The organism is Alteromonas sp. K632G, from assembly GCF_017653625.1.
Lineage (GTDB): Bacteria > Pseudomonadota > Gammaproteobacteria > Enterobacterales > Alteromonadaceae > Alteromonas > Alteromonas naphthalenivorans.
Genome location: NZ_JAGGDM010000007.1, coordinates 1 through 57,671 on the forward strand (window position 1 = coordinate 1; position 57,671 = coordinate 57,671).

General features: G+C 43.4%; 54 protein-coding genes and 6 tRNA genes (1 of these 60 running past the window's edge). 41 read left to right on the top strand and 19 right to left on the bottom strand.

Going from position 1 to position 57,671, the window contains the following annotated elements; all coding sequences use genetic code 11:
- Positions 1-51: 51 nt before the first annotated feature.
- Complete coding sequence (locus tag J5X92_RS08235; protein WP_348272388.1) at positions 52-600, top strand: HAMP domain-containing sensor histidine kinase; 549 nt, start codon at positions 52-54, stop codon at positions 598-600.
- Positions 601-657: 57 nt separating this feature from the next.
- Here J5X92_RS08235 and yfaE read toward each other — a convergent pair whose 3' ends face one another.
- From yfaE to ubiG, 4 genes are all read right to left on the bottom strand, one after another.
- Positions 658-930 carry a class I ribonucleotide reductase maintenance protein YfaE gene (yfaE, locus tag J5X92_RS08240; protein ID WP_013784176.1) on the bottom strand — a complete coding sequence of 91 codons (273 nt, stop codon included), beginning with the start codon at positions 928-930 and terminating at the stop codon, positions 658-660.
- Positions 931-1,003: 73 nt separating this feature from the next.
- Positions 1,004-2,134 carry a class Ia ribonucleoside-diphosphate reductase subunit beta gene (nrdB, locus tag J5X92_RS08245; RefSeq protein WP_208805379.1) on the bottom strand — a complete coding sequence of 377 codons (1,131 nt, stop codon included), beginning with the start codon at positions 2,132-2,134 and terminating at the stop codon, positions 1,004-1,006.
- A gap of 86 nt (positions 2,135-2,220) precedes the next feature.
- Positions 2,221-4,542, bottom strand: coding sequence for a class 1a ribonucleoside-diphosphate reductase subunit alpha (gene nrdA, locus J5X92_RS08250; protein WP_208805381.1), 2,322 nt, complete (start codon positions 4,540-4,542; stop codon positions 2,221-2,223).
- Positions 4,543-5,096: 554 nt separating this feature from the next.
- On the bottom strand, positions 5,097-5,801 hold the full coding sequence (gene ubiG, locus J5X92_RS08255; RefSeq protein WP_126873195.1) for a bifunctional 2-polyprenyl-6-hydroxyphenol methylase/3-demethylubiquinol 3-O-methyltransferase UbiG: 705 nt from the start codon (positions 5,799-5,801) through the stop codon (positions 5,097-5,099).
- A 424-nt stretch (positions 5,802-6,225) separates the two neighbouring features.
- Here ubiG and gyrA point away from each other — a divergent pair, with 424 nt between their 5' ends.
- From gyrA to pyrF, 10 genes are all read left to right on the top strand, one after another.
- The gene (gene gyrA, locus J5X92_RS08260; RefSeq protein WP_208805383.1) at positions 6,226-8,922 is read left to right on the top strand and encodes a DNA topoisomerase (ATP-hydrolyzing) subunit A; all 2,697 of its coding nucleotides are present in this window, start codon (positions 6,226-6,228) and stop codon (positions 8,920-8,922) included.
- A gap of 96 nt (positions 8,923-9,018) precedes the next feature.
- Complete coding sequence (gene serC, locus J5X92_RS08265) at positions 9,019-10,104, top strand: 3-phosphoserine/phosphohydroxythreonine transaminase (RefSeq protein WP_013784171.1); 1,086 nt, start codon at positions 9,019-9,021, stop codon at positions 10,102-10,104.
- Positions 10,105-10,106: 2 nt separating this feature from the next.
- Positions 10,107-11,387, top strand: a complete 1,281-nt coding sequence (gene aroA, locus J5X92_RS08270) for a 3-phosphoshikimate 1-carboxyvinyltransferase (protein ID WP_013784170.1) — start codon at positions 10,107-10,109, stop codon at positions 11,385-11,387.
- A 157-nt stretch (positions 11,388-11,544) separates the two neighbouring features.
- Positions 11,545-12,216, top strand: coding sequence for a (d)CMP kinase (cmk, locus tag J5X92_RS08275; protein WP_013784169.1), 672 nt, complete (start codon positions 11,545-11,547; stop codon positions 12,214-12,216).
- 121 nt (positions 12,217-12,337) lie between these two features.
- Positions 12,338-14,008, top strand: a complete 1,671-nt coding sequence (gene rpsA, locus J5X92_RS08280; protein WP_013784168.1) for a 30S ribosomal protein S1 — start codon at positions 12,338-12,340, stop codon at positions 14,006-14,008.
- A gap of 76 nt (positions 14,009-14,084) precedes the next feature.
- Complete coding sequence (gene ihfB / locus J5X92_RS08285) at positions 14,085-14,372, top strand: integration host factor subunit beta (RefSeq protein ID WP_013784167.1); 288 nt, start codon at positions 14,085-14,087, stop codon at positions 14,370-14,372.
- A gap of 152 nt (positions 14,373-14,524) precedes the next feature.
- Positions 14,525-16,864 carry a PilZ domain-containing protein gene (locus J5X92_RS08290; protein WP_013784166.1) on the top strand — a complete coding sequence of 780 codons (2,340 nt, stop codon included), beginning with the start codon at positions 14,525-14,527 and terminating at the stop codon, positions 16,862-16,864.
- Positions 16,865-16,958: 94 nt separating this feature from the next.
- Entirely contained in the window at positions 16,959-17,216 is a 258-nt protein-coding gene (locus tag J5X92_RS08295) for a lipopolysaccharide assembly protein LapA domain-containing protein (RefSeq protein WP_041452528.1), read from the top strand.
- A 1-nt stretch (position 17,217) separates the two neighbouring features.
- Complete coding sequence (lapB, locus tag J5X92_RS08300) at positions 17,218-18,387, top strand: lipopolysaccharide assembly protein LapB (RefSeq protein WP_208805385.1); 1,170 nt, start codon at positions 17,218-17,220, stop codon at positions 18,385-18,387.
- A gap of 7 nt (positions 18,388-18,394) precedes the next feature.
- The gene (pyrF, locus tag J5X92_RS08305; RefSeq protein WP_013784163.1) at positions 18,395-19,090 is read left to right on the top strand and encodes an orotidine-5'-phosphate decarboxylase; all 696 of its coding nucleotides are present in this window, start codon (positions 18,395-18,397) and stop codon (positions 19,088-19,090) included.
- A gap of 146 nt (positions 19,091-19,236) precedes the next feature.
- Here pyrF and ald read toward each other — a convergent pair whose 3' ends face one another.
- Entirely contained in the window at positions 19,237-20,367 is a 1,131-nt protein-coding gene (ald, locus tag J5X92_RS08310; RefSeq protein ID WP_013784162.1) for an alanine dehydrogenase, read from the bottom strand.
- Between the two features lie 146 nt (positions 20,368-20,513).
- Between ald and lrp the strand changes: the two genes are divergently transcribed.
- The 6 genes from lrp to serS all read left to right on the top strand — a co-directional run bounded on the left by lrp (position 20,514) and on the right by serS (position 27,731).
- The gene (gene lrp / locus J5X92_RS08315; RefSeq protein WP_013784161.1) at positions 20,514-20,999 is read left to right on the top strand and encodes a leucine-responsive transcriptional regulator Lrp; all 486 of its coding nucleotides are present in this window, start codon (positions 20,514-20,516) and stop codon (positions 20,997-20,999) included.
- A gap of 240 nt (positions 21,000-21,239) precedes the next feature.
- On the top strand, positions 21,240-23,933 hold the full coding sequence (locus J5X92_RS21420; RefSeq protein WP_126873200.1) for a DNA translocase FtsK: 2,694 nt from the start codon (positions 21,240-21,242) through the stop codon (positions 23,931-23,933).
- A 5-nt stretch (positions 23,934-23,938) separates the two neighbouring features.
- Positions 23,939-24,694: an outer membrane lipoprotein chaperone LolA gene (lolA, locus tag J5X92_RS08325; RefSeq protein ID WP_126873201.1), complete on the top strand. Its 756-nt coding sequence runs from the start codon at positions 23,939-23,941 to the stop codon at positions 24,692-24,694.
- A 10-nt stretch (positions 24,695-24,704) separates the two neighbouring features.
- A complete protein-coding gene (locus tag J5X92_RS08330; RefSeq protein ID WP_126873202.1) occupies positions 24,705-26,039 on the top strand; it encodes a replication-associated recombination protein A in 1,335 nt (444 codons plus the stop codon).
- Positions 26,040-26,044: 5 nt separating this feature from the next.
- Positions 26,045-26,428: a fluoride efflux transporter CrcB gene (crcB, locus tag J5X92_RS08335; protein ID WP_126873203.1), complete on the top strand. Its 384-nt coding sequence runs from the start codon at positions 26,045-26,047 to the stop codon at positions 26,426-26,428.
- Positions 26,429-26,438: 10 nt separating this feature from the next.
- A complete protein-coding gene (gene serS / locus J5X92_RS08340) occupies positions 26,439-27,731 on the top strand; it encodes a serine--tRNA ligase (protein ID WP_208805387.1) in 1,293 nt (430 codons plus the stop codon).
- A gap of 221 nt (positions 27,732-27,952) precedes the next feature.
- Here the strand turns inward: serS and J5X92_RS08345 are convergent, their stop codons facing one another.
- The 6 genes from J5X92_RS08345 to J5X92_RS08370 all read right to left on the bottom strand — a co-directional run bounded on the left by J5X92_RS08345 (position 27,953) and on the right by J5X92_RS08370 (position 31,158).
- Positions 27,953-28,771, bottom strand: a complete 819-nt coding sequence (locus J5X92_RS08345) for a Cof-type HAD-IIB family hydrolase (RefSeq protein ID WP_208805390.1) — start codon at positions 28,769-28,771, stop codon at positions 27,953-27,955.
- Between the two features lie 72 nt (positions 28,772-28,843).
- The gene (locus J5X92_RS08350) at positions 28,844-29,191 is read right to left on the bottom strand and encodes a TusE/DsrC/DsvC family sulfur relay protein (RefSeq protein WP_208805391.1); all 348 of its coding nucleotides are present in this window, start codon (positions 29,189-29,191) and stop codon (positions 28,844-28,846) included.
- Between the two features lie 55 nt (positions 29,192-29,246).
- Complete coding sequence (locus tag J5X92_RS08355) at positions 29,247-29,615, bottom strand: DsrH/TusB family sulfur metabolism protein (RefSeq protein ID WP_208805392.1); 369 nt, start codon at positions 29,613-29,615, stop codon at positions 29,247-29,249.
- Positions 29,615-29,977 (bottom strand): DsrE family protein, encoded by a 363-nt coding sequence (locus tag J5X92_RS08360; RefSeq protein WP_013784152.1) that lies wholly within the window; start codon positions 29,975-29,977, stop codon positions 29,615-29,617. The genes J5X92_RS08355 and J5X92_RS08360 overlap by 1 nt, the downstream gene beginning before the upstream one ends.
- Positions 29,977-30,366, bottom strand: a complete 390-nt coding sequence (gene tusD / locus J5X92_RS08365; RefSeq protein WP_208805393.1) for a sulfurtransferase complex subunit TusD — start codon at positions 30,364-30,366, stop codon at positions 29,977-29,979. The genes J5X92_RS08360 and tusD overlap by 1 nt, the downstream gene beginning before the upstream one ends.
- 126 nt (positions 30,367-30,492) lie before the next feature.
- Positions 30,493-31,158, bottom strand: coding sequence for a Bax inhibitor-1/YccA family protein (locus tag J5X92_RS08370; RefSeq protein ID WP_013784150.1), 666 nt, complete (start codon positions 31,156-31,158; stop codon positions 30,493-30,495).
- A 237-nt stretch (positions 31,159-31,395) separates the two neighbouring features.
- On the opposite strand from J5X92_RS08370, the gene J5X92_RS08375 reads away from it, so the two are divergent.
- The 4 genes from J5X92_RS08375 (at position 31,396) to J5X92_RS08390 (ending at position 33,942) form a co-directional block, all read left to right on the top strand.
- A tRNA-Ser gene (locus J5X92_RS08375) sits at positions 31,396-31,487 on the top strand.
- A 167-nt stretch (positions 31,488-31,654) separates the two neighbouring features.
- Entirely contained in the window at positions 31,655-32,035 is a 381-nt protein-coding gene (locus tag J5X92_RS08380) for a hypothetical protein (protein ID WP_208805394.1), read from the top strand.
- Between the two features lie 203 nt (positions 32,036-32,238).
- A tRNA-Ser gene (locus J5X92_RS08385) sits at positions 32,239-32,330 on the top strand.
- Positions 32,331-32,475: 145 nt separating this feature from the next.
- Positions 32,476-33,942 carry a DUF3360 family protein gene (locus tag J5X92_RS08390; protein WP_208805395.1) on the top strand — a complete coding sequence of 489 codons (1,467 nt, stop codon included), beginning with the start codon at positions 32,476-32,478 and terminating at the stop codon, positions 33,940-33,942.
- 58 nt (positions 33,943-34,000) lie between these two features.
- Here the strand turns inward: J5X92_RS08390 and J5X92_RS08395 are convergent, their stop codons facing one another.
- Positions 34,001-34,933 carry a LysR family transcriptional regulator gene (locus J5X92_RS08395; protein ID WP_208805396.1) on the bottom strand — a complete coding sequence of 311 codons (933 nt, stop codon included), beginning with the start codon at positions 34,931-34,933 and terminating at the stop codon, positions 34,001-34,003.
- A gap of 193 nt (positions 34,934-35,126) precedes the next feature.
- Between J5X92_RS08395 and J5X92_RS08400 the strand changes: the two genes are divergently transcribed.
- From J5X92_RS08400 to J5X92_RS08495, 20 genes are all read left to right on the top strand, one after another.
- Positions 35,127-35,600: a DoxX family protein gene (locus tag J5X92_RS08400; protein WP_208805398.1), complete on the top strand. Its 474-nt coding sequence runs from the start codon at positions 35,127-35,129 to the stop codon at positions 35,598-35,600.
- 89 nt (positions 35,601-35,689) lie between these two features.
- Entirely contained in the window at positions 35,690-36,526 is an 837-nt protein-coding gene (locus J5X92_RS08405; RefSeq protein WP_126873213.1) for a class III extradiol ring-cleavage dioxygenase, read from the top strand.
- Between the two features lie 141 nt (positions 36,527-36,667).
- Positions 36,668-36,759: transfer RNA gene (locus tag J5X92_RS08410), tRNA-Ser, on the top strand.
- A 647-nt stretch (positions 36,760-37,406) separates the two neighbouring features.
- Positions 37,407-39,506: a 5-histidylcysteine sulfoxide synthase gene (gene ovoA, locus J5X92_RS08415; RefSeq protein ID WP_208805400.1), complete on the top strand. Its 2,100-nt coding sequence runs from the start codon at positions 37,407-37,409 to the stop codon at positions 39,504-39,506.
- A 51-nt stretch (positions 39,507-39,557) separates the two neighbouring features.
- Entirely contained in the window at positions 39,558-41,003 is a 1,446-nt protein-coding gene (locus J5X92_RS08420) for an aminotransferase class I/II-fold pyridoxal phosphate-dependent enzyme (RefSeq protein WP_208805402.1), read from the top strand.
- 253 nt (positions 41,004-41,256) lie between these two features.
- Entirely contained in the window at positions 41,257-41,982 is a 726-nt protein-coding gene (locus tag J5X92_RS08425) for a pirin family protein (RefSeq protein WP_208805403.1), read from the top strand.
- A 205-nt stretch (positions 41,983-42,187) separates the two neighbouring features.
- On the top strand, positions 42,188-42,832 hold the full coding sequence (gene uvrY / locus J5X92_RS08430) for a UvrY/SirA/GacA family response regulator transcription factor (RefSeq protein WP_013784134.1): 645 nt from the start codon (positions 42,188-42,190) through the stop codon (positions 42,830-42,832).
- A 6-nt stretch (positions 42,833-42,838) separates the two neighbouring features.
- Positions 42,839-44,656, top strand: a complete 1,818-nt coding sequence (gene uvrC, locus J5X92_RS08435; RefSeq protein WP_208805405.1) for an excinuclease ABC subunit UvrC — start codon at positions 42,839-42,841, stop codon at positions 44,654-44,656.
- Between the two features lie 114 nt (positions 44,657-44,770).
- Positions 44,771-45,349 carry a CDP-diacylglycerol--glycerol-3-phosphate 3-phosphatidyltransferase gene (pgsA, locus tag J5X92_RS08440; RefSeq protein WP_013784132.1) on the top strand — a complete coding sequence of 193 codons (579 nt, stop codon included), beginning with the start codon at positions 44,771-44,773 and terminating at the stop codon, positions 45,347-45,349.
- 151 nt (positions 45,350-45,500) lie between these two features.
- A tRNA-Gly gene (locus J5X92_RS08445) sits at positions 45,501-45,576 on the top strand.
- 14 nt (positions 45,577-45,590) lie between these two features.
- A tRNA-Cys gene (locus J5X92_RS08450) sits at positions 45,591-45,664 on the top strand.
- Between the two features lie 62 nt (positions 45,665-45,726).
- Positions 45,727-45,813 (top strand) — tRNA-Leu (locus J5X92_RS08455).
- A gap of 157 nt (positions 45,814-45,970) precedes the next feature.
- The gene (locus J5X92_RS08460; protein WP_041452868.1) at positions 45,971-46,654 is read left to right on the top strand and encodes a tRNA-uridine aminocarboxypropyltransferase; all 684 of its coding nucleotides are present in this window, start codon (positions 45,971-45,973) and stop codon (positions 46,652-46,654) included.
- Between the two features lie 65 nt (positions 46,655-46,719).
- A complete protein-coding gene (gene tpx / locus J5X92_RS08465) occupies positions 46,720-47,214 on the top strand; it encodes a thiol peroxidase (protein WP_013784130.1) in 495 nt (164 codons plus the stop codon).
- 77 nt (positions 47,215-47,291) lie between these two features.
- Positions 47,292-48,116 carry a sulfurtransferase gene (locus J5X92_RS08470; protein WP_208805407.1) on the top strand — a complete coding sequence of 275 codons (825 nt, stop codon included), beginning with the start codon at positions 47,292-47,294 and terminating at the stop codon, positions 48,114-48,116.
- A 58-nt stretch (positions 48,117-48,174) separates the two neighbouring features.
- The gene (gene cobB / locus J5X92_RS08475) at positions 48,175-48,891 is read left to right on the top strand and encodes a Sir2 family NAD+-dependent deacetylase (protein ID WP_208805409.1); all 717 of its coding nucleotides are present in this window, start codon (positions 48,175-48,177) and stop codon (positions 48,889-48,891) included.
- Positions 48,892-48,992: 101 nt separating this feature from the next.
- Entirely contained in the window at positions 48,993-49,685 is a 693-nt protein-coding gene (locus J5X92_RS08480; protein WP_208805412.1) for a LysE family translocator, read from the top strand.
- Positions 49,686-49,823: 138 nt separating this feature from the next.
- The gene (locus tag J5X92_RS08485; protein ID WP_339349185.1) at positions 49,824-50,585 is read left to right on the top strand and encodes a stress protein; all 762 of its coding nucleotides are present in this window, start codon (positions 49,824-49,826) and stop codon (positions 50,583-50,585) included.
- On the top strand, positions 50,578-51,369 hold the full coding sequence (locus J5X92_RS08490; protein ID WP_126873375.1) for a glucosaminidase domain-containing protein: 792 nt from the start codon (positions 50,578-50,580) through the stop codon (positions 51,367-51,369). The genes J5X92_RS08485 and J5X92_RS08490 overlap by 8 nt, the downstream gene beginning before the upstream one ends.
- Positions 51,366-52,001, top strand: coding sequence for a DUF2987 domain-containing protein (locus J5X92_RS08495; protein ID WP_126873328.1), 636 nt, complete (start codon positions 51,366-51,368; stop codon positions 51,999-52,001). Before J5X92_RS08490 ends, J5X92_RS08495 begins: the two co-directional genes overlap by 4 nt.
- On the opposite strand, the gene J5X92_RS08500 is transcribed toward J5X92_RS08495, so the two are convergent.
- The 7 genes from J5X92_RS08500 to J5X92_RS08530 form a co-directional block, all read right to left on the bottom strand.
- Positions 51,993-53,000: a patatin-like phospholipase family protein gene (locus tag J5X92_RS08500; protein WP_126873329.1), complete on the bottom strand. Its 1,008-nt coding sequence runs from the start codon at positions 52,998-53,000 to the stop codon at positions 51,993-51,995. The genes J5X92_RS08495 and J5X92_RS08500 overlap by 9 nt on opposite strands.
- Positions 53,001-53,942 carry a tRNA 2-thiocytidine(32) synthetase TtcA gene (ttcA, locus tag J5X92_RS08505; protein WP_013784122.1) on the bottom strand — a complete coding sequence of 314 codons (942 nt, stop codon included), beginning with the start codon at positions 53,940-53,942 and terminating at the stop codon, positions 53,001-53,003.
- A gap of 180 nt (positions 53,943-54,122) precedes the next feature.
- On the bottom strand, positions 54,123-55,046 hold the full coding sequence (uspE, locus tag J5X92_RS08510) for a universal stress protein UspE (protein WP_013784121.1): 924 nt from the start codon (positions 55,044-55,046) through the stop codon (positions 54,123-54,125).
- Between the two features lie 97 nt (positions 55,047-55,143).
- On the bottom strand, positions 55,144-55,884 hold the full coding sequence (gene fnr, locus J5X92_RS08515) for a fumarate/nitrate reduction transcriptional regulator Fnr (protein WP_041452525.1): 741 nt from the start codon (positions 55,882-55,884) through the stop codon (positions 55,144-55,146).
- Between the two features lie 50 nt (positions 55,885-55,934).
- Positions 55,935-56,594, bottom strand: a complete 660-nt coding sequence (locus J5X92_RS08520) for a sulfite exporter TauE/SafE family protein (protein ID WP_013784119.1) — start codon at positions 56,592-56,594, stop codon at positions 55,935-55,937.
- A complete protein-coding gene (gene ccoS, locus J5X92_RS08525; RefSeq protein WP_013784118.1) occupies positions 56,581-56,796 on the bottom strand; it encodes a cbb3-type cytochrome oxidase assembly protein CcoS in 216 nt (71 codons plus the stop codon). The genes J5X92_RS08520 and ccoS overlap by 14 nt, the downstream gene beginning before the upstream one ends.
- Before the next feature lies 1 nt (position 56,797).
- On the bottom strand, positions 56,798-57,671 hold the final stretch of the coding sequence (locus tag J5X92_RS08530) for a heavy metal translocating P-type ATPase (protein WP_126873331.1). 1,529 nt of this gene lie beyond the right edge of the window; 874 of the gene's 2,403 nt are visible here — the last part of the coding sequence; the start codon falls outside the window, past its right edge; its stop codon occupies positions 56,798-56,800.

Sequence of the window (57,671 nt, forward strand, 5' to 3'; positions counted from 1 at the left end):
TTTTTCGGGTTTTCATATACACTCCAGTTGAGATAATTATCTCTTAACTGGGTGTGTGAATCTATTGGAGCACGTCATATCGACCAAATATTCGAGCTGGCGTATTTAGAAGGCGGGCAAGTTACTTTGCATCAAGAGTCTTTCCCGTTAGGCGAATTACTGCATGATGTGGCCGCAAAGTTCGAACTAGACGCGAAACAAAAAAATATCGCCATTAAAGTTATTCCCGATCACTTTGAATACTACGTGTTTGCTGATATTGGTAAGCTTGAGCGCGTGCTTACGAACCTTATTGCCAATGCTATCCGCCATACCCCGGAAAATGGCAGCATAGACCTTGCTGTGGTGTTACATAACGATAAGCTTAGGGTAGATATTCGTGATACTGGCATTGGAATTAGCGATAAAGAAATAGCGTACATTTTTGATGCTAGGTATCAGGCCAGTAATACAGAAAAAGATACGTGTAGCCACGCAGGTTTAGGTTTGGCTATTTGCAAAAAGCTTATGGCGCTTTTAAATTCAGACTTACGGGTAGAGAGCCAGTTAGGGAAGGGCACGTGTTTTAGCTTTGAACTTACGTTAGCGAATAGTCATTAAAGTTAGGTTTATAGCGGTAGGTTGATTATAACGGTGCTTGGTATAAAGCTGCTTTGATTATAAAGGCACTTTGATTTTAAGCGGGCATAAGGCTACGCAGCAGCACGGAAGAATTTCGTCATCATCAATAAAGGCGAGAGGATCGGTAGTATATTCTACTTCGCCTTCAATCAGCTTAGTTCTACACGCACCACAAAAACCTTCACGGCAATGGTAGTGAATATTGATGTTAGCGGCTTCAAGGGCGGTAAGAAGCGTAGTATCAGGGGGGGAAGAAATACACCCCACATCAACAACGTCGATGCGGAGTGTTTTATCAGCTGTGCTCATTATTTTTTGGCGCTACTTCTCAGCGTTTTTATAGTGTGATTTGTTAACGCTAGCGCTTAAAATCAGCTTAGCGCTACAGTTCGAAATCAGCAAAATCGTCTTCACTCACCGCAGAGTCAATTTGACCTACCAAGTAAGAACTAATTTCAGACTCTTGTGGTGCTACCTGAACGTTGTCAGAGTTAAGGTAGTTATTCATCCACGGCAGAGGGTTACTGCTGATATCAAATGGTGCATCTAGGCCAATAGCCGTCATACGTTGATTCGCAATGTATTCAACGTAAGAACAAAGGATTTCTTTGTTAAGGCCAATCATAGAGCCGTTTTGGAATAGGTAATCAGCCCATTCTTTTTCTTGCTCAACGGCATTCATGAAGATAGCGCGTGCTTCTTCTTTGCAGTCTTCGGCAATTTGCGCCATTTCAGGGTCGTCTTTGCTTCGTGCCCACAAATTCAAAATATGTTGGGTAGAAGACAAATGTAGGTTTTCATCACGGGCAATCAGGCGGATAATTTTTGAATTACCTTCCATCAACTTGCGTTCCGCAAAGGCAAACGTACAGGCAAACGACACGTAGAAACGAATGGCTTCTAAAGCATTCACTGAGTTCATGCACAAGAAAAGCTTCTTCTTTAACTCGTACATGTTGATGGTATGTGGCACGCCATCAACTGTGTGCACACCTTCACCTTGTGTTTGCCATAACTGAGTGGCAAAAATAAGGTCGTCGTAGTACTTCGAAATATCGGCGGCACGGCGCTTAATTTCATCGTTAACCACAATGTCTTCAAAAATGTCGCTAGGATCTGAAAACAAGTTACGCAAAATGTGCGTGTAAGAGCGAGAGTGGATGGTTTCAAAGAAAGACCATGTTTCCACCCAGGTCTCAAGCTCAGGCAAGGAGATGATAGGTAGAAAGGCAATATTAGGGCTGCGGCCTTGAACCGAGTCTAATAGGGTTTGGTATTTCAAGTTTGAAATAAAGATGTGCTTTTCAGGGTCGGTTAATTTTTGAAAATCAACACGATCGCGAGATACATCTACTTCCTCAGGGCGCCAGAAAAAGCTAATTTGCTTTTCAATAAGCTTTTCGAAAATGGCATGCTTTTGTTGGTCGTAACGGGCTACATTCACCGGGTTACCGAAGAACATAGGTTCAACCAATGGGTTGGTACTTTGCTGATTAAACGTAGTATATTTCATGAGTGCCTAACTAAAAACTTAATGATAAACGCGTTTTATTATTTATGTTCTTGCTGCGATACCGATTTCGCAAAAGCGGGCGCGTGCTATATTTTGCACGCACCGCCTGCACAATCATCGTCTTCTTCTATAACCACTTCTTCTTGACGAGGTAACGGCTCATTGGCCTTAACATCTAATGCTGAAGCGTCTGTCGCACCATCGCGTGTGTTGTGGTAGTACAGGGTTTTTACGCCCAGTTTGTACGTTGTTAATAGGTCTTTCAGTAACAGCTTCATCGGAACCTTGTTACCGTCATAACGGCTAGGATCGTAGTTGGTGTTAGCAGAGATAGTTTGGTCGATAAACTTCTGCATAATACCTACTAGCTGCAAGTAACCATCGTTAGAAGGAATATCCCACAACAATTCGTACTGATCTCTTAAGCGTTCGTACTCTGGTACGACTTGCTTAAGTACGCCGTCTTTACTTGATTTAATACTAATAAAGCCACGTGGCGGCTCAACACCGTTTGTTGCGTTTGAAATTTGAGACGATGTCTCAGAAGGCATTAACGCAGACAAGGTAGAGTTACGTAATCCGTGAGTCTTGATTTCTTCACGAAGGGCATCCCAATCGTAATGAAGTGGCTCGTTACATACGCCATCAAGATCTTTCTTGTAGCTATCGATAGGCATAATGCCTTGCGAATAAGTCGTCTCGTTAAACTTAGGACACGCGCCTTTTTCTTTCGCTAGGTTGTTCGATGCTTTCAGTAGGTAATACTGCATAGCTTCAAACGTACGGTGAACTAGGCCGTTAGCGCTATGGTCTGAATACTTCACACCATTTTTAGCTAAGTAGTAAGCGAAGTTAATAACGCCCACACCTAAGGTTCTGCGACCCATAGTGGCATTATATGCCGCTGGTACGGGGTAGTCTTGGTAATCGAGTAGGTTATCAAGTGCACGTACTGCTAGGTCTGATAATTCTTCAAATTCGTCTAGTGACTTAATTGCCCCTAAGTTGAAGGCAGATAGCGTACAAAGGGCAATTTCACCTTCTTCGTCGTTAACGTGCTGCAAAGGCTTAGTAGGCAATGCAATTTCAAGACAAAGGTTACTTTGACGTACAGGTGCCACTTCAGGGTTGAACGGGCTGTGCGTGTTACAGTGGTCAACGTTTTGAAGGTAAATACGACCTGTGCTTGCACGCTCTTGCATGAACAAACTAAACAGCTCCATGGCTTTAATGCGCTTTTTACGAATGTTGTCGTCGTTTTCGTATTGCACATACAAACGCTCGAACTTTTCTTGATCAGCAAAGAACGCATCGTATAGGCCAGGTACGTCAGATGGGCTAAATAATGAAATATAGTCATCTTTCATCATGCGTTGATACATGAGTTTATTGAACTGAACGCCGTAGTCTAAGTGACGAACGCGGTTTTCTTCTACACCACGGTTGTTCTTAAGCACTAATAACGATTCAACTTCCATATGCCATAGTGGGTAGAACAAAGTAGCTGCGCCACCACGAACACCGCCTTGCGAACAGCTTTTAACGGCTGTTTGGAAGTACTTATAGAAAGGAATACAACCTGTGTGGAAAGCTTCTCCACCACGAATAGGGCTACCTAGTGCGCGAATACGGCCAGCATTCACACCGATACCTGCTCGCTGGCTTACGTATTTAACGATAGCGCTAGCGGTGGCGTTAATTGAATCAAGGCTATCGCCAGTTTCAATGAGTACACACGAGCTAAATTGACGAGTAGGGGTACGTACGCCAGACATAATTGGCGTAGGTAGTGATAACTTAAACGTAGAAGCGGCATCGTAGAAACGACGGATGTAGCTCATACGGGTATCTTTCGGGTAGTTAGCGAACAGACACGCTGCTACCAAGATATAAAGGAACTGGGCACTTTCGTAAATTTCACCGGTTACACGGTTTTGAACCAGGTACTTACCTTCAAGCTGCTTAACGGCGGCGTAGCTGAAGTTCATGTCGCGCCAATGATCGAGATAGGTATCCATCTCGGCAAATTCTTCAGCAGTATAATCTTCAATTAAATGCTTATCGTATTTGCCCATCTCAACCATGTTAGTGACATGGTCGAACAGTGCAGGGGGCTCGAACTGACCGTAGGCTTTCTTGCGAAGGTGGAAAATAGCAAGGCGAGCTGCCAAGTATTGGTAATCAGGCGCGTCGGTAGAAATTAAGTCTGCAGCTGATTTGATAAGGGTTTCATGGATTTCGCTGGTATTGATACCGTCGAAAAACTGAATTTGAGCTTTAATTTCAACTTGTGAAACTGAGACGTTTTCAAGTCCTTTTGCAGCCCATGTCACCACCTTATGAATTTTTTCTAAGTCGATGGATTCTTGCTCACCATTTCGCTTGGTGACGGATAAACTATTATTCATGTTACTCTGGCCGTTGTCTGTTAGCGCGCGAGGCGTGGGTATATCACCCTGTTATAATGTGTATTCTTTTTAAGTTAGTTGTTTCGCTGCGAAGTAATACATCTGCGTAAGACCATTTGCGCGAAATACACAACTAACCACGACCAACCCTAAACTTATTAGCGCATAAGTTTGAGAGATGCCGCTGAATGCTTTTCTTTAATAGTATGTTTTGTCTGATCATCCGAATAAACGCAGTAAAAGGATCGTTGTCGATCTCAATAATTTCCAAAAAATTCGCTTCGGGATCCCGCGTTGGATTAAACACAAGATAGTGAGGTTTGCCTCACAATGCAACCCAATATCTGGTGCTTAAACGACCACTTAAACTGGCACGGATTTTAGGTTAGTAGTGACTAACTTTTTAGCTTTCTACAAGCCTTAAATATACTGATTGCAAGTACTATTCGAAAAAATGATCGAGGCTTAAAATAATTTAACTTAATATCGTACTTAACACCTAAACACGATATGTGGTGTTGAAATTATCATCAAACCCCAATATGTAGTGCTAATTAATCTTGCGACACCGTATATAGTAGGTAGTTAACGTCTACATTGCGGTCAGAAAGATAAAAGCCCTGGGAAACCGGGTCCATATGTAAGCCGGTCATATCTCGTGGTAGCAAACCGGCATCATCTGTCATCTGCATAAGTTCAGAAGGTTTAATGAATCGAGAATGATCGTGAGTGCCTTTTGGCACCAGCTTTAATAAATACTCAGCGCCAACGATCCCCATCAAATAAGACTTTATATTTCGGTTTAATGTAGAGAAGAAAACATGGCCACCAGGCTTAACTAATTTAGCGCAAGCTCGCACTACCGAAGCAGGGTCGGGAACATGTTCAAGCATTTCCATACAAGTCACTACATCGAACTCGCCTGCATGACTGTCTGCGAAGGATTCAGCGGTAACACAGTGGTAGTCAACATTAATGCCCGACTCTAAACCGTGAAGCTTGGCAATTTCTAAAGACGCACTTGCCATATCGAGCCCAACAACTTCAGCACCGGCTTTCGCCATAGACTCAGCCAATATGCCGCCACCACAACCAATATCCACCACTTTCTTGTTAAACAAGCCATTGCTGTGTTGGTTAATAAAATCTAAACGAAGTGGGTTAATTAAATGTAGGGGTTTGAACTCACCTTCAGGATCCCACCACCGTGAGGCTAACTCTGAAAACTTATCAATTTCCTGCTCATCAACGTTTGTCATTTATATTTTTTCCTTTCTGCGCCTGCTTATTGTTTTGCACTAATTTATAACATCGATTTTTATATACCGATTTTGCAAAAGAACGCGCATGACTGATGCCGCTCGACAGATAGAAGCTATCTGCGATTAATTAAACACTACCTATATAAGAGCAATAACATAACGCAAAACCAGCGTTAAGGCATCGTTTTTGGCACTTGAATGCAGTTTCGAGTGCCTGCTTGAACGAAAAATAATCGCTTGTTAACGAGTACGTAAGGAAGGGCAATTAAGCGCTACATAAATGTGTCATCAAGTGTTACACTCGAAGCAAGATTATGAGCCCATAATAACAATGCAAATCTATCGTTTGCTTCTCTATATTGTGTAGATTGAGCTAGATAGATAATGCAGAACAAACCGAAAAAAAGGGATTAAGCAGTTTATGTCTGATAACGCTAACGAAATCCTCCCCGTTAATATTGAGGAAGAGTTAAAGAACTCCTATCTCGATTACGCGATGAGCGTTATTGTCGGGCGAGCATTGCCTGACGTGAGAGATGGTTTGAAGCCTGTACACCGCCGTGTGCTGTTCGCAATGAACGAACTGAAAAACGACTTCAACAAACCATACAAGAAATCTGCCCGTGTGGTAGGTGATGTAATTGGTAAGTATCACCCACATGGTGATTCTGCGGTATACGATACTATTGTACGTATGGCCCAGCCATTCTCACTTCGCTATATGTTGGTAGACGGCCAAGGTAACTTTGGTTCGGTAGATGGCGATTCAGCCGCTGCGATGCGTTACACCGAAATACGTATGGCAAAAATTGCCCACGAACTTCTTGCCGACCTCGATAAAGAAACCGTCGACTTCGTACCTAACTACGATGGCACTGAACACATTCCAGAAGTGTTACCTACTAAGGTTCCTAACTTACTGGTAAACGGTTCTTCTGGTATCGCGGTAGGTATGGCAACTAACATTCCGCCACATAACTTAACGGAAGTTATCAACGGCTGTATTGCCCTTATTAAAGACCCATCAATTACGATTGATGACTTAATGCTTCATATCCCTGGTCCTGATTTCCCAACTGCCGCTATGATCAGTGGTCGTAAAGGTATTGATGACGCTTACCGTACCGGTCGCGGCAAAATATACATGCGCGCCAAAGCGGAAATTGAAACGGAAGATAACGGTAAAGAAACCATTATCATTAATGAAATTCCGTACCAGGTTAACAAAGCTCGCCTTATTGAAAAAATTGCTGAGCTAGTTAAAGAAAAACGTATCGAAGGAATTTCTGCACTACGTGACGAGTCTGATAAAGACGGTATGCGTATTGTTGTTGAAGTAAAACGTAACGAATCAGCGGAAGTACTACTTAACCATTTATATGCCAATACGCAGTTACAAACGGTATTTGGTATTAACATGGTTGCGTTAGATAACGGCCAGCCTAAAGTCTTTAACTTAAAAGAGACCTTAGAAGCCTTTATTCTGCATCGCCGTGAAGTCGTTACCCGCAGAACGGTATTTGAACTACGTAAAGCTCGCGATCGTGCACACATCCTTGAAGGTTTAGCTATTGCGCTAGCCAACATCGACCCAATTATTGAGCTAATTAAAGCCTCACCTGGCCCTGCTGATGCGAAAAAAGCGTTAGTGGCACAAGGGTGGGATTTAGGCGATGTATCGCAAATGCTTGAGCGTGCTGGTGATGATGCTGCACGCCCAGATTGGTTAATGCCTGAGTTTGGTATTCGTGACGGACAATACTTCCTTACCGAACAACAAGCACAAGCTATTCTAGACCTTCGCTTGCACAGACTGACTGGTCTTGAGCACGAAAAAATTCTTGAAGAATATAAACAGCTTCTAGACGTTATCGCTGAACTACTTCACATCCTTAATAGCCCAGAGCGATTAATGGAAGTGATTGAAGAAGAGCTTGAGAAAATTCGTGACGAATTTGGTGACGCGCGCCGTACTGAAATTACTGCTGCTAGTCACGATATTGATATTGAAGACTTAATCGAACAAGAAGACGTTGTAGTTACCTTGTCTCGTGAAGGCTATGTGAAGTATCAAAAACTTAATGATTATGAATCTCAGCGTCGTGGTGGCCGTGGTAAATCCGCTACCAAGATGAAGAATGAAGATTTCATTGAGAAGCTACTCGTTGCGAATACTCATGACCACATACTTTGCTTCTCAACCCGTGGCCGTTTGTACTGGTTGAAAGTGTATCAATTGCCGTTAGCGAGCCGTAACGCGCGTGGTCGTCCAATTGTAAACATTCTTCCTTTAGAAGATAACGAGCGTATTACTGCAATTCTACCTATCAAAGAATTTGAAGAAGGTAAGTTTGTATTAATGGCGACGGCTAACGGTACGGTGAAGAAAACCGATTTAAGCCTTTATTCACGCCCACGTTCAAGCGGTATCATTGCTGTTAACTTGAACGAAGGTGATGAACTAATTGGTGTTGACATTACCCATGGTGATGACGACATTATGTTGTTCTCAGACGCGGGTAAAGTGGTTCGCTTTAACGAAAAACTGCGTGAAAGCGAAACAGGTAACGTTAAATTAGATGCTGAAACTGGCGAAGAACTATTAGCACTACGTCCAATGGGTCGTACCGCTACCGGTGTTCGTGGTATCAGATTACAAGACGACCAACGCGTTGTGTCCCTAATTGTACCTCGTGGTGATGGTCCTATCCTTACTGCCACAGAGAACGGTTTTGGTAAACGTACACCGCTTGAAGATTACCCAGCGAAGAGCCGTGCTACACAAGGTGTAGTATCGATTAAGGTTTCTGAGCGTAATGGTAAAGTGGTTGGCGCGGTTCAAGTTGATGAAGCCAATGAAATCATGCTTATTTCTGACCAAGGTACTTTAGTACGTACCCGCGTTGGTGAAGTATCAGTGGTAGGTCGAAATACCCAAGGTGTTCGCTTAATCCGTACTGTTGAGAATGAACACGTTGTTGGCTTACAACGTATAGAAGAAGTAGTAGAAGAATTGCTAGAGTTAGATGAAGATGGCAATCCAATCGCTATAGAAGAACCTATTGAGCAAGAAGAAAACGCTGCACAAGACGGCGACAGCTCAACGACAGAAGAGTAGGGTATTGCCCGCTTAATTTAAAAGCGGGCAGTTATCGGTGTTCTTTATTACAAGCGGCTTAGGCCGCTTGTTATTTTATAGGTGTTGAAAAACGCAATGAAAGAGGTTTTCAATTTTAGCGCTGGCCCGGCAAAGTTGCCTGAAGCCGTAATGCAAAAAGCACAAGCTGAATTTACTAACTGGCGCGACTCAGGTTGCTCGGTAATGGAAGTCAGTCACCGCGGAAAAGATTTCATCGAGATAGCAGCCAAAGCTGAACAAGATTTGCGCGAATTACTCTCGGTTCCTAAAAATTATCATGTTCTTTTCACCCATGGCGGTGGACGTGGTCAATTTGCAGCGGTTCCCCTTAATTTATCGTCTGCTTCAGACACCAGTCTTCACTTAGTCAGTGGGTCTTGGTCTGATGGTGCGGTGAGTGAAGCTGCGAAATACAATAATGCTGTAGTGGTAGGCGAGCTTTCTAAAAAAGAGGGTTTGCATTACATGCCGCAACCCTCACTGGCCAATGTAGATCAATCTGCAGCGTATTATCATTTCTGCCCGAATGAAACCGTTGACGGTATCGCCTACGATTGGTTACCAGAGTCTGGCGATGTACCGCTGGTTTCTGATATGTCTTCTACTATTTTGTCTCAGCCTGTTGATGTTGCTAAACACGGTCTTATTTACGCCGGTGCGCAGAAAAATATAGGCCCAAGTGGTTTGTCGGTAGTGATTGTTCGTGAAGACTTAGTGGGCAAAGCTCGTAAAGAAACACCGTCTATTTTCGACTACGCATTAGCCGCTAAAGCTGATTCTATGTATAACACGCCGCCCACGTTCTCGTGGTATTTGGCGGGGTTAGTGTTTGAGTGGCTCAAAGAGATGGGCGGCGTTGATGCTATGGCAAAACGCAACAGCGAAAAAGCATCATTGTTGTATTCTGCTATCGACAGCTCTGATTTTTATGCTAGCCAAGTACACCCAGACAATCGTTCTAAAATGAATGTGCCGTTTCAGTTGGCTAACCCAGAATTAGATGCGCTATTTTTACGCCAAGCACAAGATGCTGGTTTAATGGCATTAAAAGGTCACCGCTCTGTAGGCGGAATGCGTGCTAGCATTTATAACGCTATGCCCGTTGAAGGGGTGATGGCGTTAGTAGAATTTATGCGTGAATTTGAACGAGTAAACGGGTAGTCATGGAACAGTTAACATTAGAACCTATTAGCAAAGTATCAGGGGAAGTAAACGTTCCTGGGTCTAAAAGCCTGTCGAACCGAGCATTACTGCTTGCTGCATTAGCTGAAGGCGAAACCGAACTAACAAACTTGCTTGATAGTGAAGATATTGAGCATATGCTAAATGCGCTAACCAAACTTGGCGTTACTTATTCACTTAGTGAAGATAAAACTCGCTGTAAAGTAGTGGGTAACGGCGGGGCGTTTTCAGTTGCCGAGCCATTAGAACTTTTCTTAGGTAATGCAGGTACGGCAATGCGCCCACTATGCGCTGCACTCGCTGCAAGTAAGGTAGAAGTCGTACTTACCGGTGAGCCGCGCATGGAAGAGCGCCCTATAGGCGATTTGGTTGATGCATTACGCATGGGTAACGCGGAAATTGAATACCTTAAAAACGACGGTTTTCCTCCGCTACAAATTAAGGGTAAGACGTTATCCGGCGGTGAAATGGAAGTAGACGGTAGTGTGTCGAGTCAATTTTTGACTGCACTATTAATGTCTGCACCCTTGTTTACTGGTGACGTGACCATTCGTATTAAAGGCGAATTAGTGTCAAAACCGTATATCGATATTACCCTAGATACCATGGCGAAGTTTGGTGTTGAAGTAAACAACGATAACTATCAAACATTCACCATTAGTGCAGGGCAATCATATCGTTCGCCAGGTAAATTTATGGTGGAAGGTGATGCTTCATCGGCTTCTTACTTCCTTGCAGCCGGCGCCATTAAAGGCGGCACGGTACGCGTAACCGGAATTGGTAAAAATAGCATCCAAGGTGATATTCGCTTTGCCGATGTGCTTGAAGCCATGGGCGCTAAAATCACTTGGCATGATGAATATGTGGAAGTAACAGGGGCTCCACTTAAGGGTATAGACATGGATATGAACCATATTCCTGATGCGGCCATGACCATTGCCACTACTGCACTTTTTGCACAAGGGCCAACCAGTATTACTAACATCTACAACTGGCGAGTAAAAGAGACTGACCGTTTAAACGCCATGGCCACTGAGCTTAGAAAGTTGGGTGCAGAAGTAGAAGAAGGGCATGACTATATAAAAGTATGGCCAACGGATATGTTAAAGCATGCTGCCATTGATACCTATAACGATCATCGCATTGCCATGTGCTTTTCGCTAGTAGCACTCAGTGATACGCCGGTAACCATTAACGACCCAGGTTGTACCCGCAAAACCTTCCCTGATTACTTCACACGGTTTGCCACACTCTATTCTTAGTCTGAAAAAAGACCTTATTTCGTTCATAGCGTATTATTTTTAAAACGAAATTTAGCCTTATGTACAATGCCATCAACGCTCGATGGCATTGCTTATCTCTACTTAACGCGTATAATTGCGCGCGATTTTTACGTATTTTATAAATTCTGGAGCAGGTATGCATTCTACACCCGTAGTCACGGTTGACGGTCCCAGCGGTGCAGGTAAGGGAACGTTAAGTAGCTTACTCGCAAAGAAGCTTGGATGGCACTTTTTAGATAGCGGCGCGATTTATCGTGTTCTGGCTGTCGCAGCTCTACACCACGACTTACCGTGCGACGATGAAGAATGTGTTGTTCCGTTAGCAACGGGTCTTGATGTAAGTTTTGAAACTGACAAAGACACCACACGTGTCATTTTGGAAGGTGAAGACGTAACTGACGACATTCGTACTGAAGAAGTGGGTAGTGTTGCATCGAAGGTTGCCGCGTTACCTCGCGTTCGTGAAGCTTTGCTTCGACGTCAACGTGCTTTTCAACAAGATCCTGGCCTTGTCGCCGACGGTCGAGACATGGGTACAGTGGTTTTCCCCGACGCAAAAGTGAAGATATTTCTTACCGCTAGCGCCGAAGCCCGTGCTGAACGTCGCTATAGCCAGTTGAAAGCTAAAGGTATGGATGTTAATATTGCGCGCCTTTTAACCGATATCAAGGCCAGAGATGAGCGAGATACACAACGTTCAGTGGCGCCATTGGTACCGGCTCAAGATGCGGTAATTATAGACTCAACGGACTTGGATATAGACCAAGTCTTTGAAAAAGCGATGGATATCATCAATTCGCGCCTTTAAGTAAGGTGAGTTTTTAAGGTATTCAAAGCAGTGCTACCACAGGGAGTGGCGGCTTTTACTAATAACCCCACGTTATCCGGATTTGAAGCGTGGATATCAACTTAAAGTTAATTTAAACCTTATGACTGAAAATTTTGCACAACTTTTTGAAGAAAGCTTACAAGAACTAGAAACACGTCCAGGTTCAATTGTAAAAGGTACTGTAGTTTCTATCGACAAAGACATCGTTCTTGTTGATGCAGGCTTGAAATCAGAAAGTGCTATACCAGCTGACCAATTTAAAAACGCTGAAGGCGAGCTTGAAATCGCTATCGGTGACGAAGTAGATGTAGCTCTAGACGCAGTAGAAGATGGTTTCGGTGAAACAATCCTTTCTCGCGAAAAAGCGAAGCGTCACGAAGCGTGGGTTGAGCTGGAAAAAGCTTACGATGATAAAGTTACCATTAAAGGTATTATCAACGGTAAAGTTAAAGGCGGTTTCACTGTTGAAGTTAACACAGTGCGCGCTTTCCTTCCTGGTTCATTGGTTGATGTACGTCCAGTACGTGACACAACTCACCTTGAAGGCAAAGAGCTAGAATTTAAAGTTATCAAACTTGACGCTAAGCGTAACAACGTTGTTGTTTCACGTCGTGCCGTTATTGAAGCAGAAAGCAGCGCAGAGCGCGAATCTCTTCTTGCTAACCTTGAAGAAGGCCACGAAATCAAAGGTATCGTTAAGAACCTTACTGATTACGGAGCATTCGTTGACCTTGGTGGCGTAGACGGTCTACTACACATTACCGATATGGCTTGGAAGCGCGTTAAGCACCCAAGTGAAATCGTAAATGTTGGTGACGAAATCAACGTTAAAGTACTTAAGTTCGATAAAGAGAAGCAACGTGTTTCTCTTGGCATGAAGCAAATGGGCAACGATCCATGGCAAGAAATTGCTTCACGTTACCCAGAAGGTACTAAGATCTCTGGTCAGGTTACGAATCTTACCGATTACGGCTGCTTCGTTGAAATCGAAGACGGCGTTGAAGGTCTTGTACACGTTTCTGAAATGGATTGGACTAACAAGAACATCCACCCATCTAAGGTTGTTAACCTAGGTGACACAGTTGACGTTATGGTTCTTGAAATCGACGAAGAACGTCGTCGTATTTCTCTAGGCCTTAAACAGTGCATCGACAACCCTTGGGAAACTTTCGCTAAGTCACACGAAAAAGGTGACAAAGTGTCTGGTAAGATCAAGTCTATTACTGACTTCGGTATCTTCATCGGCCTTGACGGCGGCATCGACGGTCTAGTTCACCTTTCTGACATTAGCTGGAACAAGTCTGGTGAAGACGCTGTTCGTGACTATAAGAAAGGCGACGAAATCTCAGCTGTTGTTCTTCAAGTTGACCCTGAGCGTGAGCGTATCTCTCTTGGCGTTAAGCAAATCGAAGAAGACCCTTTCAACAAGTATCTGACAGATAACAAGAAAGGTGCTATCGTTGTAGGTACGGTTACTGAAGTTGACGCTAAAGGCGTTACAGTTAACCTTTCTGAAGAAGTTGATGGCTACATTCGCGTTGCAGATTTATCTGTTGACCGTATTGAAGACGCAACTGAAGCTGCTAACGTTGGCGACAGCATCGAAGCGAAATTTATGGGCGTTGACCGTAAAAACCGCACCGTTAACCTATCTGTGAAAGCAAAAGATCAGGCTGACGAAAAAGAAGCTATCGACAAGGTTAATCAGCAAGAAGATGCTGGTTTTGCTAGCGCAATGGCAGAAGCATTTAAAGCTGCTAAAGGCGAATAATAAGCTATATGTGGGAGTGTCTTGCACTCCCTTGTTCGCAGTAGCTGTTTAACGATAATATTGAAACGAGGTTAGTATGACCAAGTCTGAATTAATTGAACGGCTCGCGGATCAAGCGCGTCAAATTCCTGCAAAAGATCTTGAACTGGCAATTAAAGAACTTCTCGAACAGATGGCCCAGACCCTTCAAAAAGGCGACAGGATTGAAATTCGAGGCTTCGGCAGTTTTTCATTACATTACCGCGCTCCGCGCGTGGGACGTAACCCGAAAACTGGCGAAACAGTAGAGTTAGATGGCAAATATGTCCCTCACTTTAAGCCAGGAAAAGAGCTTCGAGAAAGAGTAGACGCCTCCATAGCTTAAATAAAAAAAACCGCACATGTTGCGGTTTTTTTATATCTATTAAAAAAAATTTGGTATATTCGTTACTTAAGTTTAAATTTATATCTGGATGCAGGTTTTATTTTCAAATCTGAATAGATTGTAGTTAATTAAATACGGTGCATGGTGTACCAATGTCGGCCGGCGAAGAACAACAAATCATAAAGCAGTATCAGCCGCTTATTCGTGCCTTAATTCCTTATGAGCAAGATAATCGCTTATTGGAAGGTATTAATAAATTTTCAAAGCGGCTCCCAGGCAATATCCGCAAAATCATTAAAGAGGAAGTCGTTAGGCTTACGTCTTTAACTGATGCATCTGCGGACAATTCTGCGTTCGCGAAATTCCCTGTCATGAAGTTTAAACATTTTGGCATCCCCATGCGTTTAGACAAAGTGGGCGCTAAAATCCTTCAAAATGAAACTGCCTTATATCAAGAACGATATACCGTAGGGGTGTTTGAATCGGTGATGAACTCCGATTTTTATCAAACACAAATTAAGCGCGATCAATTTAAAAAAATTGTTGAAGCATTTAATGTAGAAAGCCAGTCATTTACTGATATAGATTTTGGTGACGACATTGCTGTAAGACCCAACTTCACCGTGTCTTCCGTAGATTTTGAAAAGGGGAGGCATTGCACCGTAAGCTCCCTTTCTTTTACCGGTATTGCTGTTGAAACAAAACGACCGCCTAACGTTTCCACCGGGGATATTATTACCTTCGTTATACCCGAAGTAATGGGCTTAACCACCGAACCGACTGAAATTACCTACGAACTCGATGCCATTAAGTACAATAAGCACTTAGGTAAGTACGAGTCATTTTTTACGGTTTCATCAGAAACCGATCTTAGCCTGCTTAATAATTTGAAGCGCTACATTAAAGGCACGTCGTATAAACAGCCTTTGCAGCGAGACTTAGAAATTGAAAGGGCCATGCAAGACCTCGAACGCGACCGTATTTTAGAAAACAGCCCCTGGTTGCCAGTTTTTCTTTCTGCCCATCAAAAATCGCTTAAGCCAATTATTGCGCTATTTACTAAAGCGAATGTGGACAACAATAATTCAGAGAAGCTACTAGCGAGTCTGCAAGACAAAACGCATTTTGAAAATTTGGTCCAAGAATTACATAAGTACAATGAAGCTTTTATCTTCCATGGTGTGATTAAAACCAAAAGCGGTCAAATTACTATCACTGCAACCCATCGCCAACTTGTAGAACTTGGGCAACTCAATGCCATCGTTTATCTACTGGTTAAAAGTGGGGAGTTTACTTGCACGCAGTGCCGCTTAGAAGAGGTAAGCCGAGAAGATAAAGTAAAAGCATTCGCTATTCATGACATCCCTAGCAAAGAATTTGAACATCTTGCTGCGTTAAGCCATGTAATGTACTGCCGAGATATCTCTATGTACCTTACTAATTTAACCCTCAGCGAAAAGTGTGATTTTAAACCCTTATCGAAAACGCTGCGGGCTACGGGCGACAACTGGTCCATCGATTTCGTGATGGAAGATGATCTTGATAGGCGTTCTGAGACCCGCTATATCATCGATAAAGTCGCCATGATAAAAGTAGGGCTGCTATCTTCAATTAATGTACGTGTTGCCGATTTATCTGCCAGTGGTATGAAGTTAATGGTTGCCCCAGGCACTGAGCTGCAAAGCGATGTACGGGTATCGGTACCAGATCTTAAAATTAAAAATGAGAGGTATAAGGTTGTTCACTATGACGCTGCGTCAGGCGTTGTGCGCTTATGCTTAGAAGATGTGAAAAAATCTAAAGCTGGGGCAAATGTTGACGCCATGGTTGAAGAAAATACCGCGTATTTCAAAATAAGAGACATTGCGCGTATTCAACGCTCAACCCATCGATTCATTTGGGAACTAGCCGTACGCCATATGCCTTCGCTTTCTGTGCTTTGCGTCATGAACAGGCATATTCTGGATAGACTTAAAACCGTATATCAAAGCGATTCATCTGACGACTTGTACCCATTTTCTCGTACGGCAAATATTATTCCATTACATGGCTTTTTTGCTGATAAAGCGGTAGCTAAGCCTAAATCGATGATGCTTGAAGCCATGTTTAAAGGCGATGTTGAAAACAATCTAGTGGTGCATTGTGTACGTAAAAGCGACAATCGCTTGGTATACATAAAAGAAAGCGATTTTCTTTATTCTAAATTACGCACGCAAATTCAAAATCAGCTAGAAGAAGAAAAAGTGCAGGTGAGTGCCACTAATGTAACGGCTATACGCTGTTATGGCGCCACTACACCGCTGACAAAGAAGCGCTTAGCACAGCTGTCTAAACTTGATAAGGCAATGTACGATAAATTAGAAACCATGCAAGCTGGCTATACACACTGTATTTTTGTGACTAATATGTCTGCATTGCATCACGACTTGGTTATGGCCAAATTAATTGCAAAGCAAGAGCGCCCTTTATCAGAAGATGAAGCCACCGCCTAACGCTAAGTAAGCACAACTAAAACCTTGGGTTTTGGTGTTATCTCTTGCTGCATTTTGCTATTCTTTATTAATTACGTACAAGAAGGGTTTGGTCTTGAAAGGGATCCTCACAATACTCGCCATTTTGGTATTACTGACATTTGCTTTTGTCATTGGCACACAAAACGAAGCCTATATCACCGTTAACTATCTTATTGCTCAAGCTAACATGCGGGTTTCCACCCTTATTGCTATTGCGCTTTCTTTGGGTGTGTTAGTCGGGATACTTATTATGTCAGCAAGCTGGTTGCGTTTACGCGTGCAGTTGTTGTCGGCGAACTCAAAAATCAATAGCCTGAAAAAAGAACACTAATATGCTCGAACTGCTGTTTTTACTTTTGCCTGTTGCAGCAGGTTACGGATGGATTATGGGCCGTAACAGTGTTCGCCAAGCACAACGTAAACAGTCTAGTATTCTTTCTAAGCATTATTATAAAGGCTTAAACTTCCTCCTTTCCGATCAACCAGATAAAGCGGTAGACACCTTAATCAAAATGATTAATGTGAACAGCGATACGGTTGAAACTCACATTGCGATGGGCAGCTTCTTTCGCCACCGCGGCGAAATAGACAGAGCCATAAAGGTTCACCAAAACCTAGTAAGCCGAGACGAGCTGCAACCTACGCAACGTGAAAGCGCGTTAAAAGAACTTGGCCATGATTACACTCACGCTGGTTTCTTAGAACGGGCTGAAAACGCCTTTCTTCAATTGCTTAATAGCGACAAGCACTATTTGGTGGCGCAAACACAGCTATTTAGTATTTACCAAACCACCAAAGAGTGGGACAGAGCCATTGAGCTTGCCGAGCGCATGGTGGAATGCCATGGCGACAACGATGATGTGTGCGAACGCTTAGCGCATTTTTATTGTGAGCATGCGGTAGCGAAGCTAAAAGACGATGATCAGGGCTCTGCGTTGTCCTTGCTTCAAAAGGCCGTTAACGCCGATGAGCATGCGGTAAGGCCGTGGTTAATGCTTGGGCAGCTTGCACTTCAACAACAACGTTACAGCGACGCACGGGCGTATTTTGTGCAAGTGGCAGAGCGTGACATTAATTGGTTCAGTGAAGCGGTTCCCAGTTTAGAAAAAATTGCGGAAGAAACCGGTGACTGGGATAATTTCGCAGAAAGCTTAGAAGCCCATTGGCAAGAATGTGCAACCTCGTACCTTGCCATGGTTGATGTATTGTTGAAAAAAGGCGATACCACGCAAGCGGCGGATTACCTATTAGAACAATTACGTAAACGCCCAACCATGCGTGGCTTCAAAACCTTAATGGGGTTGTATATCGGCCAGTTAGACGATAAGACCTCAGCAGAGAGCTTACGTATATTAAAAGAATTGGTAGAAAAGCAAATGTTGCAACGCCCTAAATACCGCTGCCATAGCTGCGGGTTTTCTGGGCGTAAACTCTACTGGCTATGTCCTTCGTGTAAAAAATGGGGCGTAGTAAAACCAATAAAAGGGCTAGACGGAGAATAACTTCACCATGCAAGAACCTCGCGTTATTGTTGCACTCGACTATGACAACCAAGAACAAGCACTTTCGTTTGTAGACCAATTAGATCCCAGCCTGTGTAAAGTTAAAGTGGGCAAAGAAATGTTCACCTTATTTGGCCCTGAGTTTGTAAAATCTTTAGTGGCGAAAGGCTTTGACGTTTTCCTTGATTTGAAATTTCATGATATCCCTAATACCGTAGGTAAAGCGTGTAAAGCAGCCGCTGAACTTGGCGTGTGGATGGTAAACGTGCACGCCAGCGGTGGACTTCCAATGATGCAGGCAGCCAAAGAAGGTATTGCGCAAAGTAGCCGTCCTGAAACCAAATTAATTGCGGTTACTGTGCTTACCAGCATGGATCAATCGCAGCTAAGCGGCGTGATTGATAATGTAACGCCCGAGCAACAAGTGTTGCGCCTAGCATCGTTAACTGCCCAAGCGGGTTTAGATGGTGTGGTGTGTTCTGCTAAAGAAGCCGTGATGCTACGTAATGAAATTGGCGAAGACTTTTTGTTGGTGACTCCTGGCATACGCCCTAAGGGGAGTGACGCGGGCGATCAAAAACGTGTGATGACGCCGCCAGAAGCAATCGACAGTGGCGTAAGTTATTTAGTGATGGGAAGACCAATTACGCAAGCTAGCGACCCTATGGATGTGTTAAAGCAGGTAAACGCCTCTATTAGTTAGTTGCCCACTAGCTAACTTCAAGCAAATAGTAGCAAACGAATACATACAAAAAAACGCCCAGTAGTGACGCATTCAATATGCTAACCACTTACTGGGCGTTTTTATTTGCTAGCACTTATATAAGTACTAGCAAGCCAAACATTTACTTACGCGTTAAGTGCTTCTTGTGCAGGTGTATAAGTTAAACCTAACTTTTCACCTAATGCGTCAACGACTGCTTTATAAGTTACTTTGCCTTCATGAACGTTAAGACCGTTCAATAAATGCTTATCTTCAAGCATGGCTTTAGCAGGGCCTTTATTCGCTAATGCTAAACCAAACGGAAGGGTTGCATTGTTAAGGGCCATCGTTGAAGTACGTGCAACACCACCTGGCATATTCGCAACACAGTAATGCACTACGTCGTCGATGATGTATACAGGGTCTTGGTGTGTAGTGGCTTTAGAGGTTTCAAAACAACCACCTTGGTCGATAGCAACATCAACCAACACAGAGCCTGGCTTCATGGCTGCTATTTGTTCGCGGTTAAGAAGCTTAGGTGCTGCTGCGCCAGGAATAAGTACGGCGCCAACAACAAGATCAGCTTTTGAAGAGTAATGTTCAATAGCATCAACTGTTGAGTAAACCGTTTTAACTTGGCCATTAAAAATGTCATCTAACTGACGAAGGCGAGGAAGTGAACGGTCTAGAATAGTAACGTCAGCGCCTAGGCCTAAAGCCATTTTAGCTGCTTGCGTTCCTACAACACCGCCACCAATAATAAGTACTTTACCCGGTGCTACGCCAGGAACGCCGCCTAGAAGGGTGCCGCTGCCGCCATGTGCTTTTTCTAAATAATGTGCACCGGCTTGAACTGACATACGGCCAGCCACTTCGCTCATTGGCGCTAATAATGGCAAGCCACCACGGTCGTCGGTTACGGTTTCGTAAGCGATACAGGTTGCGCCAGAAGCAATAAGAAGCTCTGTTTGCGTAGGATCAGGGGCTAAATGAAGATAAGTGTAAAGGGTTTGGCCTTTACGAAGCATTTTACATTCATTTGTTTGTGGTTCTTTCACTTTAATAATCATTTCTGCTTCAGCGAAAACTTGCTCAGCAGTAGATGCGATAGAAGCACCAGCTTCAACGTACATTTCATCGGTAAAACCAATTGCATCACCGGCTAGCGTCTCAACTAACACTGAATGACCATGACTGGTAAATTCTTTCACTGCCGCAGGCGTTAAGCCAACGCGATATTCATGGTTCTTAATTTCTTTTGGTACACCGATTAACATAACTTTTCCTCTAATTGATTAGCCCAGTGGCTCACTTGCCGATTATTATTTGATTCAGTATACGTGAGATAAAAACGAACTATGTGCTGAAAAAATATGAGTTGCAGCATATAATCTGGCTTTGTGTCATTTAGTCGGAATAAAATATGCTGGTAAAAACCCCAAAACACCTTGACCGAATAGACAGGAATATACTGATTTCACTACAAAAAAACGGGCGCATATCAAACGTGGAATTGGCTAAAGACGTGGGCTTGAGCCCTAGTCCTTGTTTAGAGCGCGTTAAGCGTTTAGAGAGCCAAGGCTATATAAAAGGCTACCATGCAGTGGTTGATCCAGAAAAACTGGGCGCTGCCATGCTCGTTTTTGTAGAAATAACGTTAACGAAGACGTCAGTAGATATCTTCGCAGAATTTTCTGCGGCAGTTAGGCTCCATGACGATATACAAGAGTGTCACCTTGTGTCAGGGGATTTTGACTTCTTACTTAAAGCTCGGGTTGCAGACATGTCGAGTTACCGTAGATTATTGGGCGACACCTTACTGCGCCTTCCAGGTGTGAGTGAGTCACGAACCTATGTAGTCATGGAAGAAGTGAAAAGTACAACATCACTTCGGATTAATTTGAAGTAATGAAAGCATGGCTCAATTATGGGCATTTGTGATAGGCTGTGCAAAAATACAGTGGTTATTGTTAATGTGAATTTCGCCTGCAATAGTGGGTGTATGTAAACCGATTTGTAATACACCTTATTAATAAATTACTTATTGAAAACATTACGATAATATTGGCACTGCATTTGTATTCTTCTTTATCGGTAGAATTATCACAACATCGAAACATCAATTTAGTTTAATAAGTGACTTAGGGTTATGACGCAATTAACAGGGATTCAGCGAATTTGGGAAGCCGGCATGATAATAGCCTGTGTCTTCGCCTTTTTCTTATTGCTGGCATTAGTATCTTTTCATCCGGGCGACCCTGGCTGGAGCCAAGCCGGCTTGCAATTAGACGTACATAACTGGGTAGGGTCTACCGGCGCGTGGAGTGCAGATTTATTACTTTTCTCTTTTGGCTTTTTAGCTTACCTACTGCCTTTTGGTGCCGCCTTTTTAGGTTGGTTCTTATTCCAGCACATAAAAGCCTTGGAAGAGTTCGATTACCTCACAATTGGTTTACGAATTATTGGTGGTTTATTGATGGCACTGGGTGCCACGGGAATTGCCAGTATAAATTTTGACGACATATACAACTTTTCTGCCGGCGGCTTTGTTGGCGATGTTATTAGTTCAGCCCTTGTGCCGTACTTTAATACCGCAGGCACTATTTTATTGCTTTTGTGTTTTTTCTGTACCGGCTTTACTTTACTCACGGGTATTAGCTGGTTAAGTATTGTAGACAGACTTGGTGAAATGACGCTTTGGTTTGGGCGCAAATGTGTCTCTTTACCCCAACAGGCACTTGCGCTCGATATGCCAAGGCTTGCGCTTCCTTCTCGTAGTGCAAAGTCTGAAAATGATGAATTAGACATAACCAGCATGCGTGCCGAGCCCGCAGAAACACCTGAACCTGTCTATACGCCGCCACCTCAGGCAGAGCGAAGTGAACCTTCATTTGGTGTTCCTGATGATGTGTTTGATGATGACGATGTTCCGCCTTTTGAAACACAGCGCCACACGCCTGATAATACTGATAGTGAAAGCAAACCTAAGTCGAGTTTTTCTTTATCTGGTATGCGTGAAGCAGTGCGCAATAAAGTGAAAGAAGCCAAGCCTTCTAGTAATGACGAAGCTGCAGTTAATCGCCAAGATACTCAGTCGCAGTCTGATGAAATGATTGAGCCAACCTTCGATATATCGCAAACCGATACGTTAGATGAAGCGCAAGCGACTGAGGCACAACACACTGCTGAGCCTGTTAATGCAGAGCCATTAGACGCGCAGCCTGCGCCTGCTCCCGAATCAGCACCAGCACCACAGCCAGCGCCTAAGCCAGTACATCAACCCTTTACACCAGTGGCGATGGGAGCAAAATCCATTACTCGTCATGAAGGGGAGGGGAGCGAACCTATTACGGCTATGCCTTCGTTCGACTTGCTTGAGCGTGCAGATAAACACGAAAACCCTCTCACTCAGGAAGAGATAGACGGTATTTCAAGGCTAGTTGAAGAGAAACTGGCTGACTTTAATATTGAAGCCACGGTAGTGGGTGTTTATCCCGGCCCTGTAATTACGCGTTTCGAGCTAGATTTAGCGCCTGGGGTGAAGGTAAGCAAAATTACGGGGCTATCTAAAGATTTAGCACGCGCCATGTCGGCCATATCGGTGCGTGTAGTAGAAGTTATTCCAGGTAAATCTGTTATAGGCTTAGAGCTTCCAAACAAAAAACGTGAAATGGTGCGTTTAAGTGAAGTGATTGGCGGCGATGCATTCCAGCGCAATAGTTCACCGCTTACCATGGTGTTAGGTGCAGATATTTCCGGTAAGCCTGTGATAGTAGATTTGGCTAAAATGCCTCATTTGTTGGTGGCAGGTACAACGGGGTCAGGTAAATCGGTTGGGGTTAACGTTATGATCTTAAGCTTGCTTTATAAGAGCACGCCAGAAGATGTACGTATGATCATGATAGACCCGAAAATGCTTGAGCTATCGGTATATGAAGGCATTCCGCATCTGCTTGCCGAAGTGGTAACCGACATGAAAGAAGCGGCCAACGCCCTTCGTTGGTGTGTAGGCGAGATGGAGCGTCGTTATCGCTTGATGAGTGCCTTAGGGGTAAGAAACCTAAAAGGCTACAACGCAAAAGTGGAAGAAGCGATTGCTGCTGGTACGCCTATTCAAGATCCGTTGTGGAAGAGTGAAGAAAGCATGGAGCCCCATGCGCCTGATTTAGAAAAGCTGCCTGCTATTGTGGTTGTGGTAGATGAATTCGCCGACATGATGATGATTGTAGGTAAAAAGGTGGAAGAGCTTATTGCTCGTATTGCGCAAAAAGCCCGAGCAGCTGGTATTCATTTAGTTTTGGCTACGCAGCGACCTTCGGTAGATGTTATTACCGGCCTGATTAAAGCGAATATTCCAACGCGTATTGCATTCCAAGTTTCCAGTAAAATTGATTCACGAACTATTTTAGACCAGCAAGGTGCTGAAGCACTGCTAGGTATGGGTGATATGTTGTACTTGCCACCAGGTAGCCCAGTACCTACACGTGTGCACGGCGCGTTTGTAGACGACCATGAAGTTCATGCTGTTGTAGCAGATTGGAAGCGTCGTGGTGCACCTAAATATATTGATGAAATATTAAATGGTGAAGCGTCCGCCGAGGTACTTTTACCCGGCGAACAAGCCGAAGGTGAAGATCAAGAATTTGATGCATTTTATGATGAAGCCGTCGCCTTTGTTACCGAAACAAGAAGGGCAAGTGTCTCTAGTGTGCAACGCAAATTCAGAATTGGTTACAATCGCGCCGCACGATTGGTGGAACAAATGGAATCTAGTGGCGTCGTAAGTGCACAGGGTCACAACGGTAACCGCGAAGTATTAGCTCCGCCAGCGCCTAAGGATTAAAAAGAATGAACAAAGTAGTACCTATTATGATGGCAATGGCGCTAACGGCGCCGTTAAGCTTATCTGCAATGCCAGTAGAGGCAATTAATGATATCAGTGGTGAGGCCGCAGTGGTGGTTGAATCTGCAACAAAGCCTGAATTTACCTCTCACAGTGCTGAACAAATTTCAAAAGCAGATGATGCGAATGTACTTTTAAAAAAACGCCTACATGGCTTACAGCAATACCAAGCTGCTTTTAACCAAACGGTAACGGATGCCCAAGGTAATATTGTGCATGAAGCGCAAGGTACCCTAACCATGATGCGCCCCAATAAACTTCGCTGGGAAACCACCTTTCCTGATGAAACCTTGCTGATTGCCGATGGTGAAGCGGTTTGGAATATCGATACCTTTGTTGAGCAGGTGACTATTATTTCGCAAGACCAAGCGATTAAAGACAATCCTATTGTTTTATTAACGGCTAACGACGATGAAACCTGGAATAGCTTTGTGATCAGTAAGCTTGATGACGCGAAGGCCAGTTCAACGTTAGAGCAATACCAAATTGTGCCTAAATCGACAGATGGCCAAATAAAGTCACTGACATTAGGGTTCAACAGCGACGGTATTCTGTCGACACTTGATATGCTTGATGCACAAGACCAAACCAGTGCGTTAGTGTTTAGCAACCAAGACTTAGATTTTGCTATTGATACTGCTAAAGATAACCTATTCTCTGTAGACGTGCCGCAAAGCTATATTATTGATGATCAGCGATAGCAAAGAATAGATGATTAACGATAATAAAGAACCGCTTGAACCTTTCGCGCCACTAGCAGCTAAATTGCGGCCAGTTACCATAGATGAGTATGCCGGCCAGTCGCACCTATTAGGCACCAACAAACCGCTACGTAAAATGTTAGAAGCAGGCCATTGCCATTCTATGATTTTATGGGGCCCGCCAGGTACGGGTAAAACAACGTTAGCCGAGCTTATTGCCACCTATACCAATGCTTCGGTTATTCGCATTTCAGCGGTAACTTCTGGTGTTAAAGATATTCGTGCTGCAATGGATGCCGCAAAAGAAAACTCTCGCTATAACCAACGTACCTTGCTGTTTGTGGACGAAGTACATAGGTTCAACAAAAGCCAGCAAGATGCGTTTTTACCCTTTGTAGAATCTGGCACCGTCACTTTTATTGGTGCCACCACTGAAAACCCCTCATTTGAATTAAATAATGCATTGCTTTCTCGTGTTCGGGTTTACGTACTTAAAGCGTTAGAACAAGAGGCGCTTGCTGAATTAATGCAACGCGCGCTAACCGACGAAGAGAAAGGGCTAGGTTCACGCCAATTAAGCATTGAGGAAGATGCCAGTAACGCCTTATTAGGGTTGTGCGGCGGCGATGGTCGAAGGTTACTTACGTATTTAGAGCTAGCAGCCGACTTTACCGAGAACAGTGTTATTTCTATTGCCGATATTGAACAAGCCGTAGGCGAAAAAATTGCCAGCTACGACAATAAAGGTGATACATTTTATGACTTAATATCGGCGTTTCATAAGTCGGTACGGGGTTCAGACCCTGATGCTGCATTATATTGGTACGCTCGTATATTAGACGGTGGTGGTGACGCGCTGTATGTCGCTAGGCGATTATTGGCCATTGCTTCGGAAGATATAGGCAATGCCGACCCTAGAGCCATGCAGTTAAGCATAAACGCCTGGGATACCTTTCATCGCGTAGGGCCTGCTGAAGGTGAACGTGCAATAGCGCAAGCTGCTGTTTATTGTGCCTTAGCGGCAAAGAGTAATGCTGTTTATATGGCATTTAGCCAGGCTAAAGCATTAGCTCGAAAAACTTCAGATGCACCGGTTCCCATGCATTTACGTAATGCGCCAACTGACTTAATGAAAGACTTAGGCCATGGCGACGGCTATCGGTATGCCCATAACGAACCTAATGCTTTTGCCGCAGGAGAGGTTTACTTGCCCGATAGCATTGTAGGCACTCGTTTATACGAGCCTAACGAACGCGGGTTAGAGAAAGCGCTTAAAGCAAAACGTGACTATTTAGATCAACTTAACTTAGCTGCGCGCAGCGCGCAAAATAATCAGAAACGGTGAATATTGTGCCCCAAGGCGTTATTTTATACTGCTATATTGCAGCAGGCGGAGCAATTGGCGCTTGCTTGCGTTATTTTTGTACCACAACCATAGATTCTTGGTTTGGAAAAAATATGCCCTTTGGTACACTAGCGGTGAACGTTGTAGGCTCATTTGCTTTAGTTACGCTATACGGCTTTATTGAGCGCAACGAATTAACCGACTCTCCCTTTCGTGCATTAATTGGGGTAGGGTTGTTGGGCGCGTTTACTACATTTTCAACATTCTCTGTGGAAACGCTCACATTATTAGAAAACGAGCTGTGGTTAAAAGCCATTGCTAACATATTTCTTAACGTTGGCGCTTGCTTATTAGCAGGTTGGCTGGCTATTGAACTCATGAAAGGATAAGTAGGAACACATGTTAGATCCAAAGTGTTTACGAAGCGATATAGAAGAAACTGCCAAGCGTTTGGCTGCCCGTGGTTATAACCTCGATGTAGCAACATTTAACTCGCTAGAAGAAAAAAGAAAAACACTTCAGTCCAAAACACAGGATCTGCAGAACGAACGTAATGTTCGAAGTAAGTCCATTGGTAAAGCAAAGTCACAAGGTGAAGATATTGCGTCTTTGTTGGCAGAAGTGGGCAAATTAGGCGATGACTTAGATGCGGCTAAAGCTGAACTAACAGTATTGCTTGATGAAATCACTGCCTTTACCCAAGGCATTCCTAACTTACCGCATGAGTCGGTACCTGAAGGTAAAGACGAAGACGACAACGTGGAGATTTCACGTTGGGGCGAGCCACGCGCTTTCGATTTTGACGTGAAAGATCACGTTGATATTGGTGAAGGGCTAAATAACAGCTTAGATTTTGCTACGGCAACTAAATTAACAGGCAGTCGCTTTGTAGTGATGCGCCGTGAGATGGCTCGCTTAAACCGTGCTATTGCCCAGTTCATGTTGGATGTTCACACCACCGAACATGGTTACGATGAAATGTACGTGCCGTTTTTGGTAAACGCTGACAGCCTGTATGGCACAGGGCAATTACCTAAATTTGGTGAAGACTTATTTCATACGCAGCCAGCAACAGAAGAAGGCCAAGGGCTTTCACTTATTCCAACGGCAGAAGTGCCGTTAACGAATATTGCCCGTGATGAAATTCTAGACGAGAAATCGCTACCGATTAAAATGACTGCGCATACTCCTTGCTTTCGTTCAGAAGCAGGCTCGTATGGCCGTGATACCCGTGGTTTGATTCGTCAGCATCAGTTCGACAAAGTTGAGCTTGTACAGCTAGTGAAGCCTGAAGATAGTTTCGATGCGTTAGAGGAACTTACTCAGCACGCAGAAACTATTTTACAGAAGCTTGAATTGCCATACCGTAAAGTGTTGCTTTGTACTGGTGACATGGGCTTTGGCGCATGTAAAACCTACGACTTAGAAGTATGGTTGCCAGCGCAAAATACGTATCGTGAAATTTCATCATGTTCAAACATGGTAGATTTTCAGGCCAGACGTATGCAAGCCCGCTTCAGAAACCCAGAAACGAACAAGCCTGAGTTGCTTCATACATTGAATGGTTCTGGTTTAGCAGTTGGCCGCACGTTGGTGGCTATTTTAGAAAACTACCAACAAGCCGACGGAAGTGTAACGGTACCTAAAGCCCTTGTACCTTATATGAATGGTGTAGAAGTGATAAAAGCGTAAGCCTTTAAGGCATGCGCTTTGAGGCATGCACTTTGAGGCATGCACTTTGAGGCATAGCCTTTAAGGTCTAGAGCCACAACTTACATTTCATATTTAATGACTATTTTTAAGCTCGTAGATGTTCTATCTGCGAGCTTATTTGTATGTGTGATATATGTGGGATATAAATAGCTAAAGGCAAATGGCTTCGTGCATTGGAATTACCGTTTAGTACTTGTTAATTAAAGTGAAAATCGCTGCCTGAGAAAGCGCGCTACACCGTCTTCATTATGATGTCCAATCACTTCACTGGCTGCGTTTTTGATAACAGTCTTAGCGTTGTCGGGGGCGTAACATTCATTAGCCAATTCAAACATGCTTAAATCGTTGTCGCTGTCGCCAAAACAAATAACATTGGTAGCACCCAGTTGTTGTTTCAAATTCATGACCGCACTACCTTTACTTGCTGCACGGTGGTGAATATCCATCCAACTAAAAGAATTTCCCTCTATTGCGGGCCCTGAATACGCAATAAGGTTTTCAACGTCGTTAATGGTTTTCCACATATTCCTAACCGTTGAATTGTCGCCAATCATACTGATGTTGGTTATTTTAGCGGAAAGGGAAAGTTGGCTTATCGGGCGAAGTATTGCGTTCGTCTTTTTAAAATATTTGTCTAGTAAATTTTGTTCTATTGGGTGTTTTGCCGTGGGGTGATAAACAACATGAGATGTGCCATCAATAACGTTAACAAAAGGGGTGATATCATTTTGATGCGCAAGATGAATAATGAATTCAAGCTCATTAGTATTGACTAGGTTTTCGAGGGTTAATGCATTGGCTGTTGGGTCCCATATAGCCACACCGTTATTATAAATATGGGGCAGCAGAAAGTTATCTTCTGCAATAATACTGTTAGCGGACAGCATGGTTCTGCCCGTCGCCACTGTATAAGCAATGCCGTTCTGTTTCAGCAGGGCTAAGGTCTCACGGGTATAGTTTGAAATTTGTGATTCGCTATTTAACAGCGTCCCGTCTAAATCGAAGAAGATAAGATCCATGTGTTGCTCCTCGTTAACCTTAATAAGTGCCTAAGCGTTTGCGCTAGCGTAAACCGGTTTTACAAGCACTTTTTACAAGCACTTTGCAGGCTTCGGTAACCCAGCAAGTTTGGTAGCTTGCTTGGCTGGGCCTTTAGGGAACAAACGTTGTAAATAACGGCTATTACCTTTTTCTGGCCCATATTTAGCTGCCATCGCTTTCACAAGCGCACGAATAGCAGGGCTAGTTTCAAACTCTTCATAAAAGTGACGTACAAAGCGAATAACTTCCCAATGAGGCTCACTAAGCGTAATGTTTTCGTTTGCTGCTAGCGTTGGCACCATGTCTTCATTCCACAAGGTGTGATCAAGCAGATAGCCTGCCTTGTCAGTAGGGATGGTAGTGCCGTTAAATTCAAAATGAAACTGTTCTTGGGTCATTAATAACGCTCTGTAATTGACGCATAAGGTTTTGTAAGTGCTTCTATTAGCGCACCTATAAGAGCACAGCTGGATAAAAAGTATCAGTCAGTGCTACAAATTTATCCATCGATATTGGTGTGACAGATTCCGTATTGTCTTCGCTACTCGCTTCATGGCTAAGCGCTTGACTCGCTTTATGGAATAGCCCACGCAGCGCCATATCATCTTGTAGGGCAAATAGGCTTGTTGCACTGTGCATAGCTTCACCGGCATTTATTGTGTTCGATAAACTGCTCAACAGACCGTGACCAGTCTGTTGGGTGTAATACACACCGTCGTCTACTAGCACAACTGCGTTGGCAGAATCAGTACTTATAAACGCCTGTTGAAGGGTTTTAACCGCTACAGCACTTAGCGGGTAAGATTTTACAATAAAGAGCATTAGAAGGTCACCACATGGTCTACACGCGCACACAGTGCTAGCTTTTCATCAATTGATAACAGTGAAGCATCTAGTTGCGCTATTAACTCATGTTTTTGGTTAGCTAGAGGCGACTGCTTTAAACTTTCTTCGCAAACGTAACATTCTTCAATATCGAAAAAGGGCAGGGAGCCTAACCGTTTACTGTGGTTTTTTGTTCCGCGAACAGATTCAGTTTTAGTTAGCTGCAATACACCTTGTTGTTCGAACAGCACAATGATCTCATGGCCATAGTTGGTGGCAGCGAGTGCAAAGTCCAGCCCATCTTGGCTGGTGCTAGATTGATAAGGGGTTTGCGTAAATCGAATCAGTAAAGTAGCCATTAAAATTGTGCCACCTTATCGCAATCGTGAAGCGCGGTAAAAAATTCACCTAAACCAGCCTGTTCAAAACCCTCTGCCACATTAGCACCTGATACCCCGGCGCTAGCAGCTTCCTGCTCACCAACAATTCCACGTTTAACTGCGGCAGTAATACAAAGGAGTAGGGTAACGTTATGATCGTTTTTAAGCGCTTGCCACGCAGCCAGTGGATAAAATTCATCGCCCACTTCTACCATGAAGCCATTAGCATGATGCACACCTTGGCCATAGAAGAAGACGTTATTAACAGTATGCCCCTGTGCAATAGCACTATTGATAAAGGAAACCGCACGTTGTGCGTGTTGACCTTCATAAGGGGAGCTTGTTACTAAAATTGAATAGTGTGCCATGACTCTACAATATGGTTGGTGATTAATTTAGTGATAAATCTAAGGTTTATTCTAGTAATAAAAACTGCGCCGTAAAAACAAAAACACCCCAGTTACGGGGTGTCTTCTTTAACGTTTGCGTTGAACTTAGTCGTCGCCGCCAAATGCACCTAGAAGGTGAAGCATAGACGTGAACAAGTTATAAATGTTCAAGTACAAAGAAACCGTTGCGCGGATGTAGTTTGTCTCGCCACCGTTGATGATACGGCTTGTATCAAACAAGATGAAACCAGACATAATAAATACGATAGCTGCACTAATCGCCAAGCTTACCGCCGGTACTGCGAAAAACATATTCGCAATGGCCGCTACAATCACAACAACTAAACCTACAACCAAGAAGCCGCCCATAAACGAGAAATCTTTTTTGGTAGTAAGTGCATAACCAGAAAGTGCGAAGAAGACTAACGCTGTAGCACCTAACGCCTCCATAATTAAGCCTGGGCCTGCTACACCTAAATAGAAGTTAAGCGTGTAACCTAATGAAGCACCCATTAAACCGGTGAACAAAAATACCCAATAAATACCTGAAGCTGATTCAGCTTTCTTTTGTACAACAAATAAAGTAATGAATGCACCAATGGTCATGCCTAGTGACATCATAGGAGAAATACCTACAGCCATGGCAACACCAGCACAAACCGCACTGAACGCTAGTGTCATCGCAAGCAGCATATAGGTGTTGCGCAAAACCTTGTTCGTTTGCAACACTGATGGTTGAGATGCACTTGAATACATCGAACGTTGATCCATTGTTTCCTCCAAAAGGACTTTGTCTTTAACCAAAACGGTAAACTAACTATTAGTGTATGTTGTATGGGTTTTAGTTCCCATTTTCAAGTAGTTTTAAATGAAAATAGTGTTAGTAAGTATGAATTACGTGTCAACCGCGCAATTAGCGCACTAATTGTTTGAAATGCCATCACTTAACTTATTTTTTTTAATTTTTACTTTACAGTCATAAAAATATCATTAAGATACGCAGCACTTGGAGAGGTGGCAGAGCTCGGTTTAATGCACCTGACTTGAAATCAGGCGAAGGGTCAAACCTTCCGGGGGTTCGAATCCCTCCCTCTCCGCCAAGTTCTAGAAACCCGCACACTGTTGCGGGTTTTTTTATGTCTGCAATTTTATGCCTGTAATAAATTACCTGATTTTATCTTCAATTCGATGTATGTTTTGTATTCAGTCTTTGATTTACAAACAGAAAATACTTTCGAAAGCCTAATACTCGTTTAAGGATGAATTTATGAAGCGCTTTTTAGCTGTGTTACCCATCGTCTTGTTGGCAGGGTGTAATTCAGATAACGACGATGGCGTTGTTTGTACCACTGAAGTTATTCCAGGCATCGCTATAACCGTTATTGATGATGTAACCGAAGCACCTATTTCTTGTGGCGCCACTGCCATACTTCAAGAGTCAAGCTACGAAGAAGAGCTAACCAACCCAGAATCCTCTGATTGCGATTCTACTACGATGTTGTTTGGCGCACTTGAGCGACAAGGCTTTTACAACATTACCGTACAAAAAGAAGGGTACGAATACTGGTATGCCTATGATGTAGAAGTGGCCGAGGGGCTTTGCCATGTTGAACAAGTTGAAGTGGAAGCAAGATTAATCCCTTTATAAGGTGCTGAAAATAACTGTCTACAAAAATGTGAAGCTTTGCAGATTCACTTAGCTTGGTTATTAGCTAATTGTCGCAAAACAAGAGCATTTTGCACGAAATACGCCCTTTACTTTACATTTTGTTTATCTATTCGCCACTTGGCACACTTTATTTAGATTTGCACTTTACACGCAGAAAAATATCATTAAGATACGCAGCACTTGGAGAGGTGGCAGAGCTCGGTTTAATGCACCTGACTTGAAATCAGGCGAAGGGTCAAACCTTCCGGGGGTTCGAATCCCTCCCTCTCCGCCAAGTTCTAGAAACCCGCACACTGTTGCGGGTTTTTTTATGCATAAAATAAATGCGAAATCAGTTTACGTCTAAGACCACAGTCGCATTGTTACACGCTATTAACAGGTATAGCCTTGCCATTCTTCCAGCAATCGTAAGGTGTAAAGTGTCTCAAAAAAGCGATTCTTATCAAAAACTTCACAAGCCAAGTAGTACGTTTCAATCAAGAGAAGATTATCTCAATCACGAATTACAAATTATTGCGCCAAAGCGCTGGCGACTGAACCTACCTGGTAGAGACTACCGATTAGAGTGGGAAGACTGTGTGCCTGGTATGGCGGCAACAATAGGCAAAATTGTAATGGTTGCGGCCGTTGTAGGGGCGTTTGCTGCGCCGTTAGGGTTATCAGCTGAATTCGTTGTAGAAAACGTTCGTTTTGAGCTACTTATTGCTGCGGTGTTGTTTGTTATATTGATATCCGGGTTTTTCAATCCGTCAGCGAACTTAGCGGGTACTCATGGTCCGTTACTGCCTTTGGTGCCACTGATTGTTGCGTCGGGCGGTCATCCTATGGCGTTAGGGTTGTTAATTGGTTTTTTTGGCTTTTTGTTGGGGATAACCAAGGGCGGCAGTGTACTAGCAAAACTAACCAGTAATGGCGTTTGTGGCGGCCTTTTACTGTATTTAGGATTTATTGGAATTACTGGGCAGGTGAAAAAACTGTTTGCGTGGGCAGAGAGTTTCGACATGGCCTATTTAGCCTTTGTGGTTATTGTTACCACCATTTTAATGTATGCATGGTTGGAGCATATTCAAAAGCGTTGGTTGGCTATTCCTTTAGGCGCAGTCATGGCAGCGGTTATTGCTTTTGCTCTAGGCGCGCCATTTGAATTTACTACCTCACCGGGTATGCCAAACTTAAACCCAGCCTATTGGTGGGGTGAAAATACAGGGTGGCAACTGGGGCTACCTGATTGGTCTCATTTTATTGCGGTACTGCCATTTGCTGTATTGGCGGTGTCTATGTGGTCTCCGGATTTTCTTGGTCATCAGGTTTTCCAGAAATTGAGCTATCCGAAGCATAGTGAGAAAGCGCACATGAATATCGACGATACCATGATTGCAGCATCTAGCCGCCAAGCAGTGGGAAGTTTACTTGGTGGGGGGAATATTGCTTCATCGTGGGGAACCTACATAATACCTGCGTCAATTGCGCGTAGACCTATTCCAGGCGGTGCGATAGTAACTGGCATATTGTGTGTAGTTGCTGCCATTTGGGGTTACCCAATGGACCTTGCTATTTGGCCTCCCGTGTTGTGTGTTGCACTCATAGTAGGTGTATTTTTACCGTTGATGGAAGCCGGTATGCAAATGACGCGAGAAGGAAAAACAACACAATCTGCAGCACTAGTGGTTATTTCTTCAGTACTCGTTAACCCTGTGTTTGGTTGGTCGTTCACTATGCTTCTCGACAACTTAGGCTTAGTTGGATGTAAAGAACGGGCTGGTGAACTTGGCAAAGCGGGTAGGTGGTTAATACCGGGCATTACTTTTATTGTACTATGTACGGTAATGGCTTTAATCGGTATGTTCCCAGGCGTGCCTGCCATCATTGAGACCTTTAGAGTGTAAGTACTAAAACGTTTTTATAATTTAAATGGTAGGGGCTGTGTTTATAGCGGCCCCTGCATTAACGTTTTTGTATGGGCTCATTTAACGGCTTGTCCCAGTAAGGAGTATCTTCAAAGTAGGCACACAAAAAGTCGATAAAAACGCGGAGCTTATTGGAAACCAGTTTACGGTGTGGGTATACCGCATATAAGGAAATAGCTTGTGGGACATAGTCTTCTAATATTGATAACAACTCACCCCGCCTGAGCGCGTCACCGGTAATAAAAGTAGGTTGTAATACATAACCATCACCGTGTATTGCCACATTAGTCAGCACCTCTCCATTGTTCGCAATAAGTTTTGGCGTGACTTTTTGCGCATTAGTTTTAAGCGCCTTCATTAACTCTGACCCGTCGCTATCATAATTGACATAGGAATATTCTAGGTAATGTTCTGGATTTAACTCTGATGGATGTGAGGGCGTTCCATATTTTTCTAAATAGGCCGGCGCTGCGCAAAGGGCTAAGTTAAGTGTAGTGATCTTTTTTGCAACGAGGGCAGAGTTAGCCAAATAGCCAGCCCGAATCGCAACATCCAGACCTTCATCTACCACATCTACTTTGCGATCATTCAGTTGTAAGTTTACAGAAACGCTGGGGTGAGCATGTTGGAACGCCGCGAGCGCTGAAGATAGATGTAAGGTAGAAAAGGATACAGGGGCACTTACGTGTAGTACACCTTTGGCTTGCGTGTTAAGTAGGCCGAGCTGCCCCTCCATATCGTTAACACTTTCCAATATGTTATTGGCGTGCAGTAAACACTGTTGCCCTGCTTCTGTCAGGTGAATCTTTCGGGTAGTGCGGTTGAATAAACGCACGTCTAAGTGCTTTTCAAGTTGAGCCACATATTTACTTATAAGCTGGTTTGAGGTGTTAAGCCTATCCGCAGCGCGAGTAAAACTGCCTTCATTAGCAACCACCACAAACGTTTTAAGCATTGCGATCCTATCCATTTCTCTATTATTAACCCTATTGTCAACAAAACGTTGTTAATTATTCAATACTATGCCGCTTTATTCAATTTATGTTGGCAACTATTCTACACCCATGCCGTTAGTTCTTCGTCACAGACAAAGGACTAACAACTAACTAAAGGCTTTCTACACGGCAGTGTGGTTGCCGTGACGGAACTATTAAGGTGTAACTATGAATAAGCATTTTTTAACAAGCGTATTTTCTAGCAACAATAGTGTAGCGAATTTAGTGCTACGTGTGCCCCTAGGAATTATTTTGGCTGCACATGGTGGGCAAAAGCTATTTGCATGGTTTGGCGGATACGGTCTTGAGGGAACTGGACAGTGGATGGAGAGTATAGGGTTAGCGCCTGGGTTTATCATGGCATTACTCGCCGGTAGTGCAGAGTTCTTTGGGGGAATAGCGCTAATACTTGGGTTTCTTACACGTCCCGCTGCCGCACTAAGTGCGTTCACCATGTTAGTCGCTATTTTTAGTGTGCATGCGGGTAACGGGCTATTCATGAGCAACAACGGTTACGAATTTGCCTTAGCCCTACTTGCTGCCACGGTTGCACTGTCTATTCAGGGTGCCGGAAAGTTTTCATTTGATGCGGTTATCAGCAATAAATTACACGGTCAATACGGTGGCTTTGTCAAAGGCTGATTTTGTTAAAAACAGGCACGAATGAAGGCTGCCTATAGCTTTAATGAGTCTGCGTCATCGATTTAACAGTTATATCGGGGAAAACACTGATGAGTATTACAACGGCTTACATTTCACATGGTGGTGGACCGCTACCACTTCTAGAACGCGTTACAGATGAAGACGGCAAAGGGGGCGCAAACCATAAAGAAATGATTGAGGTACTTAAAACCTTATCGCGAGATATGCGAAGGCCTGATGTCATTGTGGTGGTTAGTGCGCACTGGGAGGAAAATAACACCCAAGTGACTGCCAGTAACCAACCAAGCTTAATTTATGATTACTATGGCTTTCCTGAGCGGGCTTATACACTGCAATATCCAGCCCTTGGTATCTCCGATTTATCTGCATCTATTGTTGCGGGTTTGCAAGCACAGGGTATTGACGCAACGGCTAACCCTAATCGCGGGTTTGATCACGGGATGTTTGTTCCTCTCACTATCATGTACCCAGAGGCAGACATTCCATGTATTCAAGTATCCTTAACATCAGACTTGGATGCGGCAAAGCATATTGCGTTAGGAAGGGCATTGAGACACATTTTACAGGCTAATTGTAACGACAAGCATGTTTTATTGTTGGGCTCGGGTTCGTCTTTTCATAACATGCGTGGCTTTTTTGATAGTTCAGCGCCGGCAAATAAAAAAGCACAAGAATTCAATCAATGGCTACAAGAAACAATGAAGTTTGAACCAATGAGTGAATTAGAAAGGAGTCAAAAACTCATTGAGTGGAAAAGTTCACCCCACGGAATATTTGCTCACCCTAGAGAAGAACATTTACTACCTCTTCATGTTTGTTACGGCGCAAACGAAAGGATGGTAGACAAAGCAATATCATTAACGTTACTGACGAAGCCAGCAAGTATGTTTGTTTGGCAAAACTAAGCGAAACATCCACGGACATGCACTTAACTTAAACAAATTAACCAAAATACAGACACTTTGTTTATCAATTAATCGGTTGAACATAAAAGTTTAAGTTAGTGCTTTACACTTTCAGCGAAATCATTAAGATACGCAGCACTTGGAGAGGTGGCAGAGCTCGGTTTAATGCACCTGACTTGAAATCAGGCGAAGGGTCAAACCTTCCGGGGGTTCGAATCCCTCCCTCTCCGCCAAGTTTTGAAAACCCGCACACTGTTGCGGGTTTTTTTATGCTCGAAATAAAATGTATTAGCACCACAGCAAACGGGAATAAGCAGCGTATATTTTCATGCAGGTTTCATTAAATAAAATTCACAATGCTAAAACTTTAATTAAGGTTAGAAGATGTTCTAGCCACTAAGTAGCAATGCCGCATTGATAAACGGACAAACACACGTAAGATGGCGGTGAAAAAGTACTGCAACTCATTGAAAGTTTTTCTGATCTTCCTCTGTCTATAATTTGTAATAAGCACTTGTAAAATGATTACATTCATTATAACTAATGTGTTCGACTACGCGGCGTTAATAAAAATGAGTGAGAGACTAAACTAAGGCTCTCGCGACAGTCGCATGTTGGTCATAAATTTTTGCTAAAAACGAATAACCATTAGTTTTGTATGCTATCGCTATTGTACATAGGTACACTTGTTTAAAGACGCTAATTCGCAGATGTGTGATTAGGGCTTCACTCTAATGTCCAATTGCAATTAAGGTGTATAGTAAGTGATATAGAGGTTATTACTCATTACAGTGCTAATGCTTAAAACGAAAGTGTAAGTGAAACGCAACGACAGCTCGTTACACCCACTGACGAAAAAGAATAAATATAGAGGATTGATATGCAGGCTATGAGTACGCTCAATTTGAGTCAGGGCAGTGTTGAGCAAAAACGTCAGGAAATCAAAGCGTATTTTACGGATTCGTTTGATACCTATGAAAGCCTATTCACTTGCCTAGCAAGCGATGAAGCCTATTTCCAGCGTGCTGAAAAGCTTCGCCATCCACTTATCTTTTATTTTGGCCATACCACGACTTTTTTTATCAATAAGCTTATTTTGGCTAAAATCATTTCTGAGCGTATCAACCCGAGATTCGAGTCGTTATTTGCTATCGGTGTAGACGAAATGAGTTGGGATGATCTTAACGACGAGAACTATGCATGGCCGTCTGTTGATGAAGTACGTCAGTATCGCCGCCAAGTGCGCGATCTCGTGTTATCGGTAATTGAAACCCTCGATTTTAGTATGCCTATCAATTGGGAAAGCCCAATGTGGCCGCTGGTGATGTGTATTGAACATGAACGCATTCATTTAGAAACGTCCTCAGTACTTATCCGTCAACTTCCTATTAGCCAGGTTAAGACCGATAATGAAAATTGGCCTAGTTGTAACGTTTTCTCTAGCGCCCCTATCAATACATTAATCGAGGTGCCAAGTGGCGATGTTATATGCAACAAGCAATGGAACGATGCCTTGTATGGGTGGGATAACGAATATGGCCACCATCAAGCTAGCGTAGCAGAATTTAAAGCCAGTCAATTCGTTGTGAGTAATGGTGAGTTTTTAACGTTTGTAGAAGCAGGCGGATATGAGAACTCAGATTACTGGGAAGAAGAAGGTATTAAATGGCGCGAATACACAAAAGCATCGCATCCGACTTTCTGGGTAAAGACTGACAACGGTTATTTGTACCGCAGTATGCTAGAAGCATTTCCGTTACCACTGAGCTGGCCCGTAGATGTGAATTACCACGAAGCCAAAGCCTTCTGTAATTATAAAAGTGAACAATCCGGCACGTTAATTCGACTACCTACTGAAGATGAGTGGTTACGTTTACGTGAGTTTGCGGGCATTACCGAAAACACCTATTCAGACGGCTATAACATTGCGCTGAACAAGTATGCGTCTAGTGAGCCGGTTGATATTAACCAAGCCGGTGATTTTTACGATGTAGTGGGCAACGTATGGCAGTGGACGGAAACGCCAATTTACCCCTTTGATGGGTTTAAAGTGCACCCGCTGTACGACGATTTCACCACGCCTACCTTTGACAACAAACATAACCTTATAAAAGGCGGAAGCTGGATATCTACGGGGAATGAGGCAATGGCACAAAGCCGTTATGCATTTCGCCGTCACTTCTTTCAACACGCAGGCTTTCGCTATGTAGAAGCTGCGCTACCCATACAGGTAAATGATTTGGATTACGAAAGCGATACACAGGTATCACAATACAGTGAGTTCCATTACGGTGACACTTACTTTAATGTTGAAAACTTCGCTAAAGCGAGTGCTCATTTTTGTTTAAGCCACATGCCTGAAAATAAAGGCGGCAAGGCGTTAGACTTAGGGTGCGCAGTAGGCCGTTCATCGTTTGAATTAGCTACCTATTTTGATCATGTTGATGGTATCGATTTTTCTGCACGGTTTATTAAAACCGCCGTTGCTATGCAAGAACGAGGTGAAATCCGCTATAACCTTATTGAAGAAGGCGAACTAACTTCATTTAAAGCCAGAAAGTTAAGCAACTTGGGCTTAGCGGAATGTGCCGATAAAGTGCACTTTGCTCAAGGTGACGCGTGTAATTTGAAGCCGCAATTTACAGGCTACGACTTAATCTTTATGGGGAACTTGCTTGATAGAGTGTACAGCCCTAAGAAAGTACTGAACGACGTGACAGCAAGGCTTAATGCTGGCGGCATACTGGTAATAGCCTCACCGTTTACGTGGTTGGAAGAATACACAGAACGTAGCGAATGGTTAGGTGGTTATAAAGACGAGAATGGTGAAACGTTAACGTCGACAGAAGCGCTGGAAGCCACGCTTAAAGAAAGTTTTGAGCGAGTAGGGGCACCAACTGAAATTCCTTTTGTTATTCGTGAAACTAAGCGTAAATATCAGCATACACTGTCTGAATTTAACGTGTTTAGAAAGCGATAGTATTGTGTATAGCGTGTTTAAGCGTTGTGTTCTTTGCCAAGAAGGTCATGAATGAAAGCAGCTAAACCTAGTGCTAAAGCAGCTAAGCCTCGCGCTAAAGCGGCAAAGCCTGGCGCTAAAGCTTCGCAAGGCGATAAATCTGTGAGGCCAAGCGCGCTAGCAGGCGCTGATAAACTCGCAGACAGCAGCGTAGATATAAACGCAGCGTTGAAACAACAGGTTGCCGATATTGACAACCTGTTTTCTGCGCAACTTAGTCAATTCTCATCACTGTGGTATACACCTTTGGGTTGCGGTGATATTGAGGTCAATACTAATGTTAATGATGGCGATGGCGAAACTAACGCAAGAAGCCGCTTAAAGTTTTCGTCGCTTTCTACTCGGTTCCCGCATGCACCAGAACACGCAGTAAGTATGTGGATAGCCGACATGGACACTGCGCCATCTAAGCACATTGCCCATGCTATTTCGGCATTTGTATCTTCGCATTATGGGTATCAGTCATGTGATATTGGTGATGTTGTGGCAGCCCGTTACGCTAAACAAGGTGCAGTCATTGCCGCCAATTCGGTAGTGAGTACGGCAAGTGTGATGGCTGCAGTAGATACTGCGTTGAAGGTGTGCACCACCAAAGGTGATAAAGTCATGGTGCTTTCACCTACCTACGGCCCCCTTCGAGAAAGAATTGCGGCGCAGGGTCTAAACCTCGTTGATATCAGCATTGAGGATATTAGTTTTACAGAAACCGGTTCAGAAAAAAAGATAACCGCGTTATTAGATGCAGATTGTAGTGCTTTTGTGCTTTGCCACCCGAATAACCCCACTGGCACAGTGCTAAGCGAAACACACCAACATGATATTGCCCGTTTTTGTGATGCTCATAATATCACCCTTATTCTTGATGAAGTGCACAGTGAATTTGGTTTTATTGATGCCGATGCTACTGTTGATGCTTCGTACAACACCAATACCAATAAAGCGTGTGCTATAAGACCTTTTGCGATAAATATCCCATTTGCGCAAGATATGATTATTCGAATAAACAGCGCCGGTAAGGCATATAATTTATCGGCTATACCCGCTGCCTCATATGCCATTATCGCGAATGATGCATTACAGGCTAAATTTGCGAAGGAAATAGACAGTTGCCATCTTGAGGCGTCACCCGTAGCAAAAGTTGCGCTGATTGCGGCATACGAACAAGCAGATGATTGGTTAGCGTTAGTGCTAAAGGCCATTGCGTTCAATAGGCAATACGCCAAAGCGCTTATGAACGTACTGAGCCCAACCACATCTTTTACTTTGGGCGATGCAGGTTACTTTTTATGGTTGAATCTGAATGAACGCTTTTTGCAAAACACGTTCCTTGAAGCCTGCCGGCGCGGTGTTATTGGTGTTGATGGGGCAAGTTTTAACGCCCCCGGTTATTTACGCCTTAATTTGGCATGTCACCCTAGCGCGATAAAAACCGCGTTACTAAGATTATTCTCCGATTAAGTTATCGCCTTTCGTTATTCTCGCCCTAGCGTTTTTCTAGCTCTATCGTTATTGTCGCCTTTGCCTTAAATCACATTACCGCCAGCGTAAACTCATATCTAATTTATTCATTCTCAAAAAGCGAATGAACGGTGCTAATTTCGCTAATTTTATCCCGCTGCTTAGTAACTAAAATATGGTGTATTGAAAGTTAATTATCGAAAACAGGCGCATTAATGGTTCTTAAAAAGCGCCTCGATGAAAGGATATAATTATGCAATACATTCGAAAAGGTAGCGAACGAGGTAACGTTAATCTTGGTTGGCTTAACAGCAAACATAGCTTTTCATTTGGCCAGTATTATGATGCCAATCATATGGGATTTTCTGCACTTAGGGTATTTAACGACGATATCGTACAGGCGGGCAGAGGCTTTGAAACCCATGGGCACCGGGACATGGAAATCATTTCTTTTGTGGTAAGCGGTGCGTTAAAACACAAAGATAGTACGGGTAACGACTACGTTATACCTGCAGGTGATATCCAAGTAATGAGTGCAGGGAAGGGCATTCGGCATTCTGAAATGAATGCGTCTGATAAGGAGGAAGTTAATTTTATTCAAATTTGGATTGAGCCTAACGTAACGGGTGTTCAGCCGGCCTACTTACAGAAATCGGTTAGTGATAAAAACGGATTAGAGCTTCTTGTCAGTGAATCGGGGCAAGACGGTTCGTTAAAAATTAATCAAGATGCACGTATTAGTAAACTGGCCCTTAGCCGAGGGGAAAGTTTCGACTTGGCCGTTGAATCTTCGCCAACCTTGGGGGCTGGCTATTTGCATATTGTGAAAGGTGAATTAACCGTTAACGACGTTAAGTCAGACAAGATGACTACCTTAACAAAAGGAGATGCAATAGGGTTAGGCTTGGGGCAAAAGGTAGTGGTTTTGGCCAATGAAGAAGCACTTGCGCTTTGGTTTGATTTGCCTCCTGTAGGCTAATAAGTCGGTGTAGTATCTTTATTAACCAGCTTGTTCTGTTAATGCTTGTTTTTACACATTTCCTTACTACAAATTGACACTGAAAAGTTTACCTAGTCGGTAGTCGTGGTATGATACGAACACATGATTGGTAAGTAACTGGTGGAATCCACCTCGGTTACGGATCTTTTTTGTTTGAAAGCAAACCGTAGTCAGTGAGATACATGTGATAAAAATAATCCTAGCAGATGACCATGATTTGGTCAGAAGAGGGATCCGCCGAATTCTGGAAGATGTCGTAGATTTTTCAATCATAGCTGAAGCTAAAAATGGCGAAGATGCCGTACAGCTATGTCGAAAAAACGCTCCAGATGTGGTGCTCATGGACGTAAATATGCCCGGTATTGGCGGGCTAGAAGCAACCAAACGCATTGTGCGGATGTCAGAGAACACCCGCGTAATTTGTTTGTCTATGCATAAAGAAAGCCCCATACCTATGCAGGTAATGAATGCTGGCGCGTTCGGCTTCTTAACGAAAGATGCCGAACCTGAAGAAGTTATTCGTGCCATTCACAAAGTGGTTGGTGGGCAAAAGTATATCGATAGTGAAGTTGCGAACAGCATCGCCATCGATAAGCTTTCCCCAAATTCAGACAATCCGTTTAATGATTTATCAGATAGAGAGTTAAGTATTGCGCTTCGCCTCACCAAGGGTAAGCGTGTACCTGATATTGCTACTGAACTAAGCATTAACGCAAAAACCGTCAATACATACCGTTATCGTATGTTTGAAAAGTTAGGCGTAACCACTGATGTGGAATTAACCCACTTAGCGCTTCGCCACAAACTCATCGATTCGAATTTGCTTTAGCCCAGTATGTCTGCATTTGATTCCGCAGCGTTTCTCAAAAATTTAACTTCTCAACCTGGCGTATACAGAATGTATAACGCCCAGGAAGAAGTCATTTATGTGGGTAAAGCAAAAAACCTTAAAAAGCGTGTTTCTAGCTATTTTCGAATGAATGTCGATAATGCAAAAACACGCTCATTGGTAATGCAAATTGCCAATATGGATGTCACCGTTGTAAATAGCGAAACAGAAGCATTTTTGTTAGAAAACAACTTCATTAAGAAGTACAAGCCACGTTATAACGTGGTCATGCGTGACGATAAATCCTACCCTTTTATATTCCTATCTGATCACCAGCATCCACGTTTATCGTTTCACCGTGGCCCGCAAAAGAAAAAGGGCGAATATTTTGGTCCTTATCCTAGTGCGGGGGCCGTTCGTGAAAGTCTGCGTTCTATGCAGCGTATTTTTCCAGTACGCCAATGTGAAGACAGTTACTACCGCGCTAGAAGTCGCCCTTGTTTGCAATATCAAATGCAACGATGCAGTGCACCTTGTGTTGAAGGTTACGTTAGCGACGAAGAGTATAACGAGCAGATAGACCTCGCTAGGCTATTCCTAAAAGGTAAAAACCAACAAGTCATTGGTACCTTGGTAGATAAAATGGAAAAGGCCAGCGAAGCACTAAACTTTGAAGCTGCCGCACGTTATCGTGATCAAATCAACACGCTTCGCAAAGTACAAGAGCGCCAATGGGTAGCCGGTACCCAAGATGAAATGGACGTATTTGGTTTTGCGGTAAAAGGCAATATGGCGTGTATTCAGGTGATGTTTATTCGTGACAGCCAACTATTAGGTAGCAAGGCGTTTTTCCCAAAAGTGCCGAACACGGCCGATGAACAAGAAATATTCGAATCCTTCTTATTGCAGTTCTACTTAGCGGGCAACAAACTTATACCTAAGCAAATGGTATTTGCCAGTGCGTTGTCTGATGAAGACGCGATAGCCGATTTACTTAGCGGTGAAGCCGGATACCGTGTAAATTTCTTTAAAGGTGCACGTGAAGAGAAACGCCGTTACTTAGAACTAGCACAAGCCAATGCTGAAACCGCACTAGAGGCCCAGTACGGCGAACAAAAGTCGGTATTTGCCCGATATCTCGATTTAGAAACGGCGCTTGAATTAGATGCGCCATTACAGCGTATGGAATGTTTCGACATAAGCCACACCTCCGGCGAACAAACCGTAGCATCTTGCGTGGTGTTTAATCGTGAAGGCCCGCTTAAAAGCGATTACCGCCGCTATAATATTGAGGGCATTACGCCCGGTGATGATTACGCCGCTATGGCACAAGCCCTTAAACGTCGCTATAAATCGGTTAAAGAAGTACAAAATATCCCTGATTTACTGCTTATTGATGGCGGTAAAGGGCAGTTGTCGCAAGCTGAAACTTTCTTTGAAGATTGGCCGCATGATAAAAAGCCTATGTTATTAGGTGTAGCGAAAGGCACAACCCGTAAGCCGGGGTTAGAAACTATTATATTGGCCGATAGCCACGACACCGTGCCTATGGACAGCCACTCACCCGCCTTGCATCTTATTCAGCATATAAGAGATGAATCTCACCGCTTTGCTATTACTGGGCACAGAAACCGCCGTCAAAAGGTGAAAACCACATCAAGTTTAGAAACCATACCTGGAGTAGGGGCTAAACGTCGCCAAACATTGTTGAAATACATGGGCGGGCTGCAAGGGCTTAAAAAGGCCAGTAAAGATGAAATTGCCAGCGTACCAGGTATTAGCAAAGAGTTAGCTGACACCATATACGATCATCTTCATCTTTAATCTCATCCAATACGCGCATTAATACGTAAATTGCGGTAATCTGTTAAAAATTGAAGGCTTAAAAAAAGCTGCGCTAAACCTGCCTATATTAGGCGAAAATTTTGAGATGTATTTATGTGGACGGTTCCAAATTTAATTACTCTATTCAGAGTAATTCTTATTCCTGTGTTTGTTGGTGTTTATTTTCTAGATTGGCGTTGGGCCCACGAAGCTGGCGCAGTTATTTTCTGGCTTGCGGCGATTACCGATTGGTTCGATGGCTACTTAGCCCGAAAACTTGAACAATCTACGCCTTTTGGTGCTTTCCTCGATCCTGTTGCCGATAAGCTTATTGTGGGGGCTGCATTATTAATGATTACCCACAGTTACGGTAGTTTATGGATTACTATTCCAGCCATTGCACTATTAGTGCGAGAAATTTATGTTTCTGCGCTAAGAGAGTGGATGGGACAAAATGGTGTGAGGGAAGCGGTAAAAGTGTCATTTATTGGCAAAGCAAAAACGACTGCGCAAATGTTAGCCATTATTGGATTATTATCTGGCCTTGAATCGTTTATGGGCATTCCACTTTATTGGGTAACCCTAGGACATATTTTACTTTATATCGCTGCAGTGCTGTCAATTTGGTCAATGATTATTTACTCCCGTGCTGCGTGGCCACACCTAAGTGCGGGTTTAAAAGATAAGATTTGATCGTCTATTGAGCAATGTGAATAAAAATGTAGCAAACGATCACAAAATTGCATATTTCCTTGTTTTTCGTATTGACTCTTTCAGCGTTACAGGTAGAATTCACCGCACATTTCGAGACGGCAACAACGAAACGAAATGTAAGACTTTAAATGCGGGAATAGCTCAGTTGGTAGAGCACGACCTTGCCAAGGTCGGGGTCGCGAGTTCGAATCTCGTTTCCCGCTCCAAAGTCTAGTATTACGGCGGAATGGCAGAATGGCTATGCAGCGGATTGCAAATCCGTGGATCTCGGTTCGACTCCGGGTTCCGCCTCCATAATGCTTTAATGCTACAACAGGTTTCTACGCCTGACACCCCAACCGAAAGGTTACCCCGATGCCCGGGTGGTGAAATTGGTAGACACAAGGGATTTAAAATCCCTCGTCAGTAATGACGTGCCGGTTCAAGTCCGGCCCCGGGCACCATTTTCTACATATCTAAATACATCCAATATATATTCTTAAAGCTTATAATTCGCTAATTAATTTCAGTATTTTGCTTTACGGCTAACTCACGCTCTGTGCTACCATATCACTCTAATCTTATTGAGTTTACTGCGTGCTTCCACATATTAATTCCATTCTGGCGCTTAGAACGTCTGAGCTCAAACGAGCAAAGCGAGCTTTCAATGCGCGGGGTAGTAAAGTTATCCGTTGCGATATTTGTTTACTGCCTGTAAACGCGTGTATTTGTGCCGATAAGCCTGAACCACAAGCATCCTGTGCGGTACTTTTCATCATGTACAAGGGCGAATACTACAAGCCAACCAACACAGGCCGATTAATTGCGGATGTGGTAGCTGAAAATTACGCGTTTGTGTGGCACAGAACCGAACCCGATGCAGATTTACTGACGTTACTAAGCAACCCTAAATACCAACCCATCATTATATTTCCTCACGAGTATGCTGAGCCAGCGCGTTGCATCCCCAAGCCGGAAGATAAATTAGACAAAATTCCATTGTTTATATTTTTAGACGGCACGTGGCGTGAGGCGCGAAAAATGTTTGGTAAAAGCCCGTACCTAGATAAGTTTCCGGTGCTGGGCGTATCCCCTGAAATATCATCGAATTACTTGTTGCGAGAATCTACACGAGAATTCCAGCATTGCACTGCAGAGGTGGGAATAAACGTGTTAGATTTGGCAGGTGAAGTTGAAGCGGCTACGGCGCTAGCTAAATACTTCAGTATTTTTCGACACCAATACTTAAAAGGGAAGCCCCATTTAAGTCACAAAATTGAATTTGCAAAGGCGCAAGTTAAGTAACCCTTATCTTGCGTGCATTCGCGCTTAACTATAAGGTTAAGCAATCAAAACCCAAGGAGAAAAACATGGCAACAGTTACGTTTCAAGGTAATTCAGTTTCAACTGTAGGTTCGCTTCCAGAAGTTGGGCAGCAAGCCCCAGACTTCACATTAGTAAAAGCGGATTTAGGTGAAGTAACCCTCGCTGATCTTAAGGGTAAACGCGTTATTCTTAACATTTTCCCTTCTATCGATACAGGCACGTGTGCAACGTCAGTGCGTAAATTCAATGAACAAGCAGCTGGTCTAGACAATACACAAGTTATTTGCGTATCTGCTGACTTACCGTTTGCAGCTGGCCGCTTTTGTGGTGCAGAAGGCATTGAAAATGTGATTACCGGTTCTACTTTCCGTACAAGTTTTGGTGACGACTATGGTGTGGCGTTCACTTCTATGCCGCTAACTGGTCTGCTATCACGAACAGTCGTTGTGATTGATACCGACGGTAAGGTACTTTATACCGAGCAAGTGGCTGAAACCACGGAAGAACCAAACTACGATTCAGCAATGGCTGCTTTGTAATTAAGAATATAAAGCGTAAATAGCTCAAACCAGTAATGCCCACAGCGTTACGTGGGCATTTCAATGGAGAGGGTGATATGTCGATGTTAGTTAATGTTCAACAGCTTGCCACGCAACTGCAAGATGAACCCATCATTTTAGTGCGTGCGGTTATGGACGACCCGGTTACCAAAACGCCTGATTCTCGTGATGCCATGGTGTTGCCAAACTCTGTGGATATAGACTTAGACGGCGAGGGCAGTGATCACACCACGGGTTTTCCTCATAGTATGCCAACCGAATCTGACTTTGCTTTGTACTTAGGCCGACAAGGTTTAACCGAACGTTCGTCTGTAGTGGTTTACGATACCCGAGGTATGTACAGCGCCCCTCGTGTTTGGTGGATGCTTAAGGCCATGGGGCATGAGAACGTAAAATTGTTAAATGGCGGCCAAGTAGCGTGGGAAGAAAAAAACTTACCAGTATCAGAACAACGTATTCCCTCACATTTTAAGTATGAAAGTAATGCGCAGAGCAAATGGTTTGTAAATAGTTCAGCGGTTATTCAAGCGATTAATACCGATGCCCAACTAGTCGACGCCAGAAGTGAAGCGCGGTTTTACGGGCAAGTAGAAGAGCCTCGCCCTGGGGTTCGTTCGGGGCACATGCCAGGTGCTTACAATCTTCCATTCACAGCGCTGTTAGAGAATGGTTTTTTCTTAAGCGTTGAAAAATTAAAAGATGTTTTTGCCAAAGCCAATATTGATTTATCGAAGCCCATTATCTGTACCTGCGGTTCAGGGGTTACGGCGTGTATTATTGGCGTTGCTGCACTCATGTGCGGTGCAAATGATGTTGCTATTTACGATGGTTCTTGGTCTGAGTGGGGAGCAAACGCCACTTTTCCAGTAGTGAAAGATTAACCTTCGTTTAATTTAGGGTAGTCGTGTTACGTGTATATATTTCAAAGGAATTGAGCTTATGAATACACCACCTCGCGTTGTCGTGTTAACTGGTGCAGGAATTTCAGCAGAATCTGGATTAAAGACATTTCGAGATAACAACGGATTATGGGAAGAGCACAGTGTGGAAGACGTGGCTACGCCCGAAGCTTTTGCCCGTAACCCTGAACTTGTATATCGGTTTTATAATGAACGTAGAATGCAATTAACTACGGATTGCGTTAATCCCAATGCTGCTCATGAAGCGCTAGCGACACTTGAACGCGCATTGAAAGACCGATTCACATTAATCACGCAAAATGTGGATGATTTGCACGAACGCGCGGGCAGCGAACGTATTTTGCATATGCACGGAAAATTACTGTCTAGCCGTTGCGTAACAACAAATAAGACTTTTGAATGCAAAACTGCGTTCGACGGCCAAACTGTTTGTGCCTGTTGTAATACCGCCACTTTACGACCCGACATTGTATGGTTTGGTGAAATGCCCCTTTATATGGAAGAAATTTCACAAGATATTGCGAACGCAGATATCTTCTTAGCCATTGGAACCTCAGGAAATGTTTATCCTGCCGCGGGGTTTGTGATTAATGCGAAAGACTCGGGCGCACAATGCATAGAGTTAAATTTAGAACCCAGTGCGAATAATTGGTTATTCGATGAATCTATTAGCGGCAATGCCACTGAAATAGTCCCAGCGTTTGTAACGCGGTTAATTAAAGAATATGATCTTTAAATAAAGCCATAATTTGAAGATATTCATGGCTAAAGACACTTTACTAGCCTGTAAGCTCACTGACACTGAGCGCCTAAAATATAGAGTAATATTAATAATATATGCCTTACCTGAATGAATTTTTGACCATTGCCCTCGTACACCTTGTTGCAGTAGCTAGCCCAGGCCCTGATTTTGCGGTAGTGGTTCGCAATAGCCTTGCGTACGGTCGCCGTATTGCTATTTATACAAGCGTTGGCATTGGACTGGCGATTTTGCTACACGTTGGGTATTCACTGGTGGGGTTAAGTGTAGTTATTGCCACTACGCCATGGCTTTTCAAAACCTTTAGTTATCTTGCTGCGGGTTATCTATTGTATATTGCGTATGGCGCACTAAAAAGCGGGCCTAGCCAACCGCCAGCAGGCGGCGAGGCAGGGGTAAGCAACAGCGTAGATAATCTGGATGAAACTAAGCTAGCTAATAACAAGGCGGCCAATAATAAAAAAGCTAACTCGCAAATATCTGTACAAAAAGCACTTTGGATTGGCTTTTTAACAAATGGCTTAAACCCCAAAGCAACCTTATTCTTCTTATCGTTGTTCACCGCTATTATTGATATCGACACGCCTTTTTCAATCAAGCTTGGTTATGGAATTTACTTAGCCATAGCAACAGGACTTTGGTTTTGTTTTCTATCCTACCTACTTAGTACCAGTAAAATTGCTCAACTTATTGGGAAAAAAGGGTACTGGCTCGACCGTGCAATGGGCGTTTTACTGGTTGGCTTGGCCGCAAAATTAGTCTTGGGCTAACGTTTCACTCATAGATTTATGCTTTGAGGCAAAACGCTGGTTATTACATTTAATCAACTAACACGTGGTAATTGGGGTTAATCGCCATATTTATGTATAATGCGGCGGTTAAATTCGATAGCAGCAGTAGAGGATCGTGTGGCAGATAATAAAATGCCTTTTAAAGATAACCAGCCATCAAGCAAGCTAGAAAGAACACTTTCAAAGCAATATGATTTCGATATTAAATCGTTGTTTTCTCGCGCTAATGGTTTGGCTAAAGCAAATTTTTTAAGCTTATTCCAAGCTTCATTAGTCCTATTTCTTACGTTTGTCGTACTCGGTTTTGTTGCTCAGAAGTTCATTACTTTCAATGAAGACGGCACCTTCATTTTTGAACACCAATCGTTAATTGAAATTGTCGCTATTTTCATTGTTGCACCACTAATTGGCGGGTTGTATATGATGGGGGTGAGCCATGCCAGAGGTCAAAAAACCACGGTTTTCTCTATTTTCAGCTACGTCTCTTTAATATTCGCATTAGCCCTTACTCAATTGGTGAATGGCATAGTGGTACAAATTGGCTTGGTATTGTTAGTGGTACCTGGTGTGTATTTTTGGATGGCGACCTCTTTTTCACTCATGCTGGTTGCCGATAAATCGCTTACTCCGCTTCGCGCTATTATTTTATCCTGCCGGGTATTTAATGCTTATTGGGCACAGTTAGCCGGTGTGTTTGCCATTTTTATTATATTGTTTATTTCCGTTCCGTTTACATTAGGCTTGTCCCTTGTGTGGGTTCTACCCCTGTATTTCAGTATGCTAGGGTTGTTGTATGAAGAGATGATCGGTGAAGAGGGTGAATATACACCCAGCCAAACTGTTCAAAGTAAAACGAATGAGTCGAGCTTCGATGCATAAACGGGAAACGCTAAAAATTGTTTTAATTACTATTGCTGTATTGGCAGTAATAGTCATTAACGCGCTTATATTAACTAAGCGCGAGCCCGATATTTTAGATATTCCAGAAACACCTGAAGCCACAAAACCTGTTCCCGACTTTTCTGCGTATACCGACGTTAAAGAAAAGAAAAGTGCCTTTTTCGATTACTTACGCCCCGAAGTTGAAAAACAGAATGCGTATTTACTTACCCTTAGACACTACATACAAACGTTGTATCGTAAGGCTTTGAACGAAGAGCCGCTAACCGACGATGACATTAGCCGTCTTGAGTGGTTGCAAACTGAGTACCGCGTAAAGGCGGAACAACCGCTCACATCTCGTCTGCTTGCGTTACTTCACAAAATTGATATTTTGCCTGCTGAACTCGTGCTCGTGCAAGCGGCAAACGAGTCGGCATGGGGCACCAGTCGTTTTGCTAGAAAAGGTTATAACTTCTTTGGTATTTGGTGCTTTGTGAAAGGATGTGGTTTTGTTCCCGGTAAACGAAATGCCGGCGCAACGCACGAAGTCGCGAAGTTCCCAAGCCTATCTCGGGCGACTTATACTTATATGCGTAACCTGAATAGACACGATGCCTATACCGATTTGCGAGAAATCAGAGAGCGGTTAAGAGCAAATCAAATCCCCATTACTGGCGTAGCCTTGGCAGAGGGATTAATGAATTACTCTGAGCGCGGCGCGGCCTATGTAGACGAATTACAAACCATGATCCGGTTTAACCAGGAGTTCTTAACCGAATGAAACGTATAGCATGCGCGCTTATAGGCGCATTACTCACCTCAAGTGTTGCCGCTGAAATGGTGAATGTGGAATACAGCCGTTTTTATAGTCACGTAAAAAAACTGGATAATGAAGACACTCAAGCTTTGCAATTCGCTTTTGGTTTTCTGCGTGTTGGTGAAGGGCGGTTATGTGAAATTAATAACGCTGAGATAGTCACTGACAAACAAACTATGCCATTAGAGGTTAGTGATGAGTATAGATTCACTGTACCGACGGAGAAAGCGCTAAAATTGGCAAATGCCTATATTAGTATCGATTTAACTGAAGCGGCTAATGTATGTGATATGTCTGTGCAGCTAGAAACAAAAAGTGAATACTTAACCGCCAGTTATACAAAAGAAGAGCTGAATTTTATCTATGGCCAATATGAAGCGTTCTTCAATGAAATGGGCAGCTTTTTATCGTTCTTAATGCCAACGGTGAAAGGGTTGATGTTGCAATTTGATGATAAAAATCTGGATTATATTACCCCAGAAGGCCTGCATATTAATAACGGCATACTTCACTTAGAACAAAGTGAAATTAACGAAAATAAAGGGCTCACACTACCGAAAGCCCCACTTCGTGTTACCGCTATGGCATCAAGCTAATAGCTGATACTTAATTTGCTCAGCAATACGGGTGATGGTTTCTTCACCCTTTTCACATAGCTCTTGTGCGCGGTGAAATTCCATAATACCCACGTCGGTTAGTTGGGGCTCTATCAGAATATCCGGCGGATCGCCCGCTAAACGAGAACGTGTCACCCTTGCTTGAAGTATTTCTAACGAACTACTCATTACACTTAAAATCCCTGGAGGGTTACCTTTAGGGACTTTATTTGGTGGCGGCGAAATTGTTTCTTCTATGGCCTCAATAGCGTCGCTAGCAACGCCTTCGTTTTGCTCGCTATGTTTACTATCGGTTTCACTTTCCGTTTCTGCTTTTTCTTTACTATCAGGTGAGAACCACTGCTTAAGCACGTTTTGGCTTTTAGTGAAAAAGTCTTCGGTTTTTCTTTGGTTTTCTTCGTGATCGAGTCGTAATTTTTCAAGCCTAAGCGGCCTGAAATCAGCATTAAGGTTTACGGCAATAACAAAGTCTGCACCAAGTTGGCGACACAGGTTAACAGGCACTGGATTAACCACCGCGCCATCTACTAACCAACGATCGCCATGGGCGACTGGGGCAAATAGGGCAGGAATAGCACACGAAGCTTGAATGGTATTGCCAATCTCGCCGGAACTAAACACTACCTCACGACCTGTGTGCAAATCGGTAGCCACAGAGGCGAACGGTTTTTCCATTGCTTCGTAGGTTGGGGCACAAAATTCGCTGGCAAGTTTATCAAACACTTTTTGCCCGCTAGCAATACCGCCCCTACGTAAACCAACGCCCATCAAAGCAAGTACCTGCCAATCTGACAAAGAACAAGACCACTCTTTTAGGCCTTCTAACTTACCACTAGCGTAAGCGGCACCAACATAGGCACCAATAGAGCAACCTGCCACCACGTCAATTTTAATACCCAGCTTTTCTAATGCTTGAATAATACCAATGTGGGTCCAACCTCTTGCGGCACCCGCACCTAATGCTAGACCAATTTTCATTTAGTTTGATTCCATCAAATTGATAACGTGAACCGTGTCGTCAGTAGGCTCACTGGGTGACTCGAAGCTGGGCGGATCGAAACCAATATCACCATCTTCAACCGGCCCGTTCTGTGTAGAGATGCCTTTAAAGTCGTGCAAATTCTTGTCGACCAAATGTGACGGCGCTACATTTTGAAGCGCACTAAACATTGACTCAATACGCCCAGGGAAACGGCGATCCCAATCTTGTAGCATGGCCTTTACGTTCTGACGCTGCAAATTTTCTTGAGACCCGCACAAGTTGCAAGGAATAATAGGAAATTCTACGGCATCAGAATAACGCTGAATGTCTTTTTCAGTACAATAAGCAAGGGGCCTTATGACAATGTGCTCACCATTATCGCTAACCAGCTTTGGTGGCATTGATTTAAGCTTACCGCCATGGAACATGTTTAAAAAGAACGTTTCTAGCATGTCGTCACGATGATGGCCAAGGGCAATTTTAGTGGCGCCTAGCTTTTTGGCCGTGCTGTATAAAATACCGCGACGTAATCGAGAACAAAGTGAGCACGTGGTTTTACCTTCAGGCACTTTGTCCATAACAATAGAGTAGGTGTCTTCTTCTACAATTTTGTACTCTACACCTACACTTTCAAGGTATTCAGGAAGTACGTGCTCTGGAAATCCTGGCTGCTTTTGATCAAGGTTAACCGCAATAATGTCAAAATGAATTGGCGCAATGCGCTTTAAAAACATAAGAATATCAAGCATAGCGTAACTGTCTTTGCCGCCAGATAAGCACACCATGACTTTATCGTTGTTTTCAATCATGCCGAAATCAGCAATCGCTTTGCCTACATTTCGACGAAGTCGCTTTTGTAGCTTATTAAAGCTGTATTTTTGTTTGTTTTGAGACGCGGTTAACGGAGCGTCCGCACGGTTTGTGCCTGCACTGTTCATATCAATAGCTTTGTTACTGCGAAAAAAACCATTATACAGTAATCAAGTAAAATTGAATGTGCGAGGTTCAGATTTTTTAAATCTTGTTGGCCCTCTCTTCTAACAAAAAACAATAGCGTTTAAAGCTATAGCGCAAAGATAGCAAACAGTGCCGACAGGCTGTTTATGAACCTGTCTGAATTACCGTGAAAGGGGCGAAATAAAGCCGTCTGGTTTTATTGCCAGTACATCACACACAAGTTCATCAATAACATGTTCTGCGGTGTTACCTATGAGAGCCGCAGAAATACCTATTCTGCCAACCGTACCTATGATAACAAGTTCAGCGTCTATATCTTGGGCTATCTTTGGAATGACTTTTTCAGGAAGGCCTTCCTTCACATAACAGCGCTTACTATCGATAGCATACTTCTCGCTGTGTGTGTTCATCTCAAGTTCGTGATGATGCTTTACCGCGTTGTTGTAAGTGTCTGGGTCAAACTCAGGAACTTCAATAGCAATATTTAGCGGCGTAGCTGGGTAGCTGTTTACCAAATTTACGTTACCGCTGAGCAGCGCGGCATAATCGTTAGCAATCACCGTGATTTTGTCGTTAAGTAAGGCATGCTCGTCGTCTTCACTGCCTACATTTACCGCGGCAATAATTTCACCATTTTCAGGCCATTCATGATCTTTAACCAATAATACGGGGGAGGGACATTTTCTAAGTAGATGCCAGTCTGTAGGAGTAAAAATAACAGAAGCTAAATCGTCATGGCGCTTAGTTGCTTTTACCACTAAATCTATACTGTTGTCGATGACATAATGCACCACAGCTTCAAAGGCACGGTTGTTCCATTCCACAACTATATCTGTTTTAGAAAAACCTAAGTCGTCTAAAGTTTTTTTCAACCATCCAGCATGTTCTTTAGTGACCGCATCACGCATGGCTTCACGATCATCAGGGCTAAGCATGGTTGTCATATCGTAAGATAAGTCGTAAACCACCAGCATGGCGGTGACAGAGGCACCTGTCTTTTTGGCAAGTTCATATGCACGGCTAAGCGCAGGTTGGGTTTCTCTATCGGCTTCAATAACCGCTAAAATACGCTCATACTTAATCATAACCCCTCCAAACATAGTCAGAATTTTGGTTGCTACAATTTAAGTGTAATACCTATTTGCTATTACGTAACTTGTTTTAGATCAAAAGCTTTGAAGATTAGCTATTACAGGCGATATTAGGTGCAACCACAGACGTTAAACGTTGTGACATCTCATCAAAATCTAAAATAGTGATGAGTTTACCGTCCACTTGGATAATATTTTCTTTTTGAAAACGGCTTAACAGGCGGCTAATGGTCTCAATAGTTAGACCAAGATAGTTCCCAATTTCATTTCGAGTCATGGTTAGGTGAAATTCTTTATTTGAAAATCCACGTTCTTCGAAACGTTGAGAAAGCTGAGAGAGGAAATACAATAGACGTTCTTCCGCTGAGCGTTTATTAAGCAACATCATGAGATCATGATCTTGTTTAATTTCCGCACTCATAAAACTCATTATTTGATGTCTTAACTTAGGAAATTGAACCGACATTTCATCAAGCGTTTCATACGGTAATTCGCACACCATGGCGGTTTCTAATGCCTGAGCATAACTTTGGTGCTTATTTTCCCGTAAGGCATCGAAGCCGATAATATCGCCAGGGAAGTGAAAACCTGTAATCTGCTCTTCACCATCTGAATTGGTGACGAAAGACTTAAAAGAGCCCGTGCGTACTGCGTAAAGAGAGTTGAATTTATCTCCCGACTTTACCAGCAAATCACTCTTGTGAAGGGGTTTCTTTCGCTCAATAATATCATCTAAAGATTCAATCTCAGTCTTGTTTAGCGCAACGGGCAAACACAAGTGGCTGAAACTGCAATTTTGACAATGAATTGAGAATTGGCTTCCTTTGCTCATAGGTTCAAACTATAAATAGGGTCGACTTAATATTAATCTTACTCTTTTGTTTATGAAATTGCTGCATAAATTAAAAAGAGAGCGTAAATAGCCACTATTACGGAAAAGCATTGTCTTACCACGGGGTGCCTAAAACCAGCTATTAGGTACTGGCTACCTGCGCTTGCAGCTAACAAAGTGGGCAGAGTACCTAACCCAAAAAATAACATGATGGCAGCGCCGTCAACGGCCGACCCCGATGCTAATGACCACGTTAACGTGGAATAGACCAACCCGCAGGGTAGCCAGCCCCATATAAAACCATAGGGTAGTGCATAAACCGGGCTTTTGAATGGAAGAAATCGTTTAGATATTGGCTGAATAGCTTTAAATAAGCCGCGTCCCATAGCTTCAATATAATTCAAGCCTTGCCACCACTTTCCCAAATAACACGCTAATAGCAGCAGCATAACGCCACTAATCAAAGATAAAACGGGTTTAGCAATAGGCACAAACTCGGTGGCCATTTGGCCGACAGCGCCTGTAATAGCGCCGGCTAATGTGTAGCTGAGGATACGGCCAAAATTATAGGCAAGGGTGTAGGGTAATGCCGGTTCATTACTTGGCGTTACTGTGCGTAGTGCGGCAACAATACCACCGCACATACCCACACAATGCACGCCGCCAGCAATTCCAATGAAAAAAGCAGAGAATATATTAATCTCTGTCATCTGTTTCTTTGCGTTGTTGTAACTGCTTTCGCTGCTCGGCTAGCTTCTTTTCATCACCTGATAAATCATCATCAAACAAAATGCTGTAGCCCTGTCTATCAAGATCTTCAAACTGATTGGTTTTTACCGCCCAGAAAAAGATAACCAGTGCCAGCGCAACAATAATAATAGCGATGGGAATTAAGACGTAAATGATACTCATATTATTTACTTAATAACCTCGTTGAATTGGTGACCACAATAATACTACTCAGTGACATGCCAACCACGGCCATCCAGGGAGAGAGTAACCCCGACACTGCAAAGGGTAGAATGATAATATTGTAACCTACTGACCATGCAATATTTTGCTGAATTTTACGTTTTGCCTGTTTCGCCACAGAAAATAAGGTTGGCACCGATAGCAAGCTGTCTCCTAGCAAAATAACATCGGCGGCTGTTTTGGCCACATCTGTGGCGTTTCCTACCGCAACCGCCACATCTGCGCTAGCAAGAACAGGGGCATCGTTTATACCGTCGCCCATCATCATGACTTTGCGACCTTGCTTTTGCAAAGTATGCACCTGTGAATATTTTTGCTCCGGTGATAAGCCACCCTTTGCTAAGTTGATTGGTAAACTAGCAGTAAGTGCATCAACGTTTTTCTGTGTGTCGCCACTTAGCACCACTAATTGATGTTCATTCAGTGCGGTGAGTGTCGCTAAGGCATCTTGCCGCAAGCTATCATTTACGCAGAACGCGGCCATTAATACACCGTCGGCACACAAAAACACATTTGCCGGTATATCTACCTTTGAGGTGGTTGATAAATTACAAAATACGGCTGAACCCATAGTAAAAACGACGTTGTCTATCTCACCACTAATGCCGCCACCTGGTGTAACGGTAAATCCGTTCATGGTATTAGGCAGGGTTCTATGTTTTGACTTAACATTATCGTTGTCGAAGGCACGGGCAATAGGGTGCTCAGAACGAGACTCTAACAATGTAGTTAGCGCCATTACCTGCACTGGATCTACCCCTTTAGCAAACCAGCGCTGTTGCAATGAGAACTTACCTTCGGTCAGTGTGCCGGTT

Bases quoted from the DNA above. Each gene is read 5' to 3' on its own strand.
- uvrC (WP_208805405.1), top strand. From the start codon at position 42,839: ATGTCTGCATTTGATTCCGCAGCGTTTCTCAAAAATTTAACTTCTCAA.
- J5X92_RS08345 (WP_208805390.1), bottom strand. From the start codon at position 28,771: ATGGATCTTATCTTCTTCGATTTAGACGGGACGCTGTTAAATAGCGAA.
- lolA (WP_126873201.1), top strand. From the start codon at position 23,939: ATGAACAAAGTAGTACCTATTATGATGGCAATGGCGCTAACGGCGCCG.
- cobB (WP_208805409.1), top strand. From the start codon at position 48,175: ATGAATACACCACCTCGCGTTGTCGTGTTAACTGGTGCAGGAATTTCA.
- J5X92_RS08355 (WP_208805392.1), bottom strand. From the start codon at position 29,615: ATGCTCTTTATTGTAAAATCTTACCCGCTAAGTGCTGTAGCGGTTAAA.
- J5X92_RS08350 (WP_208805391.1), bottom strand. From the start codon at position 29,191: ATGACCCAAGAACAGTTTCATTTTGAATTTAACGGCACTACCATCCCT.
- J5X92_RS08405 (WP_126873213.1), top strand. From the start codon at position 35,690: ATGAGTATTACAACGGCTTACATTTCACATGGTGGTGGACCGCTACCA.
- J5X92_RS08400 (WP_208805398.1), top strand. From the start codon at position 35,127: ATGAATAAGCATTTTTTAACAAGCGTATTTTCTAGCAACAATAGTGTA.
- serC (WP_013784171.1), top strand. From the start codon at position 9,019: ATGAAAGAGGTTTTCAATTTTAGCGCTGGCCCGGCAAAGTTGCCTGAA.
- nrdB (WP_208805379.1), bottom strand. From the start codon at position 2,134: ATGAAATATACTACGTTTAATCAGCAAAGTACCAACCCATTGGTTGAA.
- J5X92_RS08480 (WP_208805412.1), top strand. From the start codon at position 48,993: ATGCCTTACCTGAATGAATTTTTGACCATTGCCCTCGTACACCTTGTT.
- ovoA (WP_208805400.1), top strand. From the start codon at position 37,407: ATGCAGGCTATGAGTACGCTCAATTTGAGTCAGGGCAGTGTTGAGCAA.
- rpsA (WP_013784168.1), top strand. From the start codon at position 12,338: ATGACTGAAAATTTTGCACAACTTTTTGAAGAAAGCTTACAAGAACTA.
- nrdA (WP_208805381.1), bottom strand. From the start codon at position 4,542: ATGAATAATAGTTTATCCGTCACCAAGCGAAATGGTGAGCAAGAATCC.
- J5X92_RS08470 (WP_208805407.1), top strand. From the start codon at position 47,292: ATGTCGATGTTAGTTAATGTTCAACAGCTTGCCACGCAACTGCAAGAT.
- J5X92_RS08330 (WP_126873202.1), top strand. From the start codon at position 24,705: ATGATTAACGATAATAAAGAACCGCTTGAACCTTTCGCGCCACTAGCA.
- J5X92_RS08425 (WP_208805403.1), top strand. From the start codon at position 41,257: ATGCAATACATTCGAAAAGGTAGCGAACGAGGTAACGTTAATCTTGGT.
- gyrA (WP_208805383.1), top strand. From the start codon at position 6,226: ATGTCTGATAACGCTAACGAAATCCTCCCCGTTAATATTGAGGAAGAG.
- J5X92_RS08490 (WP_126873375.1), top strand. From the start codon at position 50,578: ATGCATAAACGGGAAACGCTAAAAATTGTTTTAATTACTATTGCTGTA.
- lapB (WP_208805385.1), top strand. From the start codon at position 17,218: ATGCTCGAACTGCTGTTTTTACTTTTGCCTGTTGCAGCAGGTTACGGA.
- ald (WP_013784162.1), bottom strand. From the start codon at position 20,367: ATGTTAATCGGTGTACCAAAAGAAATTAAGAACCATGAATATCGCGTT.
- J5X92_RS08500 (WP_126873329.1), bottom strand. From the start codon at position 53,000: ATGAAAATTGGTCTAGCATTAGGTGCGGGTGCCGCAAGAGGTTGGACC.
- J5X92_RS08395 (WP_208805396.1), bottom strand. From the start codon at position 34,933: ATGGATAGGATCGCAATGCTTAAAACGTTTGTGGTGGTTGCTAATGAA.
- ccoS (WP_013784118.1), bottom strand. From the start codon at position 56,796: ATGAGTATCATTTACGTCTTAATTCCCATCGCTATTATTATTGTTGCG.
- fnr (WP_041452525.1), bottom strand. From the start codon at position 55,884: ATGAGCAAAGGAAGCCAATTCTCAATTCATTGTCAAAATTGCAGTTTC.
- pyrF (WP_013784163.1), top strand. From the start codon at position 18,395: ATGCAAGAACCTCGCGTTATTGTTGCACTCGACTATGACAACCAAGAA.
- J5X92_RS08360 (WP_013784152.1), bottom strand. From the start codon at position 29,977: ATGGCTACTTTACTGATTCGATTTACGCAAACCCCTTATCAATCTAGC.
- J5X92_RS08290 (WP_013784166.1), top strand. From the start codon at position 14,525: ATGTCGGCCGGCGAAGAACAACAAATCATAAAGCAGTATCAGCCGCTT.
- cmk (WP_013784169.1), top strand. From the start codon at position 11,545: ATGCATTCTACACCCGTAGTCACGGTTGACGGTCCCAGCGGTGCAGGT.
- aroA (WP_013784170.1), top strand. From the start codon at position 10,107: ATGGAACAGTTAACATTAGAACCTATTAGCAAAGTATCAGGGGAAGTA.
- J5X92_RS08380 (WP_208805394.1), top strand. From the start codon at position 31,655: ATGAAGCGCTTTTTAGCTGTGTTACCCATCGTCTTGTTGGCAGGGTGT.
- J5X92_RS08495 (WP_126873328.1), top strand. From the start codon at position 51,366: ATGAAACGTATAGCATGCGCGCTTATAGGCGCATTACTCACCTCAAGT.
- J5X92_RS21420 (WP_126873200.1), top strand. From the start codon at position 21,240: ATGACGCAATTAACAGGGATTCAGCGAATTTGGGAAGCCGGCATGATA.
- uspE (WP_013784121.1), bottom strand. From the start codon at position 55,046: ATGATTAAGTATGAGCGTATTTTAGCGGTTATTGAAGCCGATAGAGAA.
- J5X92_RS08370 (WP_013784150.1), bottom strand. From the start codon at position 31,158: ATGGATCAACGTTCGATGTATTCAAGTGCATCTCAACCATCAGTGTTG.
- tpx (WP_013784130.1), top strand. From the start codon at position 46,720: ATGGCAACAGTTACGTTTCAAGGTAATTCAGTTTCAACTGTAGGTTCG.
- J5X92_RS08520 (WP_013784119.1), bottom strand. From the start codon at position 56,594: ATGACAGAGATTAATATATTCTCTGCTTTTTTCATTGGAATTGCTGGC.
- serS (WP_208805387.1), top strand. From the start codon at position 26,439: ATGTTAGATCCAAAGTGTTTACGAAGCGATATAGAAGAAACTGCCAAG.
- pgsA (WP_013784132.1), top strand. From the start codon at position 44,771: ATGTGGACGGTTCCAAATTTAATTACTCTATTCAGAGTAATTCTTATT.
- ihfB (WP_013784167.1), top strand. From the start codon at position 14,085: ATGACCAAGTCTGAATTAATTGAACGGCTCGCGGATCAAGCGCGTCAA.
- ubiG (WP_126873195.1), bottom strand. From the start codon at position 5,801: ATGACAAACGTTGATGAGCAGGAAATTGATAAGTTTTCAGAGTTAGCC.
- yfaE (WP_013784176.1), bottom strand. From the start codon at position 930: ATGAGCACAGCTGATAAAACACTCCGCATCGACGTTGTTGATGTGGGG.
- tusD (WP_208805393.1), bottom strand. From the start codon at position 30,366: ATGGCACACTATTCAATTTTAGTAACAAGCTCCCCTTATGAAGGTCAA.
- J5X92_RS08420 (WP_208805402.1), top strand. From the start codon at position 39,558: ATGAAAGCAGCTAAACCTAGTGCTAAAGCAGCTAAGCCTCGCGCTAAA.
- ttcA (WP_013784122.1), bottom strand. From the start codon at position 53,942: ATGAACAGTGCAGGCACAAACCGTGCGGACGCTCCGTTAACCGCGTCT.
- lrp (WP_013784161.1), top strand. From the start codon at position 20,514: ATGCTGGTAAAAACCCCAAAACACCTTGACCGAATAGACAGGAATATA.